The 56251-nt window shown below is 40.9% G+C and carries 65 protein-coding genes and 1 tRNA gene (2 of these 66 cut by a window edge); 21 read left to right on the forward strand and 45 right to left on the reverse strand.

Translation table 11 applies throughout. The features are described from left to right. The 10 genes from NMG48_RS11275 to NMG48_RS11320 all read right to left on the reverse strand — a co-directional run. Positions 1-714: the 5' portion of a hypothetical protein gene (locus tag NMG48_RS11275; protein WP_271251657.1), read on the reverse strand. 60 nt of this gene lie to the left of the window's left edge; 714 of the gene's 774 nt are visible here — the first part of the coding sequence; its start codon is at positions 712-714; the stop codon falls past the left edge of the window. Between the two features lie 306 nt (positions 715-1020). Then, positions 1021-1533 (reverse strand): opioid growth factor receptor-related protein, encoded by a 513-nt coding sequence (locus NMG48_RS11280; RefSeq protein WP_271251658.1) that lies wholly within the window; start codon positions 1531-1533, stop codon positions 1021-1023. A gap of 45 nt (positions 1534-1578) precedes the next feature. Continuing rightward, the gene (locus tag NMG48_RS11285; RefSeq protein WP_271251659.1) at positions 1579-1740 is read right to left on the reverse strand and encodes a hypothetical protein; all 162 of its coding nucleotides are present in this window, start codon (positions 1738-1740) and stop codon (positions 1579-1581) included. A gap of 27 nt (positions 1741-1767) precedes the next feature. Then, on the reverse strand, positions 1768-2820 hold the full coding sequence (locus NMG48_RS11290) for an isochorismatase (protein ID WP_271251660.1): 1053 nt from the start codon (positions 2818-2820) through the stop codon (positions 1768-1770). 26 nt (positions 2821-2846) lie between these two features. Continuing rightward, positions 2847-3263, reverse strand: a complete 417-nt coding sequence (locus tag NMG48_RS11295) for a type II toxin-antitoxin system VapC family toxin (protein WP_271251661.1) — start codon at positions 3261-3263, stop codon at positions 2847-2849. Then, positions 3260-3553, reverse strand: coding sequence for a hypothetical protein (locus NMG48_RS11300; RefSeq protein WP_271251662.1), 294 nt, complete (start codon positions 3551-3553; stop codon positions 3260-3262). The genes NMG48_RS11295 and NMG48_RS11300 overlap by 4 nt, the downstream gene beginning before the upstream one ends. 18 nt (positions 3554-3571) lie before the next feature. After that, positions 3572-5428 (reverse strand): hypothetical protein, encoded by a 1857-nt coding sequence (locus NMG48_RS11305; protein ID WP_271251663.1) that lies wholly within the window; start codon positions 5426-5428, stop codon positions 3572-3574. A gap of 10 nt (positions 5429-5438) precedes the next feature. After that, positions 5439-6227 carry an ADP-ribosylglycohydrolase family protein gene (locus tag NMG48_RS11310; protein WP_271251664.1) on the reverse strand — a complete coding sequence of 263 codons (789 nt, stop codon included), beginning with the start codon at positions 6225-6227 and terminating at the stop codon, positions 5439-5441. Next, positions 6221-7000 carry an ADP-ribosylglycohydrolase family protein gene (locus tag NMG48_RS11315; protein WP_271251665.1) on the reverse strand — a complete coding sequence of 260 codons (780 nt, stop codon included), beginning with the start codon at positions 6998-7000 and terminating at the stop codon, positions 6221-6223. The genes NMG48_RS11310 and NMG48_RS11315 overlap by 7 nt, the downstream gene beginning before the upstream one ends. A gap of 93 nt (positions 7001-7093) precedes the next feature. Further along, the gene (locus NMG48_RS11320) at positions 7094-7975 is read right to left on the reverse strand and encodes a protein phosphatase 2C domain-containing protein (protein ID WP_271251666.1); all 882 of its coding nucleotides are present in this window, start codon (positions 7973-7975) and stop codon (positions 7094-7096) included. Between the two features lie 124 nt (positions 7976-8099). Between NMG48_RS11320 and NMG48_RS11325 the strand changes: the two genes are divergently transcribed. Together NMG48_RS11325 and NMG48_RS11330 are read left to right on the forward strand one after the other, a co-directional pair. Further along, complete coding sequence (locus NMG48_RS11325; protein WP_271251667.1) at positions 8100-8789, forward strand: NUDIX hydrolase; 690 nt, start codon at positions 8100-8102, stop codon at positions 8787-8789. 161 nt (positions 8790-8950) lie between these two features. Beyond that, positions 8951-9661 carry a ribonuclease H-like domain-containing protein gene (locus tag NMG48_RS11330; protein WP_271251668.1) on the forward strand — a complete coding sequence of 237 codons (711 nt, stop codon included), beginning with the start codon at positions 8951-8953 and terminating at the stop codon, positions 9659-9661. Positions 9662-9682: 21 nt separating this feature from the next. On the opposite strand, the gene NMG48_RS11335 is transcribed toward NMG48_RS11330, so the two are convergent. Both NMG48_RS11335 and NMG48_RS11340 read right to left on the reverse strand, forming a co-directional pair. Continuing rightward, positions 9683-10399, reverse strand: coding sequence for a hypothetical protein (locus NMG48_RS11335; RefSeq protein WP_271251669.1), 717 nt, complete (start codon positions 10397-10399; stop codon positions 9683-9685). 352 nt (positions 10400-10751) lie between these two features. Beyond that, a tRNA-Lys gene (locus NMG48_RS11340) sits at positions 10752-10823 on the reverse strand. Positions 10824-11033: 210 nt separating this feature from the next. Between NMG48_RS11340 and NMG48_RS11345 the strand changes: the two genes are divergently transcribed. Together NMG48_RS11345 and rph are read left to right on the forward strand one after the other, a co-directional pair. Then, on the forward strand, positions 11034-12497 hold the full coding sequence (locus NMG48_RS11345) for a serine/threonine-protein kinase (protein ID WP_271251670.1): 1464 nt from the start codon (positions 11034-11036) through the stop codon (positions 12495-12497). Positions 12498-12507: 10 nt separating this feature from the next. Then, on the forward strand, positions 12508-13224 hold the full coding sequence (gene rph, locus NMG48_RS11350) for a ribonuclease PH (RefSeq protein WP_271251671.1): 717 nt from the start codon (positions 12508-12510) through the stop codon (positions 13222-13224). 49 nt (positions 13225-13273) lie between these two features. Here rph and NMG48_RS11355 read toward each other — a convergent pair whose 3' ends face one another. Continuing rightward, positions 13274-13594, reverse strand: a complete 321-nt coding sequence (locus NMG48_RS11355; protein WP_404822271.1) for a c-type cytochrome — start codon at positions 13592-13594, stop codon at positions 13274-13276. A 467-nt stretch (positions 13595-14061) separates the two neighbouring features. On the opposite strand from NMG48_RS11355, the gene hemE reads away from it, so the two are divergent. Next, on the forward strand, positions 14062-15099 hold the full coding sequence (gene hemE / locus NMG48_RS11360; protein WP_271251673.1) for a uroporphyrinogen decarboxylase: 1038 nt from the start codon (positions 14062-14064) through the stop codon (positions 15097-15099). A gap of 196 nt (positions 15100-15295) precedes the next feature. On the opposite strand, the gene NMG48_RS11365 is transcribed toward hemE, so the two are convergent. The 4 genes from NMG48_RS11365 to NMG48_RS11380 all read right to left on the reverse strand — a co-directional run bounded on the left by NMG48_RS11365 (position 15296) and on the right by NMG48_RS11380 (position 19040). Then, positions 15296-16171, reverse strand: a complete 876-nt coding sequence (locus tag NMG48_RS11365) for an S-methyl-5'-thioadenosine phosphorylase (RefSeq protein WP_271251674.1) — start codon at positions 16169-16171, stop codon at positions 15296-15298. A 117-nt stretch (positions 16172-16288) separates the two neighbouring features. Then, positions 16289-17266, reverse strand: a complete 978-nt coding sequence (gene hslO / locus NMG48_RS11370; protein WP_271251675.1) for an Hsp33 family molecular chaperone HslO — start codon at positions 17264-17266, stop codon at positions 16289-16291. Between the two features lie 144 nt (positions 17267-17410). Continuing rightward, positions 17411-18418, reverse strand: coding sequence for a late competence development ComFB family protein (locus NMG48_RS11375; RefSeq protein WP_271251676.1), 1008 nt, complete (start codon positions 18416-18418; stop codon positions 17411-17413). A gap of 106 nt (positions 18419-18524) precedes the next feature. After that, entirely contained in the window at positions 18525-19040 is a 516-nt protein-coding gene (locus tag NMG48_RS11380; protein ID WP_271251677.1) for a chemotaxis protein CheW, read from the reverse strand. 377 nt (positions 19041-19417) lie between these two features. On the opposite strand from NMG48_RS11380, the gene NMG48_RS11385 reads away from it, so the two are divergent. The 4 genes from NMG48_RS11385 (at position 19418) to NMG48_RS11400 (ending at position 22700) form a co-directional block, all read left to right on the forward strand. Beyond that, the gene (locus NMG48_RS11385) at positions 19418-19885 is read left to right on the forward strand and encodes a ubiquinol-cytochrome c reductase iron-sulfur subunit (protein WP_271251678.1); all 468 of its coding nucleotides are present in this window, start codon (positions 19418-19420) and stop codon (positions 19883-19885) included. A gap of 125 nt (positions 19886-20010) precedes the next feature. Beyond that, positions 20011-21828, forward strand: coding sequence for a S8 family peptidase (locus NMG48_RS11390; protein WP_271251679.1), 1818 nt, complete (start codon positions 20011-20013; stop codon positions 21826-21828). 56 nt (positions 21829-21884) lie between these two features. Then, the gene (locus NMG48_RS11395) at positions 21885-22109 is read left to right on the forward strand and encodes a hypothetical protein (RefSeq protein ID WP_271251680.1); all 225 of its coding nucleotides are present in this window, start codon (positions 21885-21887) and stop codon (positions 22107-22109) included. A gap of 81 nt (positions 22110-22190) precedes the next feature. Then, positions 22191-22700, forward strand: coding sequence for a hypothetical protein (locus NMG48_RS11400; protein ID WP_271251681.1), 510 nt, complete (start codon positions 22191-22193; stop codon positions 22698-22700). Positions 22701-22746: 46 nt separating this feature from the next. Here NMG48_RS11400 and mtnA read toward each other — a convergent pair whose 3' ends face one another. From mtnA to NMG48_RS11435, 7 genes are all read right to left on the reverse strand, one after another. Then, positions 22747-23838, reverse strand: a complete 1092-nt coding sequence (gene mtnA, locus NMG48_RS11405; RefSeq protein WP_271251682.1) for an S-methyl-5-thioribose-1-phosphate isomerase — start codon at positions 23836-23838, stop codon at positions 22747-22749. Between the two features lie 168 nt (positions 23839-24006). Then, a complete protein-coding gene (locus NMG48_RS11410; RefSeq protein WP_271251683.1) occupies positions 24007-24339 on the reverse strand; it encodes a type II toxin-antitoxin system PemK/MazF family toxin in 333 nt (110 codons plus the stop codon). Then, a complete protein-coding gene (locus NMG48_RS11415) occupies positions 24324-24518 on the reverse strand; it encodes a DUF2281 domain-containing protein (RefSeq protein ID WP_142655405.1) in 195 nt (64 codons plus the stop codon). Before NMG48_RS11415 ends, NMG48_RS11410 begins: the two co-directional genes overlap by 16 nt. Positions 24519-24706: 188 nt before the next feature. Beyond that, positions 24707-26305, reverse strand: coding sequence for a hypothetical protein (locus tag NMG48_RS11420; RefSeq protein ID WP_271251684.1), 1599 nt, complete (start codon positions 26303-26305; stop codon positions 24707-24709). Positions 26306-26320: 15 nt separating this feature from the next. Continuing rightward, complete coding sequence (locus NMG48_RS11425) at positions 26321-27184, reverse strand: hypothetical protein (RefSeq protein WP_271251685.1); 864 nt, start codon at positions 27182-27184, stop codon at positions 26321-26323. Between the two features lie 171 nt (positions 27185-27355). Continuing rightward, positions 27356-27526: a hypothetical protein gene (locus tag NMG48_RS11430; RefSeq protein ID WP_271251686.1), complete on the reverse strand. Its 171-nt coding sequence runs from the start codon at positions 27524-27526 to the stop codon at positions 27356-27358. 3 nt (positions 27527-27529) lie between these two features. Next, complete coding sequence (locus NMG48_RS11435) at positions 27530-27739, reverse strand: hypothetical protein (protein WP_271251687.1); 210 nt, start codon at positions 27737-27739, stop codon at positions 27530-27532. A gap of 344 nt (positions 27740-28083) precedes the next feature. Between NMG48_RS11435 and NMG48_RS11440 the strand changes: the two genes are divergently transcribed. The 3 genes from NMG48_RS11440 to NMG48_RS11450 are packed head-to-tail and all read left to right on the forward strand — an operon-like array spanning position 28084 to position 30985. Then, a complete protein-coding gene (locus NMG48_RS11440) occupies positions 28084-29229 on the forward strand; it encodes a Re/Si-specific NAD(P)(+) transhydrogenase subunit alpha (RefSeq protein WP_271251688.1) in 1146 nt (381 codons plus the stop codon). A gap of 46 nt (positions 29230-29275) precedes the next feature. After that, positions 29276-29566: an NAD(P) transhydrogenase subunit alpha gene (locus NMG48_RS11445; protein ID WP_126385158.1), complete on the forward strand. Its 291-nt coding sequence runs from the start codon at positions 29276-29278 to the stop codon at positions 29564-29566. Between the two features lie 18 nt (positions 29567-29584). Further along, entirely contained in the window at positions 29585-30985 is a 1401-nt protein-coding gene (locus NMG48_RS11450; protein WP_345961258.1) for an NAD(P)(+) transhydrogenase (Re/Si-specific) subunit beta, read from the forward strand. 64 nt (positions 30986-31049) lie between these two features. On the opposite strand, the gene NMG48_RS11455 is transcribed toward NMG48_RS11450, so the two are convergent. Beyond that, positions 31050-31490 carry an RrF2 family transcriptional regulator gene (locus NMG48_RS11455; protein ID WP_126389975.1) on the reverse strand — a complete coding sequence of 147 codons (441 nt, stop codon included), beginning with the start codon at positions 31488-31490 and terminating at the stop codon, positions 31050-31052. Positions 31491-31686: 196 nt separating this feature from the next. Continuing rightward, positions 31687-32103: a hypothetical protein gene (locus NMG48_RS11460; protein ID WP_271251690.1), complete on the reverse strand. Its 417-nt coding sequence runs from the start codon at positions 32101-32103 to the stop codon at positions 31687-31689. A 32-nt stretch (positions 32104-32135) separates the two neighbouring features. Between NMG48_RS11460 and xseA the strand changes: the two genes are divergently transcribed. After that, the gene (xseA, locus tag NMG48_RS11465; RefSeq protein WP_271251691.1) at positions 32136-33362 is read left to right on the forward strand and encodes an exodeoxyribonuclease VII large subunit; all 1227 of its coding nucleotides are present in this window, start codon (positions 32136-32138) and stop codon (positions 33360-33362) included. Next, on the forward strand, positions 33346-33561 hold the full coding sequence (gene xseB / locus NMG48_RS11470) for an exodeoxyribonuclease VII small subunit (protein WP_271251692.1): 216 nt from the start codon (positions 33346-33348) through the stop codon (positions 33559-33561). Before xseA ends, xseB begins: the two co-directional genes overlap by 17 nt. Here xseB and NMG48_RS11475 read toward each other — a convergent pair. The 11 genes from NMG48_RS11475 to NMG48_RS11525 form a co-directional block, all read right to left on the reverse strand. Next, positions 33539-34087 (reverse strand): GGDEF domain-containing protein, encoded by a 549-nt coding sequence (locus NMG48_RS11475; protein ID WP_271251693.1) that lies wholly within the window; start codon positions 34085-34087, stop codon positions 33539-33541. The two genes, xseB and NMG48_RS11475, sit on opposite strands and share 23 nt — an antisense overlap. Before the next feature lie 634 nt (positions 34088-34721). Further along, entirely contained in the window at positions 34722-35093 is a 372-nt protein-coding gene (locus NMG48_RS11480) for a DUF5615 family PIN-like protein (protein ID WP_271251694.1), read from the reverse strand. Further along, complete coding sequence (locus NMG48_RS11485; RefSeq protein WP_271251695.1) at positions 35077-35319, reverse strand: DUF433 domain-containing protein; 243 nt, start codon at positions 35317-35319, stop codon at positions 35077-35079. The genes NMG48_RS11480 and NMG48_RS11485 overlap by 17 nt, the downstream gene beginning before the upstream one ends. 61 nt (positions 35320-35380) lie before the next feature. Continuing rightward, entirely contained in the window at positions 35381-35578 is a 198-nt protein-coding gene (locus NMG48_RS11490) for a hypothetical protein (RefSeq protein ID WP_271251696.1), read from the reverse strand. A 46-nt stretch (positions 35579-35624) separates the two neighbouring features. After that, complete coding sequence (locus NMG48_RS11495) at positions 35625-36695, reverse strand: hypothetical protein (protein WP_271251697.1); 1071 nt, start codon at positions 36693-36695, stop codon at positions 35625-35627. A 19-nt stretch (positions 36696-36714) separates the two neighbouring features. Further along, on the reverse strand, positions 36715-37239 hold the full coding sequence (locus tag NMG48_RS11500) for a hypothetical protein (RefSeq protein ID WP_271251698.1): 525 nt from the start codon (positions 37237-37239) through the stop codon (positions 36715-36717). Between the two features lie 62 nt (positions 37240-37301). After that, positions 37302-37772, reverse strand: a complete 471-nt coding sequence (locus NMG48_RS11505; protein ID WP_271251699.1) for a DUF29 domain-containing protein — start codon at positions 37770-37772, stop codon at positions 37302-37304. A gap of 6 nt (positions 37773-37778) precedes the next feature. Next, positions 37779-38237 carry a DUF29 domain-containing protein gene (locus tag NMG48_RS11510; protein WP_271251700.1) on the reverse strand — a complete coding sequence of 153 codons (459 nt, stop codon included), beginning with the start codon at positions 38235-38237 and terminating at the stop codon, positions 37779-37781. 128 nt (positions 38238-38365) lie between these two features. Beyond that, positions 38366-39676 carry a HEPN domain-containing protein gene (locus tag NMG48_RS11515; protein ID WP_271251701.1) on the reverse strand — a complete coding sequence of 437 codons (1311 nt, stop codon included), beginning with the start codon at positions 39674-39676 and terminating at the stop codon, positions 38366-38368. Between the two features lie 74 nt (positions 39677-39750). Continuing rightward, complete coding sequence (pruA, locus tag NMG48_RS11520; protein WP_271251702.1) at positions 39751-42783, reverse strand: L-glutamate gamma-semialdehyde dehydrogenase; 3033 nt, start codon at positions 42781-42783, stop codon at positions 39751-39753. A 328-nt stretch (positions 42784-43111) separates the two neighbouring features. Further along, positions 43112-44218 (reverse strand): glycosyltransferase family 4 protein, encoded by a 1107-nt coding sequence (locus NMG48_RS11525; protein WP_271251703.1) that lies wholly within the window; start codon positions 44216-44218, stop codon positions 43112-43114. A 221-nt stretch (positions 44219-44439) separates the two neighbouring features. On the opposite strand from NMG48_RS11525, the gene ykgO reads away from it, so the two are divergent. Both ykgO and NMG48_RS11535 read left to right on the forward strand, forming a co-directional pair. Then, positions 44440-44565 (forward strand): type B 50S ribosomal protein L36, encoded by a 126-nt coding sequence (gene ykgO / locus NMG48_RS11530; protein ID WP_126385240.1) that lies wholly within the window; start codon positions 44440-44442, stop codon positions 44563-44565. A 55-nt stretch (positions 44566-44620) separates the two neighbouring features. Further along, complete coding sequence (locus NMG48_RS11535) at positions 44621-45214, forward strand: PAP/fibrillin family protein (RefSeq protein WP_271251704.1); 594 nt, start codon at positions 44621-44623, stop codon at positions 45212-45214. 176 nt (positions 45215-45390) lie between these two features. On the opposite strand, the gene NMG48_RS11540 is transcribed toward NMG48_RS11535, so the two are convergent. After that, positions 45391-45936: an ankyrin repeat domain-containing protein gene (locus NMG48_RS11540; RefSeq protein WP_271251705.1), complete on the reverse strand. Its 546-nt coding sequence runs from the start codon at positions 45934-45936 to the stop codon at positions 45391-45393. Between the two features lie 261 nt (positions 45937-46197). Here NMG48_RS11540 and NMG48_RS11545 point away from each other — a divergent pair, with 261 nt between their 5' ends. The 3 genes from NMG48_RS11545 (at position 46198) to NMG48_RS11555 (ending at position 48677) form a co-directional block, all read left to right on the forward strand. After that, on the forward strand, positions 46198-47676 hold the full coding sequence (locus tag NMG48_RS11545; RefSeq protein WP_271251706.1) for a BCD family MFS transporter: 1479 nt from the start codon (positions 46198-46200) through the stop codon (positions 47674-47676). A gap of 191 nt (positions 47677-47867) precedes the next feature. Continuing rightward, on the forward strand, positions 47868-48164 hold the full coding sequence (locus NMG48_RS11550; protein WP_271251707.1) for a Uma2 family endonuclease: 297 nt from the start codon (positions 47868-47870) through the stop codon (positions 48162-48164). An 18-nt stretch (positions 48165-48182) separates the two neighbouring features. Continuing rightward, entirely contained in the window at positions 48183-48677 is a 495-nt protein-coding gene (locus NMG48_RS11555; protein ID WP_271251708.1) for a DUF29 domain-containing protein, read from the forward strand. Between the two features lie 324 nt (positions 48678-49001). Here the strand turns inward: NMG48_RS11555 and NMG48_RS11560 are convergent, their stop codons facing one another. From NMG48_RS11560 to NMG48_RS11585, 6 genes are all read right to left on the reverse strand, one after another. Beyond that, positions 49002-49307, reverse strand: coding sequence for a hypothetical protein (locus NMG48_RS11560; protein ID WP_271251709.1), 306 nt, complete (start codon positions 49305-49307; stop codon positions 49002-49004). 80 nt (positions 49308-49387) lie between these two features. Next, positions 49388-49819: a type II toxin-antitoxin system VapC family toxin gene (locus NMG48_RS11565; protein ID WP_271251710.1), complete on the reverse strand. Its 432-nt coding sequence runs from the start codon at positions 49817-49819 to the stop codon at positions 49388-49390. Continuing rightward, on the reverse strand, positions 49791-50027 hold the full coding sequence (locus NMG48_RS11570) for a hypothetical protein (RefSeq protein ID WP_271251711.1): 237 nt from the start codon (positions 50025-50027) through the stop codon (positions 49791-49793). The genes NMG48_RS11565 and NMG48_RS11570 overlap by 29 nt, the downstream gene beginning before the upstream one ends. Before the next feature lie 112 nt (positions 50028-50139). Then, positions 50140-51987 carry a hypothetical protein gene (locus NMG48_RS11575; RefSeq protein ID WP_271251712.1) on the reverse strand — a complete coding sequence of 616 codons (1848 nt, stop codon included), beginning with the start codon at positions 51985-51987 and terminating at the stop codon, positions 50140-50142. A gap of 5 nt (positions 51988-51992) precedes the next feature. Beyond that, on the reverse strand, positions 51993-53099 hold the full coding sequence (locus tag NMG48_RS11580) for an AAA family ATPase (protein WP_271251713.1): 1107 nt from the start codon (positions 53097-53099) through the stop codon (positions 51993-51995). Between the two features lie 146 nt (positions 53100-53245). Then, complete coding sequence (locus NMG48_RS11585; protein WP_271251714.1) at positions 53246-53509, reverse strand: hypothetical protein; 264 nt, start codon at positions 53507-53509, stop codon at positions 53246-53248. 117 nt (positions 53510-53626) lie between these two features. Between NMG48_RS11585 and NMG48_RS11590 the strand changes: the two genes are divergently transcribed. Then, positions 53627-55210 carry an ATP-binding protein gene (locus NMG48_RS11590; protein ID WP_271251715.1) on the forward strand — a complete coding sequence of 528 codons (1584 nt, stop codon included), beginning with the start codon at positions 53627-53629 and terminating at the stop codon, positions 55208-55210. A 30-nt stretch (positions 55211-55240) separates the two neighbouring features. On the opposite strand, the gene NMG48_RS11595 is transcribed toward NMG48_RS11590, so the two are convergent. Next, the gene (locus tag NMG48_RS11595; RefSeq protein WP_271251716.1) at positions 55241-56092 is read right to left on the reverse strand and encodes a hypothetical protein; all 852 of its coding nucleotides are present in this window, start codon (positions 56090-56092) and stop codon (positions 55241-55243) included. 156 nt (positions 56093-56248) lie between these two features. Between NMG48_RS11595 and NMG48_RS11600 the strand changes: the two genes are divergently transcribed. Then, on the forward strand, positions 56249-56251 hold the 5' portion of the coding sequence (locus NMG48_RS11600; protein WP_271251717.1) for a hypothetical protein. It continues 249 nt past the right edge of the window; the window shows 3 of its 252 coding nt (coding positions 1-3); its start codon is at positions 56249-56251; its stop codon lies beyond the right edge, outside the window.

Below are 56251 nucleotides of genomic sequence, written 5' to 3' on the forward strand. Positions count from 1 at the left end.
TGACTGTGAGAAGACCTGAAAGGCTTTTCTGATTTCAGCATCACTATTAGCAGGAGTAAGAATCCATTCATCACGGATTCCCATTTCTTGAAATACTTTCCGAAAATCCGTAGAGCCATCATCAATACCCATCGCCGCAATAATGTGATTTTCCATCCGCAACATATCTTTAGCGATCGCGGCAACATCTTTAGCACTATGACGGCTCGAATGACAATCATCGCCATCGGTAATAATGAGGGTGACAGTACGCACTGGCACACCATTATCAGAGAATTCCTGCGCTTTGGCTAAAACCGTTCCCAATAACACCACCGTCTGATCGTAAAGGGGAGTACCTTGATTGGGAGTGTAATTTTTAGTATCCATCCTGATTGCCTGTGCGATCGGGCAGTAGGGATAAAGAACAGTTCCATTCAAATAACGATTGTGGATAAGAATATTATCCTGTTGCTGCGAAGAAGTTAGCGCATCTATGACAGAGTTATGTCCGCCACGCACAGCTTGAGCATTACCTGCATATTGAATCGAACCAGAGTCATCGGGCATAATCGTTACTAGCACAACTTCGCTAGACATGACATCATCAACATGAATGCCAAGCCCCGCTTGAATTTGTGCGCCGAGGTCATAAACAGTCAATGCTTGCAAAGATTCATTAGAAATGGTTCCGTCATCTAATGCTGATTGGAAGAGGTCGTTAATGTTAGTCATGATAATTGGTGATAGGTAATTGATAACTGAATAATTACGAATTATCAATTACGAATTACGAATGAGATTTTAATTCGTAATTGACTTGTTTTTCCCTTGTTTTTCCGTAACTGCTCAACCTAGAAGAATCAACAAAAAACAGTGTTCATATAACTGGCAAATTACTGATTATCTTTATAAATTAATAAATAAAATAGTAATTTATCGTTTACTTAATGAGAATGGAATCATTTAGATGTTTTTTGATGCATCAAAATGGCTGAAACCTTTATTTCTTCTAGGTTGAGCAATTACGTTTTTCCTTTCTTAAACTGCTTTCTCCCAAAATTCCATCGTGTTAGGAGCGATCGCTTTAGGATCTTCTCGATAGAGTTCTTGCAAACAAGCTAGGAAAGCTTTAGCATAGGCTTTTAAACCTAAGAGAGAAAGGCTACGGAGAATACGAGTAATTCTTAGATGGTTGTGATTCATTGGGCGGAGCCAATATTGTTGGCGTGAATCAAAGTTGGCGGCTTTGGAAATCTGTACTCCCAACTCTTGAGAAGTGACGCATTGTAATCCGTAAAAATCGAGTAATAACTTGAAGGAACGATATAATCTTCTACGAAGTTCTTTGTCTGCAAGAAATGCCTCAATTACAGTTTCGTCAAGGATGGGAGCATTAGCGCTAAATTTACTCGGTTCGGGAAGAGGGAATAGCCATTGAATGTAGTTATGTACGTTTTCAAAGTGCCTATAGTCCCAAGTCCAAATCTCTGCAATACTGCGCCCTTCAGGATTAGCCGACTCACCACGATAAAAAGATAGTAAAGTGCTCATAGACTTACCTCATGATTTTTGATTTGTGTCCATTTTAGCTAGATTTTAGCTAGATAATAAACGCTCAAAAAAGCCTTTCTTGAGTTGAATTGTTTCTAAATATTCTCTGAGCAAGCGTTCAGTTAATTCTGAACTGGTGGTATTCTCTTGAGCAAGAATTGCCACCAGATATCTTTCTATCTCATTATCAAGATTAATGCTCATCATTAGATTAATCTCCTAAAGAATTGGAGTTTATACAAGATTAAGATCTGCCCAAGATTCCATTTGGTCAGTAGATTTGACAAGGTGCATACCTGAATCCGCAAAGCGTTGAAATGCGGCATCCGCTTGATCGGTGTAATCGACCACATTAGGAACGACCACAGGCGAAGTACAATCTTCGAGCAGATAGACTTTCTTGGCAAGTTTTGGATCATGAGCAAGAATTTCGCTTAGTAAATCTTGAATAGTCCATGCCACGCAATGGCTCTTGGCTTGCCCCGCAATGATTACCGCATCAAATTCCAGTAACCTTTGCAAAAAGCGTGTATTTTTCTGAGCGATTGGTCTGCCATCGGCTCCATCCATTACTTCAGGGCGCAATACCGAATAATTCTCAGTGAGAGGATTGCCTCCTTTAATCTCGAAGTTAGTCTGACTGTGCCTTGCAATATTGTGGAAAAACATTGCTTCTTCAACAGAAGATACGAGCGCGTGACCGATGCCGCCGAGCATGGAGTGATATGCCCAAACCGTAAGCGGAAACTTGCCTTCATCGCTAAGCTTCTGCACATAATGCAAGGCGTGGCGCTGAATTGCCATGTAATTACCCTTGGCGAGACTATAGGCGATCGCAGGATTTACTTTCCACTTGCCTTGCTGCACATCTTCTAAAGTAATCGATGTAGCATTGGGGATCGGATGTTCACCCGCATCGTTTACCCAAAAGATGGGATGGAAGATTTGCATGGCAGTATGAGTGTCCATTGTGGGCGCGATTTCGCTGATGTGGTGGAGATTGCGATAGATAAATTCGCAAAGGCGCACATTATCCTCGATCGCACCAGTACCAGAGCGTCCACCGACATATAGCTCATGATCAGGAATACAAAAGGTATTCTGCACATCGATCGCCATCAAACAAATTTTCTTGCGATCCTTTGCGGCGGGTGCGATGCCATGTTGTTTCGCCCATGCTTCGGCTTGGTTAGCCCGATCTTGGTAAGGAACGCGCCATACCGATCCGACTTTGTGGTGATCGAAAAAGGCGGGAATGGGAAGTTGAGTAAAAATTTGAGTAGTCATTTTAATGTTTCTCCGTTGTTTAAACGTTAGACAAGTACATTTACAAAAGGTTGATTGCGATAACGGCGATATACTTGGAAATCTTTATCGAAAGTAGCGATCTTAGGTATATCAAGTCTTTCAGAAATAGCAACTAGGGATAAATCGGCAAAGTCAGCCTTGCGATCGGCATACTTTTCATTCAGTTCGGCAATTCTACTGAAATCCCAAAGAGTTAGGGATTGATGGATATAGACTTCGGTTATCAAATCTTCCAGAAACTCATTTTGGGCGCGATAATCAAAATTGAGTAACCAAATAGCTTCAGTAATACAGGCAGTTGTGGTAATTAGTTGGCTTGTGCATTTTAGAAAGAATTCATACACTAAGCTATGATGACTATCCCTTTTGTTGTAGAAAGAGACAAAAGCGCAACTATCAACAAGAATAGAGGGATAATTCATGACTGCTCCGATATTCTTTTATGCTTGTTCTCAATCTGTTCAGCAATAATTGCTTTGCGAACATCCCGATCTGAAAGATCAGCCCGACCTTCCGCAAAATATCGAGGTCTCCCACGCCTTTGTTCTGCTTCCTTCAATTTTTCCATAACTGTTTTAGGTTTACTGGGTTGTTGCAAGCGATCGCTAATGAATTGCTTGATTAGCTCTTCAGGTGTTGTCTGTTGCTGCGAAGAAAGTCGATTCAGCTCACTGAGCATTTCTTCATCTAAACTTAATTGAATTGTTTGCATTTTCTTTTCTCCTAACTTCTAAGCTAATTGTAACTGCAAAATCTTTTGTGAGTGAATCACATAGATACCTTGTGAACCTACAATTAAGGAACATCCGCTATCGACGTAGGTTTCTGTCTCAGGAAAGGTTTTGGTAATCATAATCTGTCGATTATTTACCTCAATTCTAACGATGCCCTCATCAGTGGGAACGAATAGCCAATTAGCGATCGCACTGCCTCCGTGAATATTCATCAACCATGTAATATCTCCTTTAGGTGCGGCAATTGTGGCAACTAACTCACCTGTGGGACGCAATGCGGAAACTCGATGGATGATATTGCTTTGCTCTTGGGTGATGGTGAAGAACCAGCAGATGTCATTGCTAAAGGCACAATTTGCATCAATTAGTTCTCCTTGAATGGGTGGAATCTTTACGCGATCGCCTATTCCTGAACGCTTAGCATCAAAAGTGAAAGCAACACTGATATTACCTGCGCGATAAAAGCCAAAACCGAAGGTTTCGCCAATCCAGAATTGAGTTTGTCCTTCGAGAATATCTCCGATATATTCATTCCCTAGCTTGCCATCACGGAGTAATTGACCTTGATCAAGCCAATAGCGATAGAAGGAGTTAGCACGGATTAACTCGGCGGCGATCGTTTGTGGTTGTCCTTGATTGAGCATAATGGCTTTTCCTTGCTTGGCAAGGATTGTAGACTGACCAAAGATGGTGAATTTAATATTAGCATCGAGTTCTCCTGACAATAAAACTGCGTTGTCTTCGCGTTTAAATTCGTGGTTAACGTGATAGAGATAATTGAGAGAATTATTTTGTAAAGCGACTTGCAGAATTACGCCTTCAGTTTGGAATATATGGATAACTTTACATTTTTCCTCACCCCCTGCCCCTCTCCCAGAGGTAGATGGGAGAACTGCAATTAGAGGCGCACAAATTGGGCAAGTAGTCCTTAAATGTTCGATTCCACATTGATTGCACTTTGTCCAAACCATTGATTCGAGTAGTGATTTTGGGAAATCTCCGCGCCAATCTTTTTCAAAGCAGTTATGAAAATGGTGTAATAAATCATCGGATAGAACCTTGTAAGGAATTGCAGGTTTGGGATAGCGCACATCGGGATGAAAGATTGTAATGCGTTGCAAAGGTCTTGCCCCGTGAGGGATCTGTGAGGCTTGCGATTTGGGCTTGTATACGCCGCCATAGGGATCGACATAGAGGAGGCTCTGCATGAACATGACCGTGAAGGCGTACCAATCGGATTCAGGATTATGGGGACTGATGAGAATTGGTTGATTGGCGTTGCGATCGCACAGCATAGGGTCAACAAATCGTGCCGTAAACACCTGACAGGGAAATTGCCCAAACTGAAAGGAATCCGCATCAATGAGGTTAACTTGATTTTGAGAGACCAATAGATTCAAATCATTAAAATCGCCAATCGTGACATTTGCTTGATGGATTTTTAAAACTGTTTCGTGTAAGTCGCGAAATAGGCTAGTCACAAATTGCTGTGAGATGGCGTTGGTGTTGCGGTAAGTGCGATCGCTATATTTCAAAAGTGGCACTGTATTTTGCAAGAAGGGCATTGCATAGCCCAAGATCATTCCCTGTTTATCTGTGGCTAAAGCTTCAGGTTTAATCACCCTCGCAGGTAGATTTTGTGGAAAATCAGGGAGCTTTTGCTGATGGAGCGATAATCTCGCTTGAGCCGCTAATTGTTCTTGAGGTGATAACTGATAATCAGGATGATCGGCGGTTTTAAATAGTTTGAGAACCTTACCATTTTTGAGATCATAGATATCCGCTTCGCCACCTTTGCCGATCGCATTTTTAGGATTAACTTTAATTCGCTTTTGATTGAGATAGATATCCATGATTTTGCGCCTAATATTTCAAATAACAAGGCAAATTGTAAGTTCCGTTAAATTCAAGCACTGTATTCCGAATCTGCCGATCTAGTTTTTTCCATGCTTGGATTGCGATCGCATGAGGGACACCACCGTAAAAGGCTTCAGCGATGCTGCCTGTAATTGCGGCGATCGTGTCGCTATCACCACCGAGAGACACAGCATTACGAATCGCATCTTCAAAATCCGTTGATTCTAAAAAAGCAATAATTGCTTCAGGAACACTTTTTTGACAGGATACCTCAAACTTATAATTGGGGCGAATTTCATCAATGGTGCGATGCAAATCGTAATCGAAAGTTTGCTCGATATAAGCTTGAATCTCTTGCTTAGTCTTGCCCTGACGCGCCAAGAAAATCGCTGCCGCAGTCGCCTGTCCACCTTTGATGCCTTCGGGATGATTGTGAGTTGCGGCGGTGCAACGTTCTGCTTCCTTAAGGACATCTTCGAGATTATCGTAAGCCCATGCGATCGGACTCACTCGCATTGCTGCACCATTGCCCCAACTGTTGTAGCCTTCTTTCCGATTGCTCATTGCCCAGCAAGTAAACCTCTGTCCAAAACCTGCTAGGGGATAGCGCCAAAAGCATTTCTTGAAGTTACTCACATAGCTAGTTCCCGTCAGAATGGATTTTGCAACCGCATAGGTGAGAACCGTGTCATCACTAAAATGACTACCAAAGGAGAACAGTTTGAAGTCTTTTCGCTTCATTGGCACTACTTCGTAAATCGAGCCGATAATGTCACCAGCGATCGCACCTAACATAGGTCATACCTCGTTCTAAATTCTTTAACTACTTCACGCAGGTTTTCGGGTAAATAACTCAATGCCTTTTTAGCAATATCTTGAGGAACACCACCATAAAAGGCTTCAGCGATGCCACCTGTAATACAGGCAAGTGTATCGCTATCACCACCAAGGGAAATAGCATTGCGAATGGCATCTTCAAAATCTGTTGATTCTAAGAAGGCAATGATGGCTTCGGGAACCGTTTCTTGACAGGATTCATTAAATTGATAAACAGGACGAATTTCATCTAGAGTTCTATCTAAGTCATAGCTAAAGGATTTTGCGATCGCCTTTTTGATTTGCTCTTTAGATTGCCCCTTACGCGCCATATAAATCGCTACAGCCGTTGCTTGCGCTCCCTTAATTCCTTCAGGATGATTATGAGTAACTTCTGCTGATCGCTTAGCTTCCTGCATCACCATTTCTAAATCATCATAGGCAAATCCTACAGCGCTAACACGCATAGCGGAACCATTACCCCAGCTATTGTAAGGTTCCATGCTGTCAGAATGAATCCACTGAGCAAATCTACCACCATAGCTACCCTTGACCTGTGGATATGCACACGCATATTGTTTGATATATTTTCCATAGTTACCGTTTTGCATTAAGCAATCGGCAACCGCAACAGTTAGCACCGTATCATCCGTAAAATCACAGCCATCACTAAAGAGAGGAAAGTCTTTTGAGCGATGATTATTAAATTCGTAAATAGAACCGACAATATCGCCGATAATTGCGCCTAACATAGTTTTTCCCTTTTGGGTAATTGGCTTTTAGCTTTTTGGGGTGATTGGGAATTGGTAATTGGGGATTGAGATTTTTTCTGTGTAAGCTAACAGCTAATCGCTAAAAGCTAACTGCTTTCTAATCACAACTAAACTCGTATCATCTGACAAAATGCCCGTTCGCTTAGTTAACTCTTGTTTATGCCAGTCAGGTTTGACTTCTTCACGATTGAGCATTGCGAGCTTACGTCGGATGGCATCGGGATTTTTGAAATAACGGGATTCCTTCCAAAACTGCTCGACAGGTTCAACTACAGCTAAATCAATTATTCCATCGGTGGCAATTAGAAGTGATTCTAATTTTGATGTGGGAAGGCGATCGCGAATCTCAAAATTAATTGCTTCAGGATTGTATAAACCATAGGCAAGATAGGGGGGTGCATTATCAGCATAGGGTGGAATTTCTGTAAATTTGCCATTAACTGCGATCGCACCGTCACCTATGGAGAATGTGACAGTTTCTCTAGGTGTGACTATGGCAACCACAATTGTAAATAACAAATAATCATTCACAAATTCCATTGTTACTGATTTAGATAGCTCTGCACCACCACTAGCGATCGCTACGAAATCTTTTAACTTTTGTAATAGATTATGTTTCAATCGATGCCAAAACTCAGGTTCAGAGATTGATAGTCCTCCTTCAAGAAGATTGGCAATCTCCTCAGAGATCATCCGCACCCCAATTTTTGCACCAACTTCACTATGTCTGCCTGCGCTACAACCATCACAGACGATCGCAACAATAAACTGCTCGCGCATTACAACTCGATAGGCATCCTGATTATTTTTGCCAACAAGAACATGATTACGTCCAATAATCGATCCAGTGGCAAATTGAAACTGAATCACTAAATTGTCAGTTTCCAGATTAGAAATCTCTGACTCAGAAACTTGTGGCGATCGCTCATCGAGAATACCTACTTGTTCTTGCATCGCGATATAGTGTATAAACTACACAAACTAATATAGTGTTATTTTTACACTATGTCAAGAGTTAATAATTACGAATTACGAATTACGAATTATTAACTCGTAATTCGTAATTCGTAATTGATAAATGTATACCTACAACTACCCCCGACCTGCCCTCACTGTTGACTGCATCATCTTTGGACTTGATGCCCAATTGGAACTCAAAGTTATGTTAATTCAGCGTGATATCCCGCCATTTCAAGGACAATGGGCGATCCCTGGGGGATTTGTCCGCATGGATGAAACCTTAGAGCAAGCAGCTTTGCGCGAACTGCAAGAAGAAACAGGGATTCACGATGTTTATCTAGAGCAGCTATATACCTTTGGCGACCTAGAGCGCGATCCCCGTGATCGCACAGTTACGGTTGCCTATTACGCTCTTATTAATCTCATAGAACAACAAATCCAAGCCTCTACCGATGCGCGAGAAGCTAACTGGTTTTCAGTTCATGCAATACCATCCTTAGCTTTTGATCATGAGCAGATCTTACAAAAGGCGATCGCCCGACTCCGTAGCAAAATTCGTTATGAGCCAATTGGATTTGAACTATTACCCAAAAAATTCACCTTAACACAGTTACAAAAACTTTACGAAACTGTCCTAGCTCGTCCCCTAGACAAACGCAATTTTCGCAAAAAAATCTTAAGTATGGACTTACTCATTGATACAGGTGAAGTAGAGCAAGGCGTATCCCATCGAGCAGCTAAGCTATATCAATTTGATGAGGATAAATACTTGCAACTCAAACAGAATGGATTTAATTTTGAACTCTAAAAATTAAAGATTTAGAAGTGTTGCTCTATGCTATCTCTAGTCTTTCTTAATGATGCAATTGTCAAATCAGCGATCATAAACCGAGTATTACCGTTAGGATATATAAATAGTAGTTATCTACTTGCTAGCCATTCTCCTAGCCCACCTCTGAGCCAAACTCTATGTACAAAAGGGAATTCAAGCTTCCAAGTCAATATATAAATAATTTCTACGATGGCTCAATCTATGATCTTGTTTTTCTAGACTTAGAATGGTGTCGCGATTTTCATAAGGATGGCTTAGTACAAAAGATTTTTGGTTATACGCTAACTCGCATTTTAGAAGATAGCAACGAACAGTATATTAAGATTCAATTTATTGAATCTAGCACCCAAGAGAAGAAGATAATTCAAGACATCCTCAATGATCTACAAAACTTACAGGGAAAGTATTTTATTGGGTATGGATTATCAACTAGTGATATGTTTTGCTTACAGAAAAGAATTGAGGCTCTAGATTTTATTCCTAAGGTCGAAAGTATTAGAATTCTCGATTTGCAAAGAACTAGCCAACGCACAGATCTCAATCAAGGCTTAAATAATTTATTCGCCTATTTAGGAATTCCAATTTATAAAAGAATTAAGGGATATTACGTTTTTCGGAATGGCAGCAAAGTCCTACGCAAAGAGAAAGGATATGAAACAATTCTTAATGAAATTTATGAATATTGTCTAGAGGATGCCGAAAATTATTTTCACATTATCAGCAATTGGCAAACGCAATTCCCTTTAGTTGATCGCAATAAACATCAAACGATCAATCTCAAAATTGATTCGCGATCGGAGCACCGCATCCGATCACAGAGAAGTGCAGCTTTACAAAGACCTTCCTAAAGATACGCGCACTACTTTTTTTTAATAGTCATCTCTGACAGCAAAAGTAATCGTTTGTTTAGTCAAAATATTAATGACGGTATTAGGTTCGATGACTGTCACCTGTGGTGCAGTTACATTCCCAATTACAGCACCAGCTGCCGCCCCACCTAACACATCAAGAATCTGCACATTACCGCGTAAAACTCCACTCAAAACTGCACCTGCGGCTCCACCAATACCTGCATCAGTCAAGATTGAACCAGCATTAGTTTCACGGGGATCTTTCATGTCATTAATTAGCGCTGATTCTGCCTGTAGACTGATCGTTGCACCACGACTAGTAAACTTTTGGGCAACAAACTTAGAACCGCCTTCTACGGGTACAAATTGTCCTTCGATGACTGCTCCCGCAGGGATTAAAACTGTACCGTTACTGGGAGCTTTAATATCTTGGGCAACGAGGAGGGTTGCATTTACAGTTTCGCCCTTAGCGATGTAAAGAGTATCTTGGCGATTAATTTTTGTAGCGATCGCTTGTCCCGCAGGCAAACTCAATGTCGAGCGAAATAGCTGTGCAACTTGATTGGGGTAAGTTGGTTGGCTTGGTGTTTGCGTTTGAGATATTTGTGATTGAGATTGTAAACGCGATCGTGAATAGGCTTCGCTAGGACTTGCTATTAAGGAAGTTGCTGCGATGCTTAGAGCTATACTGACAGATGAAATAACTGCCAATTTTGAACTTTGTTGAACACTCATAAACGCCTCTGGGGATGCCGATAGGGTTCTATCTAGATATGACTAATAATAATTTGGCTTTGTTCCTATCGCGATCGCCAAAATCATCTATGCAATCAAAGCCGTGATCTTGTGTTCTATTGGTTCATGGATCGACAAGATTGGAAGAGAAAGATAACGTTAGAAATAGAACCAAAGTAGCCAAACATTATTAAGCGATACAGGAACCTACTTCAAGAGACTTATTTATAAAATTTAAAAGAAGAACCTAAAAGACTAATAACTCTTAAATTTCTGGTGTAAGGATAGTCGGCGCGAAGCAACGACTATCCTTACCTATTTAGCACTACCGAATTTCTTGAATTTTTTAAAATGGGTGACCTGGGATTCGAACCCAGGGCCAGCGGATTAAGAGTCCGATGCGCTACCACTGCGCCAGTCACCCGTTGTTTTGCTTGCTCAATTTCAGAGCGATTTATATCTTAGCAAATGTTTGCATAAATCCATAACAAAATTTCAATAAAGAACCAGATTTTTTGTGGCGTGGCTTTGCCACGCCACAAAAAATCTGGTTCTTTATTTTCTTTCGCGTCCCTAATGCTTGAGTCTTTGCGATAATGGCTATAAATTTTTATCAATAACCCATAGAGTAAATGTGTTAAATACCATACTTAGAGGGCATTACAAGATTGTTAGTCACCTTGGTGGTGGTGGCTTTGGACAAACCTATCTCGCAGAAGATATTGATCTACCTACCCATCCCACCTGTGTGGTCAAGCAGCTTAAGCCGATTTCCCGTGAGCCTTTTGTGCTGGAAACCGCTAAGCGACTCTTCGATAAAGAAGCAGAAATGCTCTACTCATTGGGTTCTCACGATCGCATTCCGCGCTTACTTGCCCACTTTCAGGAAGGCGAAGAATTTTATTTAGTCCAAGAATTTGCCGATGGCACAGATCTGACCAAGGAGATCGGCAATGGCAAGCGATCGCCTGAATTTGTGGTAATTGCTCTGCTGCAAGAGATTTTAGAAATACTGGTATTTGTGCATGAACGGGGCATAGTACATCGGGATATCAAGCCTGCCAATTTAATTCGGCGCAAGTCAGATCGTAAAATTGTACTGATTGACTTTGGCGCAGTTAAGGAAATTAATGGCTTAGCGGGGGACTCTCAGGGAAATACAAATCTGACGATCGCGATCGGTTCCCCCGGATATATGCCAATCGAGCAGGTCAATGGCAAGCCGCGTTTTAGTAGTGACATTTATGCTATCGGGATGATCGGCATTCAGGCAATCACAGGGGCGGAGCCGAGACTATTTGGTGAGCATCCTGAAACTGCGGAATTAATGTGGCGTGAGCATGTACAGGGTAACTATTCACCGCAATTTCTCGATATCCTCGATAAAATGGTGCGCTATGACTTCCGCCAACGCTACCAAACTGCCCAAGAAGTCTTAACAGCGATCGCCTCTCTATCTAGCATTGATGAGCATGACTTACCAACGTTAATTAGTAGCCATATAAATGTAGATCCTAATAATAGTTCCACAATTATTACTTCGCCCCAAGCGCTCATCCAATCAACTGATATACCCACAAATACGCAGGTAGCTCCTAGTCGTTTTAACGCTACTAATGTCAGTAAGCTCCAGCAACAAAAGGTCTATCCTTGGAAAAAGTTTATGATTATTGCGGGGATTATTGCTGCCATCTCATCATTTGCGATGATCATGAAATTAACGCATACACCTACCACGACAGAAGTTCCTCCTGCTTCTATCACGACTCCACCCACTCCCCCATCCTTACCAATTCCTACTGCCAATCCATCTACCGCTAGCCCTACTAAGTCTGCCGAAGAACTGCTTGCTCAGGCAATCTTACTCAATCGTAACGACAAACCACAGGAAGCCCTAGCCAAGGTCGAAGAAGCCTTAAAGCTAGAACCCAATAATGCCGATGCTTGGGCTGCCAAAGGTTTTTCTCTAGCGAAATTGGATCGTGAGAATGAGGCGATCGCTGCCTATGATAGAGCCCTTGAAATTAAGCCCGACTTTCCTTTTGTTAGACAAAGTCGCGCCCTTTTAGAAAAAAAGCCGAAACCCAAAAAGAAATAATTGAGTAACTATGAGTAATTCATCCAATTTTCAACGTCCCGACGGTAGAGCATGGGATCAACTGCGTCCTGTTCACTTACAACAACCATTTACCAAAGCACCTGCGGGATCAGTATTAGCAAAATTTGGTGATACCCAATTAATCTGCACTGTATCAATTGACGAGGGTGTACCCAAGTTTCTCATGGGGAGTAATCAAGGTTGGCTTACTGCGGAATATCGGATGTTGCCTGCGTCCACCATTCCCCGTCAACAGCGTGAATTTGCCAAATTATCAGGGCGGACTCAAGAAATCCAAAGGTTAATTGGGCGAAGTCTTAGAGCTGCTTTAGATATGACCGTGATCGCAAATTACACCTTTACCGTAGATATTGATGTCCTACAAGCCGATGGCGGTACGCGCACAGGTGGGATCACAGGGGGATTTATCGCGCTTAAGGCAGCTTGCGATCGCTTACTGGCAGAAGGAAAAATCGAGCGATCTCCAATTCGCAATGCTGTTGCGGCTGTCTCCGTTGGCTTAATTGATGGCAAGCCTATTTTGGACTTAAATTACCAAGAAGACTTGGCTGTTAGTGTCGATATGAATGTGGTGATGGATAGTACGGGCAAACTAGTTGAGGTACAAGGTACTGGCGAATCTGATACATTTTCGCGATCTCAACTAGATCAAATGCTGGATGTAGCAGATAAGGGAATTAAGGAGCTATTAGCACTTAGCTGTTAGCGCTTAGCTGTTAGCTTATAAAAAGGGGGAGCGCGTCGCGCTCCCCCTTTTATAGTTGCTTTAAATAACTTAGTAAATCTGCCATATCCTGTGGACTTGGCTGAAACTGTGGCATTGGTGGTGTTTCGCCACTAACCACTTGTTGTACTAGTTTGGCATCGGACTTACGTTCGGACACTCCGTGCAAACTTGGACCTACTTTGCCATTTGCCCATTGCCCATGACAAGCCACACAGTTCATCACAAATATTGATCTTCCCTGTACGGGATCTCCTGACAGGCTAAGTACTGACTGTGTATATGGGTCGAGTGGTGGACGTAATAGCCAGAGAATACTTACGATCGCTACGATTACAAAAGCGATCGCGATCGCCACAAAGTTTTTCTGAGGTGTGTTTGCCTCAGCATATGGCAATGCTATCTCTGATGCCTTGTCCTTTAACACATCAGTGTCCTTTGTCAAATTTGCCCCTTCTTTAATCACAGTTTTTAAACCTAGCGATCGGCTTAGCTGAAACCTTTACTTAGACAGTATCAATAGCTTACTAGAGGTTAGGCATGTGTTACAGCGCATAGCAATCTATAAACTCTGAAACTTTCTCAGCTTAAGTATTAATAACATATCTTAAAGAAAGTATAAGGAATCAAATCACAATTAGAAATTAAATAAAGCCTAAATTTCGGCATGAACCGATTATCTCCTCTAGGATTTAGCCAGAGTAGCGCCAATAGCGGGGCAAAGCGCTCCTATTTACTTTAGTTATGTCTGGTACGTCACGTTCTATAATTCAAAAGCACAATAATAAGAAAAATTTAAAACATAGGAAAGAGTTAATTATGGGAGGAAATGATCGCTTGCTACGGGCAGCAAGAGGTGAAGCAGTGGATCGTCCACCAGTATGGATGATGCGCCAAGCAGGAAGATACATGAAAGTGTATAGAGATCTGCGCGACAAATACCCAACATTTAGAGAGCGTTCGGAAATCCCTGAATTAGCCGCCGAAATTTCTTTGCAACCATTTCGCGCTTTCCAACCCGATGGCGTGATTATGTTCTCCGATATCCTCACCCCCCTCACAGGTATCGGCATTAACTTTGACATTATCGAAAGTAGAGGACCAATTATTGAGTCACCTATCAGGACTCAAGCCCAAGTTGACGCACTTACAGAGTTTGATCCCGATACTGCTGTCCCCTTCATTCGCAAGATTCTGACCGCGATCAAAGAAGAAGTTAAAGATCAAGCGACCATTCTTGGATTTGTGGGCGCACCTTGGACATTAGCTGCCTATTCCGTTGAAGGCAAAGGTTCTAAGGACTATTCCACAATCAAGGCGATGGCATACAAAGAGCCTGCGATTATCCATAGCTTTTTGACTAAGATCGCCGAAATGATTGGTACTTATGTGATCCACCAGATCGAGTGTGGCGCTCAAGTGGTGCAGATGTTTGATTCTTGGGCTGGACATCTCTGCCCAACTGATTACAAAACCTTTGCGTTGCCTTACCAAAAGATGGTTGTGGATAAGGTAAAAGCGAAATATCCCAACACCCCAATGATTCTCTATATTAGTGGTAGTGCGGGTGTGCTTGACCTGATGCCGAAGTCTGGCGTGGATATCGTTAGTGTTGACTGGACTGTGGATCTTGCTGATGCCCGCGATCGCATTGGTCGTGATATTCCTGTCCAAGGAAACCTTGATCCCTGTGTGCTTTATGCGGATCAGAGCTATATTCGCGATCGCATTCTCGAAGTAGTACAGAAGGCTGGCAACAAGGGTCACATCATGAACCTCGGACATGGCATTCTCTCCACCACTCCCGAAGATAACGCCAGATTTTTCTTCGAGACTGTTAAAGGACTTAGCTACTAATAAAAAAGGCGGCGCATCGCGCCGCCTTTTTTATGGTATTCATATACTTAATTAACACACCAAAGTCATCTTTGCCCTCACCCCTAGCCCCTCTCCCGCAGGAGAGGGGAACAAGAAAAATATCTTACTCCCCTTCTCCTGCGGGAGAAGGGGTTGGGGGATGAGGGGTGCGTCAAGTATATTAACGCCTTTTTTATTAGAGATATTTTTGCAAAATTACTTTGAGGCGATCGCGACTAGCGCTAGACACTTTACTCAAATCAGTTAAGATTGAAGTTTTGAGAGCATGATGGGCTTCTGACTTTGGTGGATTCGCGGCAATTTTTGCCACAGCATTTTGAATTACCTGTTGAGCATTAACCGCATTTTTTTGTAAATTTTGGATGATCATATCTACGGTGACGCTTTCATGATCGTCATGCCAGCAATCATAATCGGTCACTAAAGCGATCGTGGCATAGGCGATTTCCGCTTCACGGGCGAGCTTTGCCTCGGTGAGATTAGTCATGCCAATTACCTTAGCGCCCCAACTACGATAGAGCAAAGATTCTGCCTTGGTAGAGAAAGCTGGCCCCTCCATACAGAGATAAATACCACCCTTATGAACTTTGTTACGACCTAAATCGATGCTTTCGGCAGCAGAGGCAACAACTGATAGAAGCGACTTACAAATGGGTTCACCAAAGGCAACGTGAGCAACAATGCCTTCACCAAAGAATGTTGATGTGCGGCTGGTGGTGCGATCGATAAACTGATCGGGAAGCACAATATCAAGGGGGCGGGCATATTCCTGTAATGAGCCAACCGCCGAAGCAGAAATAATGTATTCTACGCCTAGACTTTTCAGGGCATAGATATTGGCGCGATAGGGGACTTCCGTTGGTAGCAAATGGTGCGATCGCCCATGTCTCGCTAAAAATACTACGGGTGTTCCTGCAAGCTTGCCATAGATAAAGGCATCGGAAGTTTTGCCGAAGGGAGTATCAATATTAATTTCTTGAATATCAGTTAGGGCAGACATTTTGTAGAGTCCACTGCCGCCAATAATGCCAATTTGTGCGTTGACTGTCATAGTTTTATAAATTGTGCAAATTTTTTGATTTTTCTGGAAAGCCTCTAGAAGCGAACTTAACCATACAGTGCTTTGTACTGTATAAGAAGTCTTGCGTTGCAAGACTTCTTAAAAAGATTAAGCTTTTTGAGCTGCTGCCTCAACCTGCAATTCTTTTAACAAGTCATTTAGCTGTTCGGTGGTGGCGCGATATACCTCGCTACAGAAATGACAGGTTGCCTCAGCACCTTTATCATCGGCAATCATCGCGCGTAGGTCTTCTTCTCCAAACATTTTCATTGCTGCTAACATACGTTCAGCCGTACATCGGCAATGAAAACGCACATCTTTACTCATTGGCAAAATCTCGATCCCTAGGTCTGAAAAGAGATCGGTCATAACTTCTTCGATCTCCTTACCCTGTGTCAGCAAATCATTAAAATTAGCAATATCGCTTTTTGCTTCTAATTGGGCAAGTAAATCCGCCTGTGAAAAATTAGAGGTTTTCGCCGCCCTTAACGCAGCTTTGGGCATAATTTGCAATAACAATCCTGCGGCAAATTTAACTGGGGCATCGGCAATTGCTGATTGCTGCTCAGCCTTAGCGATCGCCTCATGATCAAGGACTTCAGTGAGAATTAATTTGGAATAGGTTTGCTCTGAGGAAGCGAGAAACCAAGCCACATCATCCGCAATATTGCCCGAAATTAACTCAACGGTGCTGCTGTAGGGTTCACCATAACCAACATCTCGTAAAACTTTAAGTAAACCTGCTGCACCGATCGCTTTGCCAACGTCTTGTTGACCATCGGTAAGGGCAGGCAACTCGAAATGGGGATTGGAGACAAAACCGCGCACAGTCCCATCAAATCCCGCATCTGCGTAAACTAACCCTAATCCGCCATCGCCTGCGACCCTAATGTTTACTCTTGCTTGCGGCTGTTTCATATTTGAAGCAAGCAATAAACTGGCACTCATGGCACGACCTAGGGCGGCGGTAGCTACTGCGGATAAGCGATGGCGGCGGTATGCTTCATTAATGGATTGGGTGATATTTACCCCAACAACTCTGACTCTAGCATCGGCGGCAATAGCGCGAATTAAGCGATCGCTCATGAACTTTCCCTAACGTTTGCATATTTATATCTACTTCATCTCTATGTTATAGCTATTGCCAGATCAAAACCCAAAATGAGAGATAGCGCCAAGCATTAATACTAAAACTAAAAATGGCTATGCCATTTTTAGTTTTAAAACCCATTACCTGCTTATTGATTTAGAAGCTGCTCTCTCCCAGCAAACCTGTCCTTTTTTAGCTAAATCCAAAGATTGCGATACTATTTCCAGCAAATTTTGCCACTTGACTTCAGGATTTAGCAGTAATTTCTGCACTTTCACTAACGCTTGCTCCCTCTCATGACGAATTTTATGAAACATTAACGGAGAAATTGACTGATAGTTGTTTTTCCGGACTTCTAGCATTGCTTCATGAACCATGATCGCAACTTCAGAACCAATGTTCATTTGGGCGTAATAACGTAGATGATTTAACCCTTTTTCAGAAGTTGCATATAGTGGCGGTAATTGATTTAAGGTAATGGCAAGTACATCTTCAAGACGGATAAATCTGAGTTCAGTAGGTGAAAATTTTTGCGCTCGGTTTTGCGCCATTTTCACCACCAGTCTTTCTAAGGAATGGACAAAATGCCGCGATTCTAGCATATAGATTTCGTATGATTTCTGTTTAGATTCGGGAGCTACGCTATGTTTTTGAGCATTTCTCTGCAAATAACTTTGGCTATGTATCTGTGGTCTTCCCAAAGCTCCATACCGACTTTGCCTTGGTGCTAGATTTCCCGAATTAAATTTAGCGATCGCACTTTCTAAAGACTCTTCTATAGCTTTAGGAACATCACACCACATTAGATTTTCCCAGCCTAATAAATCTTGGATACCAAGCAAAGCATAAGGAGCATTGGCTAACTCAATATCTGCTAAGGGTTTAGGTTCTCGTAATGGATCACGACGAACGGCAATCAGCGCTTGGCGAGTGATCTTAGTGATTTTGTCTTGAATAGCGATACATTCTTGCCTCTTTTGGATTAATCCCACATCTGTTGAAGCAAACATAGGAGGCAATCGATTTAATGTATAAGCAATAACCTCATCAGCATTATATTTATGTCTAATCCCAATCCCCAAGCTCTGCACCTGAGCATGAGCCTCCCTACAGACAAATTCGATTAGAACATTTCGACAAGATTCCATGGAATTGGTTGAGATGTGTATGTACTAAAGATTCTCTAAATTACCCAAACATATATGTATAGAGATATGTACATCACATTTTAGTTATTGTAATAGACTTCAGAAATTAGGAATGTAAAATGGTTGACTTTAAAATACTTTCTGCTTGGAGTAGATAGGAGATTTCTTTTCTTTCTCTCTCGTGAATATATCCTTTCAGATAGGGCTTCAGCGTTGTTGGTATAGAAGAGAGATCATGTTCAAAATAATTGCTTGGTAGATGCACAATTCCTGTAATGCTAGGTACTATCAAAGCGATCGCCAGTTCTTGTACGGATGTAAGAATTACCTCATAAAGTTGCATGGTTTGATTGAGAGGCTGTAGTCCTAACAGCATCGCTAGATCAATTGCCCAATACACCCGACGATGACGACTTAAAATTCCTAAAATACAAGATGGTTTATTTGGTACAGGCATGACATGGGCTGCCTTAACCGTCAAAACTTCCTGTGTGAATTCACTTTCCAGTAAACCGATGGTATGAGGATCGATCGCAAACTTCAAATAGGTATTAAGTTTTACTGTGGTTGGTTCATTCGTTTTCACATCTTGATAATCAGCTTGCTCAAACACTGTGTGCATGGATATATTTCAACTTTAGTAAACACTAAGGGTTCTGCAATTGAATAAAAAATCAGTTTTTTGTGGTGCGACTTTACCGTGCCACAAAAAGTCGATTCTTTGTTTTACTTTGAGTTCTTAACCATGTATAACGATCATTGTGATGATTTGTATACAGCATGAATGCTGATATTTAGGAACTGAGTTATATTTTGGCTAGTCTTAATGACAAATTTTGTAGAGCTTTGACTCATGCATTAATTTTTGTCTTTACTTCTATAGCGCTTTTCAAACAAGAGAGGTACAGGATTGTTTCCCTGTCTTCGGCAGGGAAACAATCCTCTGTACCTCGTTAGACCAGAAAACACTATATTCCAACAGCATATAGAGAAAAAAATATGGATCGCCGTAAGTTACTTTCTTGGTTTGGTTTAGGATGGTTGGCGAGTTTACTTCCCTCATCTCTACTGGGGTGTAGTGACTCTAACCCCTCCAATACCTCATCGTCGTCTCCTGCATCAGATTCTCCAGCTAAATCAGCGCCAGAAAGTGTAGCTGCTGCACCTAGTTTTAAATCAATCGGCACGGTTGCTCAACTCGACAAGGATGGCTCTCTAGTCTCGTCTGACAAAAAAATTGCTGTAGTTCGCGATCCTAAGGACAAGACTAAGTTATTAGCCGTCAATACCGCCTGTACCCATAAAGGCTGTACGGTACTTTGGAAATCTGACAAAAAACAGTATGTTTGCCCTTGTCATGATGCTGAGTTTGCCGCCAATGGCTCGGTAATTGCAGGACCTGCTAAGACCCCCCTCCCTACCTATGCTGCTAAAATCGAGAAGGATCAGGTCGTAGTTAGTGCCTAGTTCTAAGTAAGGGTTTTGCTATAGCGCTTTTTAAGGTACGGATTTGTGTCCCCACCGCAGGTAGGGACACAAACGATATGATAAAAAAATAGCGGCTGAGGACTTGAGAATAAGGTTTTAGAGTTATGAAAAAATTTCTGCTCTCTTGTTTGTTTTTTGCAGGTTTATTTTGGGCGCTTTCGACTTACCAAGGTTTAGCTGTCGAGGGTAAATTTGATTCGATGGTCTTAAACTTTCGCGATAATTTGTCTCCTGCTCAGGTCGATCGCGAACTAAAAGCGATCGCTTCTAAATATGGGATTGAGCCAAAGTTTAATAGCGCTTTTTCTAAGGGAAATAATCTTTATATCGTCAAAGGCGATACTCAAGTTCTCGAAAAGCTGAAGCAATCAAAAGAACTACAGGAATTGACAGAATTTGTCGAAGCGAATTATGTCTATTCAATGGACTTTTTCGGTGGCACGACCCCTAATGATCCCATGTATAAGGATCAGTGGAATCTCAAGGCGATCGATGTCGAGAAAGCATGGGCAAAGACTAAAGGTAAAGGGATCACCGTCGCGGTAATTGACACAGGTGTAAGCAAGGTTGATGACTTAAAAAACACTAATTTTGTCAAGGGATATGACTTTGTTAATGATCGCGAAGATGCTAGTGATGACAATGGGCATGGAACCCATGTAGCAGGTACGATCGCCCAGTCAACCAATAATAACTTCGGTGTAGCAGGAATTGCCTATGAAGCCAGTATCATGCCGCTTAAGGTGCTGTCAGCATCGGGTGGCGGTACTATTTCCGATATTGCTGAGGCGATTATTTTCGCGGCAGACAATGGCGCAAATGTGATCAATATGAGTCTCGGTGGTGGGGGTGAAAGTAAACTCATGCAGGAGGCGATCGACTATGCCTACAAAAAAGGCGTGGTAATCGTGGCGGCGGCGGGCAACTCGAACCGCAATGCTGCCTTCTACCCTGCCCGCTATCCTAAAGTAATCGCCGTATCTGCCACTAGTTCCACTGGCGAGAAAGCTCCCTATTCTAATTACGGTGCGGGTATTGATGTAGCGGCTCCAGGTGGGTCAATTACAAGAGATAAGAATGGCGAAAAAGGCGATATGTCTGGTGGCATTTTGCAAAATACCATTGATCCCAAAACCAAGGAATCAGTATTTCGGGCGTTTCAAGGCACAAGTATGGCAGCCCCTCATGTTTCGGGAGTGGTCGCCTTGATCGAAGCATCGGGAGTAAAAAATCCTGAAAAAGTCTTCCAAGTCCTTAAGCAATCTTCGCGCAAAGTGTCTGACGATACGCTCAACTACTATGGTGCGGGGCATTTGAATGCGGCGGCAGCAGTAAATTTAGCTTCTCAGGGACAATTGGGAATTCCTGATTTCCTACGTTGGGCGCGGGACAATGGCTACTTGAGTCCTCGCTTTTGGGTAGATGGTGGTGCGATCGCCTTAATTCCCAAGCTAATTATGGTGATTGGTTCCTATTTACTGGCATGGCTGATCAATCGTTGGCTACCCTTCCGATGGAATTGGGCTTTTTCTAATGGGGTTTTCTTTGGTGGTGCAGGTTTATTTTTCTTGCGTGGCTTCTATTTATTTGACATTACGCAACTACCCTTCCGCATTGCAGGAAGTTCACTCCCTGAGTTAGGCAATGCTTTTTCTAATACCAATGCGCTCAATCCGATTACAGCGAGTGTTCTATTGCCACTGGGTTTATTAGTTATTCTATTGGGGCATCCGCAATGGAAATGGTTTGCGATGGGTTCGGCAATTGGTACTTCTGCATGTTTAGCTACAAGTGCGGTGTTAGCGCCACAAATGATGTGGATTGGCGATGGACTACCTGCGATCGCATTTCTTAGCGTCAATGCTATCCTCTGTTTTGGCTGTGCCTACCTATCGATTAAGTCAGAGACTGCAACCATTTAAACTTTCAGAAGCCTTGCGATGCAAGGCTTCTGAAAAAATACAACTTCTAGATAAAAATGAACATTCAAATTAAGGGAACTGTGGAATATATCGATATTGGTACAGGCGCTTGGGCGATCGTTACGGATACCGATGAGCAGTATGAGATTTGGCAACCTGCCCCTGAAGAGGTTTTACAGGAAGGTTTGAAAGTAAGTGTTACTGCCAAGATTCGTGATGATGTAATGACGATGGCAGCGATCGGCGATGTTATCGAAATCGAAGATTTCCATCTCCTTTAAGCCCTTTCAATCTTGTTAGTGCTGGCTTGCATTTGATTTGAGTGACTACGGCTAAACAAATAAATTGATGCGAGGTGTCCGATGACAAAAAATACGTTTTTTTCAAATAAAGCTAAAAAAATCACCTCTCTTGGCTATGTAGCGATCGCTTCAATGGCTTTCACAATAAATACTTGTAGTCTATTTCTCCCTTGTCAATCAATCCAAGCCTCTGAACAGATATCTCCCTTCAAGGAAAAGCAATCTCAACGGAGAGTTGTTAAAATCGCAGGTAATTATCAAGTTGTTTTAGAGCCTCAAGTGATGGAAGATGCGAGGAAAGAAGGAATTGTTTCATTTTCAGGAAAATGGACGATTAATCCCGATGGCTCATTCGTCGCGACCTTGGAAACTGTCAACATTAAAAGTGAGGTACAGACTATTAGAACAACGGGTAAAGTGAGAATTGTTAACGGAAAAGTGGTTTCTCAAGTAGAAACTTTGAATGGAGAAAAGCCTAATGAACCATTCCCAACTCAATCCTATACATTGTTGTCGGATGGCAAGACATTACAAGCGGATGATCAACCTGTAAAACTTGTCAGACAATAGAAAAGTTTTTGTCGATTAGTGGTGGCACAAAGTACCACCACTAAATCTAAGGAATAAGATCGAGAAACATAGCAGAGATTGCAGTTTCATTAGCATCGCAAATACCACGCTCAGTAATCAATCCTGTGACTAGTCGGGCAGGTGTGACATCAAATCCATAATTTAAAGCAGTAGTTTCTAGGGGTGCAACACGTACTTTACCTATTTCACCGTTATCCTGTAGACCTTGCAGATAGAGAACTTCATCAGCACTACGAGTTTCGATCGCAATCTCTTTTAACCCATCGGAGATTTGCATGTCAAAGGTGGAACTCGGTAATGCCACATAAAAGGGAACCTTATTATCAAAGGCGGCGAGGGCCTTGAGATATGTCCCAATTTTATTAGCAACATCACCACTACGAGTAGTGCGATCGGTTCCAACGATGCAGAGATCGACCTTGCCATATTGCATCAATAGTCCACCCGTATTATCGGTAATCAATGTATGGGGAATCTTTGATTGTCCGAGTTCCCATGCGGTCAGGTTTGCGCCCTGATTGCGTGGACGGGTTTCATCGACCCATACATGAACGTTGATCCCCCGATCGCTAGCTTCATAAATCGGTGCTAAGGCACTACCGCGATCAACGATCGCCAACCATCCCGCATTACAGTGCGTCAGAATATTGACAGGTTCGCCTTGGGGTTTAGTTTTAGAGATCGCCTCAATTATTTCACAGCCATATCTACCAATATTGCGCGTACCAACTACATCTTCATCGGAAATAGCGATCGCTTCTTTAAGGGCAACTTCTACTAAATCAAGTTTTTTTGTGGCGGCTTTTTCTAATACAGAGAGTAAGCGATCGACTGCCCACATCAGGTTTACAGCAGTGGGGCGGGCGCGACGAATCACTGCGGAAAGTTCTTTAATCTTGTCAAGATCACCTTTGCTTTCTCTTGCAGCTAGGTACACACCAAAGGCGGCGACATTGCCGATTACGCCTGCTCCGCGCACGGTCATATCTTGGATGGCGAGTGTGGCATCGGCGCTAGTTTTGAGGGTCTTTGTCACTAAACTGAAGGGAAGCTGGGTTTGGTCTATCACAACGAGATCGCCGTCTTCTAGCCAAAATGCCTTGTATGTAGAATTCATAATTTCTCCTCGGATATCCTCGGACAATAGAGCGATTATTTCTCAATCATGCTCTAAGTCCATCCTAAGCGCAAATTTATTTGGCAATATATTCTAACGTTAGGATTGCCAAACCAGACGGTGAGGGTGTTGTCGTAGTAGACTTTTACTTCTGCCATAGTTTTTCTCCTATTGACTGATTATCTCGATAACTTTAGCGATCGCTTGATTAGTCTTGGTAGATTTGAGATGTCCTGCAATGGATAAAATAATCGACTGATCGGCGGTAAATATGCGATTGGGTCTGATATTACTGGGTTTGTTTAAGCTTCCTGTCTCAAAGTCGTTGTTGTTGATAGCTACTGCATAGGAATCTGTAAGATTTTGGCTGGTAATCTGACACAAGATTAGATCGTCACCGCGTAAGGTTGCGATTACTAAGGCTGGGCGGCGTTTGCTTTGTGATAGGTCAGAGAATGGGAAAGGGACAATCACGATATCTCCTTTTACAAATCTTGCCATGCTTCGTCTTCCTCTGGGCTAAGCCAGTCTTTTGCTAGAGATGATTCGCTCATCATAGTGATTTCTAGTTTTTCTTGTTGGTATTGAGATTTGAGAGATAGTAAAAATTCGAGTACTTGTTCTAATAATGGTTCAGGTACTTGTTCAATTTCATGGGCGATCGCTTCTTTAGTGTTCATTTTATTTCTCCTGTCTTACATTTCAGATAGCCAAGCATTGATATTAGTGATGAGTTCTTGAGTGGTTTGTCCTCCTGTGAATAGGCGTGTTTGGATTGATGCTAGGTTTTGGCAGAGTTGGGTGATCGCCTCATTAGCACTTTTGCCATAAAGGGCGATCGCTATTTAAAAAGCACCTTTAAATAGAACTAAAAAGCAATATCATCGTATGGACTAAGTTGTTTTGTTGGCTGCTCTTTCAAATACAGCAAAAATTCAATCAACTCTTCTTTTTCTAATTGACGGCGAGAGGACTTACCAAACTTACATAGCAAATATTCTTTCCCTTGTCTTGTATTCCAGCCTATACGATTCATCTCAATTAAAACTTGATTGATCGCTGTCTCTCTATCTGCTAGAACCATTCTCCTGTATAAAGAAACCTCAAGTTGAGTTAGCTCATCATTAAAGATTTCCTGTTTTGCTTCTATGATTATTTGCTTTAAATCGTAAGGATCAATATAACCAAAAGATTCAGGGGAATCTTCATATAGATCTTCTTCGCTTTCATACCAATTCTCTAAATGTTCTATCCACGGCTCCACTGATAGGCTCTCTTCTGTGGAATCAGGTATTTGAATTTCTTTATTTGCTTTGACATATTTTAGATATTGTCGAAGAAAGTTTTTACATTTTTCCGCGAGAGAATAATATTCATCATCATTTATCAATTCAGAAGCCTTGCTGATATCATCTATGGCATCTTGATAGTTCGCAATCCAAGCATTAGTAAATCCTCTAAATTGATAGAATTTTGGTGAATTCTTATCTGTTATTGAATTTAATAAAATCAAACATTCTTCATACTGCTCTAGCTCATAAAGTTCTATGGCTTCTTCATAAATAAATTCATCTAAGAACAAAAATGTGCCATTGTACAAATACTTAGTGAACCGATTAAATTGGTATTTCAAATTCTTATTACTTACATTTATTATCCAGTTTTTAACAGGTTCGCTTAAATCAGATGGTAAATTTGGAATTGGTTGTTGCAAAGATAATTCACTCATTTTATTTGAATCAAAAAAAACAACCAAGTCATTGAGTAAATTTTTGCGTGTTATTAAGCACTCGCGCTCACGAATTTTTACATTGTTGGGTAAATTGAGTTTACTACGTATCCACAAAGTCAAAGACTTACCCTTGATAATGTAAGGATCAACTGATATTGAATCAACATAACTGAATGGCAATTTACCATTAGGGAAAGTACAACTAACTTCTGGATCGCCAGCCCATGGAAATTCTGGAAATTCTTGTTTCATTGCTTGTCCAAACTTTATCCAAGAATTTTTAAGAGACCCTGATTCAAAAGGACAAGCAAACAAACGTTCAACATCCTTGACTTCAGTTAAAGAATCTATTTCACGATTAAATTCTTTCGCCCCAGCCGATCTCAAACAAATTGCTACATCAATAGCTTCGAGTAATGCTTCAGGTCTAATTTTTAACAAAATTGGTCCATATGGATTAGGTACAGCCGAATCACCCTTGAGTGATTTAGCAAATGTTTTACCAAAATCAGACAGATTAACAAATACTTTTCCCCATACTTCGTTAGCTTTGTCTGTACCATCAGTTTCAAATTTTGTAAAGTTTTTAAGACTGTTTTCTAAACAAGCTCTCGAAGGTATCCCACCCAAAGACAAATAAGATTGTAAATCAGCAAGTTGGCAAGCGTGGTAAAGAACAATTCCTCTTTGATTAAAGAGATTTACTAATTGTTCTATGTCATTTCCCTTAAACATCTATTTGATTACTCCTTAAAAAAGAACAAGTTGGGCAATATCTTGAATATTGCGAGATTCAGACAAGAAACAACTAGCTAGTTTTTCAGATTCAGCTTGAAGCATTTCTGATATTGTCGGTGATACTAATTTCCATAATTTAGAGGCGGTATCAAGTGTCAAACCAACTTTGCCAAGTCTCCAGTCAACTTCTCTTGTCCACCAATAAGAAGTCAAAGATTGGTTTGTTATCGCACTTTCACAATAGAAACTAGCCCAAGTTATCTGACGGTAAGGGATCTTAAAAATTTTTGATGCTTCTCTTAAAGCCTCTTTACCCTTTGATGTATGTTTATCAATAGCAATCCAGAAAGGAAATTCTTCTATTTGTGAAGTTGACTCAGAACGATAAACTTCTGGTAAGTTTTCCACAACACTTAAATAAGCTGCTGCTTGCATAAATGCTCTATCCCAAGGCCATCCACCTCGTTTAAATCCTTTGTAAGCAGAGTTAACAATAGCTAATCTTTCCTCGTCATGACATTCTGTAATTACCCATTCCCAAAAGTCATGAGGTCTCTTAATTGCTTCTGATATGATTTTAATATCCCGATCTGAGGGTAAATTACATAAAACCGAAAAGTCTTCTTGAGAGAGTGCATATCCCAGTGAACCAAGACCTGCGGCATCTTTTATTTTGACCGATTTTGCTGTTTTTATTAGAGCTTCAGTAATATTTTCGTCTTTAGTAAATTTTAGATTACCACCTAAAACCCAACATTCTTCAAATACAATCACAGACAAACGATTTTTAAGCCATTCTTTATCTCCAGTTTTCACTAGATGCTCAGCAACAACTTTAGTAAGCTCTGCATTACCACGTCGTACAGCTTTTTGCAATAATGACCGACACGCTTGATCAGTTTCGGGTCTTGGCTTTCTCATATTTATCCTGCGTTTTGTTTCTATGAAAATCAGGGATTGAGATAATTTAGTTAATCTATATTGAGTGTCGTTTGTATTCTATAACTGTTTACAAAATACGTTTGTAATACTCTACAAGAAATTTACTTAATTCGGTTTAACCGTCACTGTGAGATTTAGTCCCAAACTATCCAACCAAGCCGCCAACTCATACACCGCTTGACTTTTATCACTTGTGCCAAAATCTTTTACCCATTGGCGATCGCTTTCACCACCCAATGAGATCGCGACATCATCAAGCGTCGCAATAAAAATCAAGCTTTATTTCGATAACTGGATATCCTGCAAAAATATCTGAGCGATCGCCTTTAAAATTTGCAACACATCGTACAGACGGTTAGTCCTTGACAACATTGAATAGGTTTCCGAAAAATCATAAATCCCAAGCTGGCGATCTACCTTCACAAATAGGAAACTATTGCCATTGGTAATCATGCTAAACAATGGAACTTGTTCTAACGGTGCAGCCATCACATAAGCAAGAGTTTGTAGAATCCCAATCTCATAAAATCCAATAGAGAGTTGCGCCGCAACTCTCTATTGGATTTTATGAGTGGCTAGGGCTATATATGAAACTTTAAGGAGTTGATCCCGTTATATATTGATACGCTTGTTTATAAAAGTTAAGTATTTTCTCGTTATTTTCGTTAAGACAGTAAAGATTTCCTAAAGAATCGCTTAGACCAACACAGATTATCCTTAAATAAATGTTTATATTATGACCACTTCCAACAGATTTGATAGTAATCCATCTATAAAGGATGTGATGTTCTGTTGAGTGCAGAAATTGAACATACGTGAATTAAGGTGCATGAATGAAGATAGGCGTTATCAAAGAAATAGAATTTGGTGAACGTAGAGTCGCGCTAATTCCTGAAGTTGTTAGTCGCTTGACCAAAAATGGTTTAGAAGTCTTAGTCGAGAGTCATGCTGGTGAATTATCCTTTTTCGCGGATTCTGCCTATACAGAAGCAGGAGCCAAGATTATTACCGATAAAAGCACTCTCATCAACGAATCAGATATTCTGCTTAAGGTGGGAGCACCTCGCGAAGAAGAAGTGAGCATGTTCAAACAAGGACAAATCACCATCGGCTTTCTCAATCCATTAGGAAGACCCGAACTCATTCGCCGTCTTGCCCATCAGGGAGTCACCGCTCTGAGTATGGAGATGATCCCCCGCAGTAGTCGCGCCCAAAGTATGGATGCGCTCTCTTCACAAGCCTCGATCGCAGGTTACAAGGCTGTACTCCTCGCCGCCGCCGCCCTACCGAAATACTTACCGATGCTAACCACCGCCGCAGGCACGATCCCGCCTGCTAAGGTCGTGGTATTGGGTGCAGGGGTGGCAGGACTTCAGGCGATCGCTACAGCCCGTCGTCTCGGCGCTCAAGTCGAAGCTTACGATATCCGTCCTGCGGTGCGGGAAGAAGTACAGAGCCTCGGTGCAAAGTTTATTGATGTAATTCTGCAAGAAGATACTACAGCCGCAGGTGGCTATGCTAAGGAGATTTCTGAGGCGGCAAAGCATCATGCTCAGGTGGTTTTAGCGAAACATATCAAGGAAGCTGATATCGTGATCACCACTGCCCAAGTCCCCGGACGCAAAGCCCCTGTGATGGTTACGGAAGCCATGATTTCGCAAATGCGGCGCGGTTCGATTATTGTCGATCTCGCAGGTGAGCAGGGTGGTAATTGCGAAGGAACGGTTGCAGGTAAGGATGTGATTTCCCACGGTGTAACCATCATCTCGCCAATTAATTTGCCCGCCACAATGCCCATCCATGCTTCTCAGAAATATGCGAAGAATTTACTCAATCTTCTCAATCATTTAATTAAGAAAGGCGAACTGCATCTTGATTTTGCCGATGACATTATCAGCAGTACTTGCATTACCCACGCTGGCGAAATTCTCAATCAGCGCGTGAAAGATGCTCTATCACCATTAGCAGTTACCGCCTAGCCATACCCTAGCCCCTTTCTCTAGGGGAGAGGGGAATCAAAAAACTATGAATGAATCATTAATTAGCGCTCTATTTGTCTTTGTACTTGCTTCCTTTGCAGGATTTGAAGTAATTAACAAAGTTCCTCCGACATTGCATACACCGCTAATGTCAGGTTCCAATGCCATTTCAGGAATCTCAGTCATTGGCGCTCTCATCGTCGCAGGTAGCGATGTAAATCCTAATCTCTCCGTAGTTCTCGGACTAATTTCAGTGGTCTGCGCCACCATCAACGTTGTCGGCGGCTTTCTAGTCACCGATCGCATGTTGCAAATGTTCAAGAAGAAAGAGGCATAAATTGCGATGTTAGAGAATATCTCGAACTACATACCAACTGGGATTCAGTTAACTTACCTAGTTGCAGCCTCACTCTTTATCGTCGGTCTCAAACAGATGGGATCACCAGCCACTGCGCGTCAGGGCAATTTGCTAGGAGCGATCGCCATGTTACTTGCCGTCGTGGCAACATTACTCGATAAGCAAGTTTTGAGCTATGGCTTGATTTTAGTGGCGATCGCGATCGGTTCCATCATTGGTGCGCTGATTGCCTACAAAGTTGCCATGACCGATATGCCGCAGATGGTCGGTTTACTGAATGGATTAGGTGGTTTAGCGTCTTCTTTAGTTGCTGTGGGGGCATATTGGCAAGTCATCAGTCATGGGCAAACCCTTGCCCTAGCCGATAACCTGTCGATTATCATCAGTATCCTCATCGGCAATATTACCTTTACAGGCAGTATGGTTGCCTTCGCTAAATTACAGGGGATCATTAAGGGCGCACCGATTCGCTTTGCCTATCAGCAGACGATCAACATTCTCCTGTTAGCTGCCTTTGTCTTTGGTTCGATTCTCTTAATTATCAATCCTGCCGATCTTGCGGGCTTTATTGGGATTAATGTCGTTTCCCTCCTCGTCGGTGTGCTGTTTGTGATCCCCATCGGTGGTGGTGATATGCCCGTGGTGATCTCACTGCTTAACTCCCTTTCAGGGGTTGCCGCCAGTGCCGCAGGCTTCGTGGTGATGAACAATGTGTTGATTATTTCGGGCGCACTAGTTGGTGCATCAGGTTTAATCCTCACCCAGATCATGTGCAAAGCCATGAACCGTACCCTCACCAATGTGCTATTTAGTGGCTTTGGTTCCCCCGTTGCTGCTAGCGGCGATGCGGATGACAATACCAATAAGAGCGTCAAAACCATCGATCCCGAAGAATGCGCGATGATGTTGGGCTATGCGCGATCGGTCGTCATTGTCCCCGGTTATGGCATGGCAGTTGCCCAAGCGCAGCACGCTGTCCGCGAATTGTCCGATATGCTCGAGCGCAAAGGCGTTGAAGTAAAGTTTGCGATTCATCCTGTGGCAGGACGGATGCCCGGACATATGAATGTGTTACTCGCTGAAGCAAATGTTCCCTATTCGCAACTCTATGACATGGATGATATTAATACTCAGTTTGAGAATACTGATGTCGTCTTGATTATTGGTGCTAACGATGTGGTTAATCCTGCGGCACGGACTAATCAAGCTAGTCCTATTTACGGAATGCCCATTCTGGAAGTGGATAAAGCTAAAAATGCGATCGTGATTAAACGCGGTATGAGTGCAGGTTTTGCTGGTGTAGAGAATGATCTGTTCTATCAGCAAAAAACAATGATGCTCTTTGGTGGAGCCAAGGACATGGTGGGCAAGCTTGCCAATGAGTTAAAGCAGATATAAATAATCAAAAAGAAAGTAGCTCCCAAAGGGAGCTACTTTCTTTTCATGATCGCAAATATCAAGCTTAGATGTAATACATAGTGGTGGCGATTTGGCGTTGGCGTTGGCGATCGCAAAGATCCTTCAGCGTACAGCTATCTAAAACATGAGCAGCCGCCTTTTGAGCAGCTTCCCAAGCTTCACGAATTACCGACAGAGATGCACTCTCTTGACCTGATTTGCTATTGTTTTCCGCGATCGGATCGTAACCTTCGATGCCCTGAATAATTTCCAATAAGCTAATTTCCCAAGGCTCACGCGCCAAAATATATCCCCCTTTTGAGCCACGCTGACTTTTAACCAGACCCTGCCGCTTGAGAGTAGCCAGCAATTGCTCTAAATAGCGATCGGGAATATTTTGCTGATGGGCAATTTGCCGAATTTGGAGAGGTTGATCGATCGCAAAGTTACTGGCTAACTCGAGCATCGCCAAGATTGCATATTCACTCTTTAAAGAAAGTTCCACAAGTGTCTGTAACTCTTATTTTTGAAGGTGTTTTTAAAGCTTATTTAAAATTCAGGTAGTGGTAATCCATAACAAAAAGTGTTAGATGATCCCCAACTACTGCATCCTATGATACTACGGCATAACACTGTAAATTCTGGATTTAATTGTGATTTTAAAGCCATGCGCGTCGCGTAATGCTTCAAAATTGTTCTAACTATCTTGGTGTAAATGGCTGGATATAGCGGCTATTAGCGCGGACAAAGCAGACATCTTCCACATTTTTGCCCCGTACTGGCATCCAAGGTCTACCATTTTGATCTAGGGCATTAACTAAAACTTCATCGGAACCACCTCGATATACCTCTACCTCTAGTAAAGCCCCTGCATCATAGATCCGCATGATCGAACTATCGATACTTGCCGATCGCCTACAGTTCAGCCCATCAACCCTCACTAGCCAGAGCGATCCCGCCGATAGCTTAGAATCTCTACTAGTTGCCTGCACCATTGTTTCATTTCTAAAGTAGTTGCCTTGCAAGTCAGCTTGGGCTTGGACTGCGGCTGGCAAGACTCCAAGGAGCAGCATAGAATAGGTCAGAGATTTAAAAAAGTATTTGGAAAGAGTTTTCATATTAGGAGATCGCAGGATGAGCAGTGGGTTGTATGGGTAGTTCTAAAAATGCGATGACGGTAGCTAACTTGACGCAGGCAATTACGCTTTTGTTGCGCGAAGAAATTGGCATTGTGCGCGTAACGGGGGAAATTTCAGGCTTCACGACGGCTGCTTCTGGACATCGCTATTTTACCCTTAAGGATGAGTCCGCTCAGATCGACTGTGTGATGTGGGCAAGCCGCAGTTTGTCCTTTCGTCCTAAAAATGGAATGCAGGTCGTGGTGCAGGGACGATTAACGGTATATGCCCCGCGTGGTCGCTATCAAATCGATTGCGATCGCATGACTGCCGCAGGTGAAGGTGATTTATATCTAGCCTTTGCCGCACTTAAGGAAGAATTAGCGGAACGTGGCTATTTCGATCCTGAACACAAACGCGATATTCCCAGCTTGCCCCTCAAAATTGGTGTCGTCACTTCACCAACGGGAGCCGTAATTCAAGATATTCTCAGCACATTAAATAGGCGATCGCCCCATTGTCAGATTTATCTATGTCCTGCCACTGTCCAAGGTGAAACTGCCCCCGATGAGATTGCAGGAGCGATCGCTGCTTTGCAAAATACCAATGCCGATGTCTTGATTGTGGGGCGTGGCGGTGGTTCCATCGAGGATCTGTGGGCATTTAACACTTTGCCTGTCGCTGAAGCCATTTATCATTCGCGCATTCCCATTATTTCCGCAGTGGGGCATGAAACGGATTTCACGATCGCTGATTTCGTCGCCGATGTACGAGCAGCAACACCGACGGCGGCGGCGGAAATTGTGTCTCAATGCGATCGCGATACGCTCTTGCAACAGCTCGACTTTTGGGAAAATCGCCTCACCCGTAGCGTGCAGCAGGAAATGCAAAATTATCGCCAAAGGTTAAATTCCCTCACTAATAGCTATGCTCTGCAAAACTTTAGCGATCGCCTCCATGATCGGGCTCAACAGTTAGACGAAGCCGAGCAATCAATGCAAAAGTCCCTCGCTCGTCATCTCCGCCAATCCGCCACTAAACTCGATAGTATCACCGCCCATTTGCGATCGCTACATCCTTTATCCCCATTACAGCGTGGTTTTGCGCTCTTAAAAGTAGGCGATCTTTTACTGACTAATGATCAATCTCTCTCAGAATTTGCGGAGACATTTGCTAAAGTGGAAATCGTGAGAAGTTCTGAAATCGCCCAAGTTAGCATCGAGAAAGTAATCGAGAAAGTATATGACCGAACTGAATGATGTTAAAAAAAATCTAGAAGATCTCTCCTTTGAGGAACAATTACAACGCCTCGAAGAAATTGTGGAAATTCTCGATGATGGTGAAGCGGCTCTAGATGAAATGCTAGCGCTCTACGAAGAAGGAATGCAGCGATCTCAGCATTGCCGTGAATATCTAGAAAAAGCCGAACAGAAAATTACTCTGATTCAGAATTCCTAACTAAAGCGACAACACCGCCCAATAGAGGTTTTCCTGCTCTAAATAATATTTCATCAATAGCCCTATACAAATCCTCATAAGTTGTCCCATCTTCAGGATAAAAAGCAACCCCACAAGATACCGTTAATGGATAATGAACTTCTAAACGACTGCGATCGCGCATCCCATAGAATCTTCTCAATGGAGGCATATGAGCAAAAGTTTGATTAACGGCTTTACAAATTTGCATGACTAATGCGACCACTTCTGCTATGTTCAAATCCTTGAGCAGAATTGTAAACTCATCTCCAGCAGATCGAAAAACATCAACACCATTTGGTACATTCTGGCAAAGTAAGTCAGCAATCTGTTTCAGCTTTTCATCGCCTTCAACATGACCATAGAAATCATTGAAATAGATTAATCCATCGACATCAATTAGGATTAATCCAAAGCGCGAGTTGGCTTCAGAATATTCATCAAAGCATTTTTGCAGAGATTTGCGATTCTTCAATCCAGTTAACCCATCATACTCTGAGACATTCATTTACATATCCCATCCCAATATTCATCAGGTTGAGCAATTCCGCCAAATGTAATGACTTTCTCTAATGCCATAAAGTCAGTCTATGCTAAACCTAGAGAATTGTTCTCCAAATCAAAAACTTCTATCTCATATTACTGCTAATCATGGCAGGATATCCCATTGACAGAGCAAATAATTCTCCATAGGTGAGCGCGATTTCTTTACCCGCACAATATGCTGTATAGTTGACTCATAGGGCTTGAGAGTTCCGTAGACAAAAATATGACAGAGACTTGAGAGTTCCGTAGACAAAAATATGATAGAGATCTGTATCTGAATTATTAGTCATAAATGTTTCACTAAACTTGCGAATATCCAAGCACTGAATAGTTATTAAAGAACTGACGACCTCAATCAACTTTCATTTGGTGCAGTGCTTAATTTCTTGCATTGTTGCATCATCGTGATCGCTATTCGGCATTTGTTTGATTGCTTCTAAAATTTGAGTTTTAATCATAGTTTTTTGAATGAGCTAGAGTAAAAAATCGCCTCTTGTAACCACAAACTGCGATCGCGATCGCACAGCGTGGATTTTTGCTCAATAGTCTGGGTCATAGGTTTAGGCGATGAAATACATCATTTAGGTGAGAAGTATTCAACTATGGATTAATGGCAGTTTGCGGATGCGAACGCGATTAGAGTCAATGGTGATGGCAGATCCGTTTTGTAAATCTTCGGTACATTCAATTATTACTGCTAACAACAACTTTTTCAGTGCCTCAGCTTTTAAACCTTCAATCCGAATCCGAATGACTGATGGAGATGTTAATTCATTTAGAGCAATTAAGGTATGAAAATCTGCGTCTAGTGTAACAACTATACGATTGTCTTGATCTGCTCTTGTGATGATGTCTAAATCTTCAGATTCAGACATAGCGATTTCGCCAACATGGACAGCATCAATATTTGACTCTCGCAGTAATATTGCCGCCGAGCGCGGTAAACCTTGATCAAGCAGCAGTTTCATAGGTACTTGGTAATTGAATGATGCGATCATCAAGATAAGATGAGACGAAGATTAGTGCTTGTCTAATGTCTTCTTCTTCTAGTTCTGGAAATTCTTGATATAGTTCGGCACGATCGCTATAGATTGCTAGTAGTTCCATTAAGCGACGGACTGTAATGCGGAGGTTGCGAATACAGGGCTGTCCATTCATCCGTTTAGGATTGACAATAATGCGATCGAGTTTCATAGGTGTTATTCAACTACTTTTGATACTATTTTAGCTTTAGTCATCAATATTCAAAACAACGCTAAAATTTATCGACAAACTCAGTTAGGTGGCTATTTTCAGCATAGAAGGGGCGCATGATTTCAGCAGCTTCCTTTAAGCTAAGTTTTTCTGGTTTGTCTATGTCTTGCCATAGCATCTTTAAGGCAAATTCGATTACCTCTAGGCGATCGCTATTTGGCATTTGTTTGATTGCTTCTAAAATTTGAGTTTTAATCATAATTTTTTATTTATCGATTGTAATTAAATCAAAATAAGATTACTTCCTAAGAATAAAACTCAGGTAATGATGACCAATCATAAAACTTAATTGAATCCCATATTTTTAACAATATAAATTCGATAAATGAATGAAAAAAACTGTTATCTGAAAAGGATTTATTTGAAAGGAGTGGATCTTTGCATAATTCTTTAAGCATATCAACGCTGAAACAAGATATATTTTTAATTCCTGTCTCTCGTCTTAGCTTGATTTTTTGACTATCCTCTAAAATATTCAAACCAAAACATTCTCTAATAGTTGATATTTCTACAGGATTCCAAATTGAATCAATATTTAAAGGTAGCTGTGAATCTCCCCATATTATTTCTGCAAGAAAGTCCCTTTTCATTTCATATGAACTACTTTGAATATATTTAAAAATTCCTTCTAGTTCTTGACAATGAGATTTAATAAGGGTTTGCACTGAAATATTTTTATTTGTCTCATCTATCTTCTTATTTTTAAAAAAGACATTATCCATATAGCTAGGCTGAGATAACAAGTGTTTTTCAAAATCTATAATTTTACTTTTTATGTATCTATAAGCTTGACTTAATTCAAGAACTTTGGAAGCAGCTTGTATTAATAAAAATGGATCTGGATGTACTTTACTTATCCTTGAATTAACACCAATTTGTCTGTGTAAAGATTCTTCATTTAAAAACATTATAGGTTCTGCTAAATCATCATTATTCCTTAGGTTAAGAAAGTGTAGATGGTGTTCAAATGAATAGATTTCAGAAATATTTTTTGATTGATAGTGATGCAGACATTGTATAAAGGAAGTTTCTAATTTCTTCCTTTTTTGACCTTTTGATGAATTATCTAAGATTGACAGCTCTTTTTTTGAATTAATATAGAAATCAACTCGTAATGAACAATCATCTAAATTGCCGTTAGGATGAATAAATGCTGGACTAACTAAACTCCCATTTCTTGTAAATCCTGATCTCCAATGGAGTGTGGCGTTACATTCAGGGCATTGAAATATTTTGCTAAAGTCAGAATGTTTTACATCTTCAGCATCAATTAGGACTCTATGTGAATTATCAATTATCAAAAAAGCTTTTTTCATGCATTTTCTCAATCAAAAATTATAGTTTAACCTCTTTTAATAACTGCGAAATTACAGGCTTAAACTCCTCAATTTTGTCAATATCTACATCACTATTATACTTGCGGATACTAAGAAGTTTATTAATAAGTATTTCTCCTTCTTTGGGATTAAAATTATTATAAATTACTAGCATTAGTTCCCGATCAAATATTTTAACAATTGTATTTGTGGATGATTTTACAAATTTTTTTATAACTTGATTTTGCGTCTTTAGATCTTGTTCGGATTTTGAAGATACAAGATTTTGAGACATCCAATTTTTTAAATGCTCAATTGCTTCCTCTATTTCCTTATCCATTTCCTGTTTTATGCCACAATACTTAGCCTTATAGCCCACTCGGTTATTTTCTTGCATCAAATAGTTGCGTGACCATTCCTCAAAAATAGGTTTATATGTTTTGTCAGCAACTTTTTTTGTAAACTCTTTGGCTAACACTGCCATAGCCTTTCGTTGTTCTAACGATGCAGCAACTTCTACATATTGTCTAGATTCAGATGACATTATATTCCTACCTGTTCTTGGGTATGCCTTATCTAATTACTCAATTCCATCAAAAGGTGTATTTAAATTTCTTCCCAGAAGTCAAGATTGAGTATATCGTCAATATTTCGGCTAAACTGCCATATTTTAGGAAAATTCACAGATTTATAATCTGGATGAACCTTCACAACCTTTAGCGCATCATCAAAAGCTTTTTGAAATAACTCAGGACTATTGATATAGCCTTTTAAACTTGGAGACTGTTCGAGAATATCTTGAATATCGTTGCGAGTCCTGACAATTGTAATAACCCACCCCGCATAGTCATACTCACTCTTGACATAGCAGCACTTGAGAATATGCTCAATGAGTGTAGTCAATCTCCGCTTGAGTTCACGCCTATCTCTACCCGCCAAACCCTCTAACTCCTCAATTAAATTTTCGACATCAAGATTTTGAAAATCACCTGCTTTTAACTTCGCGATCGCCTCTTCTAACCACAAATTAAGATCGCGATCGTATAGCGTGGATTTTTGCTCGATAGTCTGAGTCATAGGTTTTTAAATAGTTGTCCAAAAATTTAAGTTTAAGACCTTCTTAGTATCTCGACTAAACTGCCATACATCAGGAAAATTAGTGTCAGGATATTCTAGCCTTACGAGTTTGAGGGCAGTGTCAAAAGCACGTTCAAAAACCTGTGAGAAATGACCTTTCAGACTGGGAGACTGCTCTAATAGTGTAGTTAATTCGGCCCTTTGATTAACGATTGTAATTTCCCAACCTCGATAACACTCAGGCAGATTTACATAACAACGTTTGAGGATATGTTCAATCAATCTAGTCAAACGTGACTCTACTTCGCGCCGATCTCTACCCGCCAAACCTTCTAACTCCTCAATTAAGTTTTCGACATCTAAATTTTGAAAATCACCTGCTTTTAACTTCGCGATCGCCTCTTCTAACCACAAATTAAGATCGCGATCGTATAGCGTGGATTTTTGCTCGATAGTCTGGGTCATAGGTTTAGGCGATGCGATACAGCATTTATAGAGTATATCCCAAAGAACAAGGGGTTGAAGCCCCTTGCCTGATTTTAATTGCTCAATCCAATCAATCGGCACAACGCCTTGATACTGAGTGTTTCAGACTATTTTCTAAGTAATAACTCCCAGCCAAAACTTTTATGATAGGGACGTTCTTGTCGCTCAATTCCCGACAGCCAAAAAATTACATTTCGATATAATTTTGCAAGCTCATTATTAAGATTGACAAGATTATCAAAACCTAATTTTTTTAGAGTTTTACTAATAGAACTAGAATCCCCACCATGTACTATTGCTGACCTAATGTTATAAACTTCCTTCATTAATGTCTGTGCTTCGGTAAATTTACGATTATTATCTACTTCACACAATATGGCTGCGCCATTAAGAGAGAACCTATATGCTAGTTCAGCTTTGTTGCTTTTTCCATCTACGGTTTGCAATAATGATTCCCAAGCAATTACAAAATCAACAATTTGTTCTTCAGATATAAGTTCATCGAGTCCAATCAGAAATCTTGAAAAGGAACGCTCTAAAACATTATCACCAGATATGTTTTTAACTATAGAAAATGCTCTTTTTAAATCATCGATATCAGCAACGCTTAAAACAACTTTGTCAGTAGTATATTTAGGAGCTGGTCTAATAGTAGACATTTCACCTGTTAAAGTGCTATAAAATCTTATAGGATAAATATAAAATCTACCATGCCGACATAACTTGATAGATTTAACCACATTATCTAATTTATAAATCAAGTCATTTTGCCAATTCATATTCATAATATTATATCCAAGACTAATTGGATAATGTTCTTTGATTTTTATTTCTACATTAGAATCTGAGTAATCTAGAATAGCAGGATAAATCCCAAATTCATTAATTAGAGGTTGTCGTTCGTTAATAGCCTGTTGATCAAGACGTATCAAAGAAATATCTGATTCAACTTCAATTAACTCAGATTCAAGTCTTACCCCGTGAAGACGACCAATAAGAGTAATTTCATCAACTCCACTATTAATATTAGCTATTAGTCGATTGGATTCATTTATAAGTTTTGTTGAATCAAAATATTTTTCTGGCTTTAAGAATGCAGCTTTCATTAATCTATATATGATATTTTCTGGTTGTATTCCATAGTAATCACCATAATATGAAATCATATTTTGTATGCTTTCACTGTTCTCGATATACCCCCTAAATCTTTTATAAATAGATTCATCTTTCAAAGAATGAATTGTGTAAAGAATAATGTCATTAATTAATTCTACGGATGAAAGTGTCATGTTTTTTCTGCCGTCCTCTTCATCAGTTAGAATCCATTTATGAGTAATATTTATTTGGGTTCTAGCAAGTTTATAATTTGCAATTGCACAAATATTATGTGCAATTTCTGGCAGGTCAAAGTTATTCATAAAAGCCTCATTTTAAAACAGTAAATGCTGGGAGTTGGTGTTAGCAATTCTAACATCAACTCCTATTAACTTAATTACTCAATCCCATCAAGAGGTGCAAAGCCTTGACGCTGAGTATTTTCTGTGATTGACCTTGGCTCTAGGAACTGCAATAGATAATCGCGTCCGCCAGCTTTGGAACCGATACCGCTTAGCTTGAAACCGCCGAAGGGATGGCGATCTACCAATGCGCCTGTGATGCCGCGATTAATGTAGAGATTGCCCACTTCAAACTCGCGATAGGCGCGTTCGATATGGGAAGGAGTACGCGAATATAAGCCGCCTGTGAGCGCGAAGTTTGTACCGTTTGCGATCGCTAATGCCTCATCAAAACTCTGTGCCTTGATTACCGCCAATACGGGACCAAAGATTTCCTCTTGGGCGATCGCACTGTCAGGATCGACATCGCTAAAGATCGTTGGTGGTACATAGAAACCGTGATGGGGAACTTCTCCTTCAAAGGCAAGTTTGGCGGTTTCTTTGCCCTTGGCGATGTAGTTGAGAATGTTCTTCTGGGCGGCTCCATCGATCACAGCGCTGAATTTGGTGTCAGGGAGATGGGCTTCACCAACCTTTAGCGATCGCGTGGCTTCTACCAGACGCTCTAGGAAGTTGTCGTAAACGGGTGCGAGGACGATCGCTCTGGAACAAGCGGAACATTTTTGACCAGCAAAACCGAAGGCGGAATTCATTACGCCCACTACCGCTTGATCGAGGTCGGCGCTTTCATCGATGATGATGCCATTTTTGCCGCCCATTTCCGCAATCACTCGCTTCATGTGCTTCTGCTTAGGTCGCAAAATGGAAGCTTCGGTGACGATTTGACAGCCGACTTGTTGCGAACCTGTGAAGGCGATCAGATGCACATCGGGATGTTTGACCAAATGGGAACCAACGGTGGAACCTTTGGCGGGAAGATAGGTAAATACGCTTGTGGGTAAACCTGCGGCTTGCAAGACTTCGGCGATCTTTGCGCCAATTACCGAGGACTGTTCGGCGGGTTTGAGAATTACCGTATTTCCTGCGGCGATCGCACCTACGCTCATCCCCAAGGCGATCGCAAAGGGAAAGTTCCAAGGCGAAATTACTACTACCACGCCGCGAGGTTGATAGATGTAGGTATTATCTTCCCCAGGGAGATTGCGCTGTACGCCCGATTCGAGACGTTCCATTTCCTTGGCATAGTAGCGGCAGAAATCGATCGCTTCAGAAACTTCGCCATCACCTTCGCGGATCGGTTTGGCAACTTCCCAACAGATCCACGCAACTAATTCTTCGCGCTTCTCTTCCATGATATCAGCAGCTTTGCGGAGAATATCACCCCGTTCCTTAGCACTGAGTTTTTTCCATGACGAGAAAGCATTTTTCGCAACTTGAACTGCTGCTTCGGCTTGGTCGATGCTGGCTAAACCGATTTTGCCGACTACCTGCGAAGAGTTAGCAGGATTAACGGATTCGATATAGGTTTCTGTTTCTACTGCTTGACCATTGATGATTGGCAAATAGGTTTTCCCAAGTTGATTGCGAACTTTTTCTAATGCAGTTTGGGCGGCTTCACGCTCTTGATCAATCGCATAATCCCGATCGCTGGCATTGACAAAACCATCAAAAATATTTAAAGCAGGTGCGCCATTGTAATTTTGATCCCGTTCCGTCTTTACAGGAGCCGCAATCAACTTACTGATATCGCTACCTTCTCCACTAATTCTTAAAAAGGAACTATTGGCGGTATTTTCCAACAGGCGGCGAATCAAGTAAGACATTCCGGGAATCAAATCACCAAAGGGGCAGTAGACGCGCACACGATAGCCCATATCCGCGATCGCCTTAGCAAATTTATCACCCATGCCATAGAGACATTGAGTTTCAAAGGCACGACTGGGAATATTTAGGGTTTGGACAATGGCGATCGCTTTGGCTAAAGACCTCGCATTATGGCTACCAATCGCCGCATAGAGATATTGATGATTTTCTAAGAGAATCTGAATTAAGCGCTCGTAATTGGCATCGGTGGAAACTTTATCGGAGAAGACTGGTAAAGCCCAACCCTGTTGATAGGATCGAATCGTTTCGCGATCCCAATAGGCTCCTTTGACTAGGCGTACTGTTACGGGTTTACCGCGCAATTTTGCCCATTCCACTAAATCACGCAAATCCTGTTCACTGTCGCGCAAATAGCCTTGTAGCGTAATCCCTACATCCGTGCGATCGCGGAATTCTGGTTCCATTAGGACTTGCTTGAGAATCTGCAAAGTGAGCGATTTGAACTCATACTGCTCCATATCAAAATGGATGCCACAACCTAAAGCTTGAGCTTTACGCAATAAAATTCTGGCAGGTTCGCTGACTTTCTCTGTGGTTTTGACGGGATCAAGAGGATCGAATTGAGAATAGAAAGCGCTCAATTTTACAGAAACTTGAACCCGTTTGAGTTCTTCACCATCCGCCTTATCAATCTGATCAATTAAGCCCCAAGCCTTTGCCTTGCCCGACAAATCCTCCATCATCGCAATGTAGCGATTGAGATATTCACCTGCTTCTAGTTCGCTAATCACTGCCTCACCGAGCAAGTCCATCGTAAAGGCAAAGCGATCGCGCCGCAGTTTCTCAATGGATTTGGTCGCCTCTGATAGGTTCTCACCGCAGATATAGCGCTTAGCGAGGGTTGCCACTGCGGTTGAGAGTGTGGTCGCTGCTGCCGTTGCAGGAATCGAATTAGGATTGTCGGTACTGAAATTTAATAAAGCCCGCAGAGCAGGAACTTCCACCGCATCACTAGCGAGATATTCCTGCATATGTCTTGCAATCTCGGCTTTGCTCTGTAATGCTGGCAAGCAATCGATCAAGCGGAATAATTGCACTCGCAATCCTTCATTTTCCATTGTCCAAGCCATCAGCTTGTCATCAAGGCGCAATTCATCCTTAATTTGCGATAACTTCGACCAAAAAGAACTTTTCTCATTGCCACTTAAAATCTTCTTGGCGATTTCCTGTGTCTTCGCTTCATATTTAGAGACATCTAGGGAAGTGTCAAAACTTCTACCTGCTTGCTGCGTTTGACTAACCACGACTTTATATCCATAATCCTTGCAATCAATTAGTATAGCCAGCAACCATCCTGAACTTATTTTAAGCTTTTTTAGTTAAAGTTAGAAACTGAGAGTCATTGATTCGCTCTATATAAGGTTTAGCAGCGATCGCTATAGTTTAAAAGTTAAGTTGAATTGTAGAGAAGTCCTGACAAAAAGAGGAGGTAATGTTATGCAGATTACGGATACTTGCAACCCAGTTATACCGATGATGACAACTATATAAAACGAAACTAGATCTTGTGTCATCTGCTAAAAAGAATTAAAAAAAGAGAAAGAGATTCGGTACAAAGTACCGAATCTCTTTTTAACGATCGCTAACTTGAGAAGCTTGTTCTTTTTGCGATCGCTCTTCTTTAGCTTTGATACGTTGCCACACCTTCCAACAGGCATAAACCATTAATAAAGTACTAATCGCTGCGTAGGTTCCCCCTGCTGGCATTCCTGAGATTGCCATCGCAATACTACCAACCCATAGGGTGAGAGCATAGATAAATAAAACTGTGAGGCGTTTGGATACACCTGCTTGGACAAGGCGATGGTGTAAATGCTGTTTACCCGCCGCCATTGGGGACTCACCTCTGCCAATACGCTGCAAAATTACTGCTGTCGCATCCACAATTGGTACAGCCAGAATCATGTAGGGCATAATTAGGGCAACCGTTGCCACAGCCTTAACTAAACCAATAACACTGACCCCTGCGAGAGTAAAGCCCAAAAAGTATGCGCCACCATCCCCCATAAAGATTTCCGCCGAACTTTTCGGTTTGAAGTTGTAGCGCAAAAATCCTAAACAACCACCTGCTAGTGCTGCTGCAATCAAAGCTGCCGCAGGTTGCTGCATAAATAGACTGGTGATTAAAATTACTGCGGCGGCGATGGTCGTTACACCTGCGGCAAGTCCATCGAGTCCATCAAGCCAATTGATCGCATTTGCCATGCCAGAGAGCCAGACCATCGTGATTGGTAAACTGAGCCATCCAAACTTGATAATGCCCAGAAATGGAACGGAGATAAAGTCAATGCGCACGCCCACGCGCCAAGCGGCAGCAGATACCGCTAACTGGGCAATTAATCGCGGTAATGGCGGTAAGTTAAATAGATCATCCGCAAATCCGATTAAGAAAAAGGCTGCTCCACCAATTGTTACGCCCCAGACTTCATATTCTCTAGTTTGGGGCAAGATGCCAAAATATCCGCCTACCCAAACTAGTAATAGGGCAGTGACACTTCCTAAAAAAATTGCTACTCCCCCTACCCGCACTACAGGAGTGGTGTGCATCTTGCGATGATTGGGCTTATCTACTAATCCTGCTTTAAGTCCGAAATGTCGAATAATCGGCGTACTCAGCCACACCACGATCGCAGATACTGCAAAGGCGACCAAGTAAGGAATGGCAGTTGGATGCAGCATTACAAAAATAAAATTTAATGTTGAGGTTGGTCAAATTTATGCTTGCAAGCATAGCATTGGATTGGCTAAACGCACACTTTAAAACCCATAATTGTAAGGAGGGTGGGATAAAGAGCGTAAAGCCTGTCTAAATTTAGGTTTTAAGATTTACGCCCCAAATCATGTTAGAATTAAAAGCCGTGTGAAAATTTTCATCATAAGTAAACGTTAGGGATTAATCCATGAAAGTTGTTAGCTCCCTCAGATCGGCAAAAACTCGCCATAAGGACTGCAAAGTTGTACGTCGTCGCGGCAGAATCTATGTCATTTGTAAGACAAACCCAAAGTTCAAAGCTCGTCAAGGGTAAACCAAAAAATAAAGGCAACGCATCGCGTTGCCTTTATTTTTTATAGAATAAGATCATGACTAGTAATACTCGCAAAGCAAATCTATTTAATGCGATCGCCCCTGTGAATCGCGGATTGAATATGTCGGAAGATCAGCGCAAAGCAATTTTTTCGGCAGTTGCCTATCTTGAAGAGTTAAACCCTACGCCTGCACCGACCCAAGCTCCTGAATTATTAGATGGTAATTGGTTGTTGCTATTTACAACGAGCCAAGAGTTGTTAGGGATTGATCGCTTTCCACTTTATAAACTAGGCAATATCTATCAGTGCTTGCGCGTAGATGAAGGTAAGATTTTTAATGTTGCCGAAATTAAGGGTTTGCCGTTATTAAGTGGATTAGTAAGTGTCTGTGCCAATTTCTCTGTGGTTAATGAGAAACGGGTTAAAGTGAATTTTGAGAGATTAGTAGCTGGTTCCCAAACCTTGGTGGGCTATCAGGATGTCAATAGTTTTATTGATACTTTGCGATCGCCTAAGAAATTATTAGCGATCGACTTCCAAATTAAGCGCGAAGATCAGAAGGGTTGGCTGGAAACCACTTATCTCGATCAAGACTTACGAATTGGTCGCGGTAATGAAGGAAATTTATTCGTTTTGCGAAAAGTATAAAACAACGCGAGTTCAGGATAATTTGAAACGGGATTTGAGAGAGGGTTGGCGTAGCACACCCTCTCTCAAATCCCAAAAGTAAAAGCCTTGCGTAGCAAGGCTTTTACTTTTGGGTTTTAAAATTTGCCAGCTTAACCTGAACTGCCGTTAAAACAAGAGGGCAAGACGCTCTTGTTTTATTGACGGGTAGCGCTTCGTAAAATTGCTACCGTCTCCTCTTGTTTGCCATCCCATGCCCACATGATCGCTGTCCAGCCATTACGATCTTGAGCATTAAGTCTTGCGCCTGAGGCGATTAGCGATCGCACAATTTCGCCATAGCCTTGCCCTGCTGCCCACATGAGGGGAGTCCAGCCATATTTATTACGGGTGTTGGGATTTGCTCCTGCGGCTAGCAAAACTCTCACCACATCGGTATGTCCATTCATCGCTGCCCATAATATTGGTGTCCAGCCATATTCATCACGGACATTCACATCGGTGGCTTGGGAAATTAGCGATCGAACCTCAGCAGGTTTTCCATTTTTAGCTGCAATTAGCAATTTTTCATTGAGATTCTGCTTAATTTCTGCTTGTTTAACCTGTTGACTGGATGCAATACGCTGAGGTTGGATATTTTGAGGTACTTCATCTGCATAAACACCTGCATTGATATGGTTGCTAAAGCATAGAACTACACTAACAAACAATAAAAAACTGGAGTTTCTTAAAACAGAATTCATAGGTTTATCCCTAATGCAAATTTAGGATGATCAGTGCTTGGTGCGGATGATCCCAATATCTAGATCGATTAGAGTCTATGAATTTGTCTCGCGATCGCCTAGAGCAATTCTGCGGAAGTTTGAGAGCAAAAATTAAAACCTAGAAGCATTGCGTTGTGTTATTGCTTCTAGGTTTTGTGAACCTGAGTGCCGTTAGCTCTCAAAGTGCAGGATAATAATTTTTTTATTGATTTTTATTTCAATCGCAAAAGATATCAGATCATGGATAACCAAGTGGATATAGCAGAGCTAGATTTAGAACCCAAACCGCCGAAACTGCCACTGATTCAGATGTTTCGGATCGGTCTATTTCAGATGGGTTTAGGGATTATGTCTCTACTGATTGCAGGACTACTCAATCGTTTGATGATTAATGAACTGACGATTCCTGCGACCCTCGCCGCAGGCTTTATTGCCATGCCTCTGTTTGTCTCACCCACTCGTATCTGGTTTGGACAGACCTCCGATGCCAAAACTATATTTGGAACCCATCGCTCAGGTTACGTTTGGATTGGGGCGGTGGTATTTGCGATAATTGCCTTTTTAACTACACAGGTGATGTGGCAGTTAGGGCGCAGTGTCCATGAGATTGGCTGGAATGGCATTACCTATGGATGGGCGATCGCCTTAGGTGCAATGTTTGCTATCTATGGCATGGCAATTAGTTTTAGTTCCACTCCCTTTGCGGCTTTGTTAGTGGATATCTCTGACGAAGAGGAACGCTCAAAATTAGTGGGCATCGTCTGGTCAATGCTGATGGTGGGGATCGTGATTGGGGCGATCGCGGTTTCGAGATTGTTACCTTGTACTGAAGCACCGCCAAGCAATGTTTCTATTTTTGCCAATAGCGATCGCCTTGCCCAGCTCCAAAAAGCGATTAATTCAGTATTTTTGATTATTCCGACCGCAGTAGTCGCGCTCTCCTTTGCAGCTACCTATGGCATTGAACAAAAATATTCCCGTTACAAATTACGGGTTGCTCAAAATCACATTCTCAATGGAACTACTGCTACAGAGGACAAGCTCAGTCTTGGTAAGGCTTTGAAAGTTTTGACTGCAAGCAAACAAACGGGATTATTCTTCTCCTTCTTGCTGATGATGACCATTGGTATTTTTATGCAAGATGCGATTATGGAACCCTTTGGCGGTGCAGTATTCGGTATGAGTATTTGCGCTACAACCCAACTTAATGCTGCTTTTGGAACTGGTACTTTAATTGGTCTCAGTTCTTCAGGATTTTTAATCGTTCCCAAACTCGGTAAAGAGAAATCCACAAGATTAGGATGCTATCTAGTAGCGGCAAGTTGCGCTCTATTATTAGTATCTGGCTTTATCCAAAAGACTTGGGCTTTGCAAGCTTCCCTAGCTCTATTTGGCTTTGCTTCAGGAATTACGACTTCGGGCGCATTGAGTCTCATGCTTGATCTGACGGCTGCCGAAACTGCGGGTACTTTTGTCGGTGCTTGGGGATTGTCTCAGGCGATCGCTAGAGGACTAGCGACAGTCATAGGTGGCGTGATACTAGATGTTGGCAAAAAAATCTTTAGTGATTCCAATACATTTGCCTATAGTTTTGTGTTTGTTTGCGAAGCCTTAGTGATGATTCTCGCTGTATGGTTCCTCAGTCGGGTGAATGTCCAAGAGTTCCGTACAGATGCTAAACAGGCGATCGCGACAGTATTCGCCAACGAGATCGATTAATATAGCGCTTTTCAAGCAAGTGAGATACAGAGGATTGTGTCCCCGACACAATCCTCTGTATCTCACTACATCTTAGCTTGCATAGCAAAAGTGCGATCGCTCAAACAATGTCTTCTGTCCAAGCTTCAGGTATGCCAAAATCTAAGGTTGTATAATGGTATGGAAATTTAGCAGCAAAAGCAGCAAAAATTATGCGATCATCGATTCATATTTTCTCCGTTGAGGAATATTTAGAATCAGAGAGTAAGAGTGAAGTTCGCTATGAGTATCTGGGCGGTCAGGTATTTGCGATGGCTGTGGGGAGCAAGGCTCACAATATCATTACTTTAAATATTGCTATTCGTTTACGTTCTCTGTTACGGGGTAACTCTTGCGATGTTTTTATGTCGGATATGAAGGTCAAGTTATCTGAATTACCTTTTTCTATCTTGATTTTCAATGTAAATGTCTTTTTTGATTATGTTACTCTCAAAATTAATTGCGAATAAAACTTTGAGGAAAAGCTGATGACACAGGCTTACTTAGAGACACAGGATATTAACGAAACCGAAAATAATTCCCTTGATTCACTTACCAATCTCTATGAAAGTGATTTTAATCTCTGGGTTGAGGCAACAGCTCAGATATTGCGTGAGGGCAGATTAGCGGATCTAGATGTGGTGAATTTACTCGAAGAAGTGCAATCGATGGGAAATAGTGACAAACATGCTTTAAGTAGCGATTTAGTCGTGGTTTTACTACATTTGCTGAAATGGCAATATCAACCGAATAAACGCACAAGAAGTTGGGAAAAAAGTATCGCTGAGCATCGTCGTCGCATCGATGAACGCTTTGAAGCTAGTCCTAGTCTGAAAAGATATTATTTGCAAATATTTGATAAATGCTATCGAAATGCAAGGAAACAAGCCAAAATTGAAACAAGATTGCCTTTAGTGCATTTTCCTGAGGTTTGTCCCTTTACTTCTGAGCAGGTACTTGATGAAGACTTTTTGCCTGAATAGGCGATCGCCCGACATCACTTGCAAAGTCATTAATGAATGATGTATCAATGAATATTATCAAGGTTCTTTTCTCCACTCATGTACAGGTCAATGTTAGCAGCAAAGTCAACTGGAGCTTGAATTTTGATGTGTTTAAGGTGGTTTAATATGCCTGTTTTAGGGTTTGCTGCGGATTTGGCGTTTACAAATTGATTATTGAACATATTTTTGTAAAAATTCTTTTGGGGTAAGACATTGAAATTCTTCTGTTTGTTCGACAAGAGCGCGAATTAGCTTTTGTGTCGAGAAATATTGATTTGGGCAAACTAGGCATTGATTTTTCCGTCATTTAAGACATTGTTCTCTTTCAGTTGCTAATTCCTGTTTTACTTCCTGAATTAGTTGCATTATTTTGTCGGGTGAGTCATAGCCAGATTTTGTAAAGAGTTGATGGGACATTGCTGCGAATCGTTCGGCTGACAAGTTCTCTCTCCGATCGCTAATTCCTATTAAAGCTTGAAACATTTCCAAACTTAACAAGACTGCTTTTTGCTGATCTTCTTGGACTAGGGTTATGGCTTCGCGTTTAGAGGTTGCCTGTTGGATTAGCTGAGAAAGCTCTTGATTATCGCGAACAGTTGCTTCTAGCATAGTTTTTGTTTTTGGGAGACATTCATAGTTTTATTTTACCTGCGATCGCCTATCAGCACATCTACAATGCGATCGCCATATTATTTCAATAATGCTCTAAATCCTGCTTGGTTAAAATGTTCATCCGCAGTTAACGCATTGGCAATTCCTCGATTTTGCATGACTACGAATGAAATGCAGTCAACCAGTCCCCATTCTTTATCTTGACGACTTCTGAATAACTGAAAGGCGGCACTATACAGTTCATTTGTCACAGGAATTATCTCAACATTTGGATCTAATTCAAGGGATTCGAGAAGTTGAATTGCGCCAGCTCTATATTTTTGTTTAGAAAGCGCATTGCCAATTTCTAACAAAATCGCTTGAGTGGTTATCAGTCTTATGTTTTGGGTTTCAATCTGTTCGGCAAGTTCAACTGCTTTTGCATGATTTTGATCTGTAATTGCAGATAGGGCGATCGCAAAGGATGTATCTAAAAAGACTTCACGCATTTTCTGAAATATTTTCTCCATACAAGTACTGGTCTAGATTTTCCGACCAGTCTGGTTGACCTTGCAATTTTAAAGATTTAGCAGTTTGTAAGAATGATTTTTGGGTAGGCTTGTTATCAGGTAATAAGCTTTCAACAATAATTCTTACTCTCGTACCTGATTTGATGTTTAAGGGGACTTCAGGGACAAGGGCTTCACCATCGAACAGAGCATCTAAGGTTTGAATCATGGCTTTTTGCTTATGCTGCTTTGTTATCATTATATCGCTTGCTCGCCTATCAGCACATCTACAATGCGATCGCTCAAAAAAGTCTTCTATCCAGACTATATCAACAAAAAGTTTACGCTATGTAATTCTCTGCTAATACTGCAAAGTTAATATTTTTTAGTTGAATATAGCCGTCCATAAAGGTTTCTCCATCTTCTATTAAGTTAGTATCGTCAGGTCGATAGCTTGGCAACCAAAAACTGCTTTGAATACTTAAATTACTTAATTTATCTTGTCTTTTTTCTAGCTCTTTTTGAATCAAGTACTCATAAACAAATTGCTTGCGAACACTTCTTTGCTTTATTTCTTCAAGATTTTTAGAATCGCAAAAGTAATTTGAAGTCAAATATTTAACATCAATTACTTCTAATAAATCTCGATATAGATTTGTTGTTTGTTGAATAAAGTTGTTAAATGAATCTTTTAAAGATTTAGCTGATTCATCTCGAAAAATTGAAAGATTAAAAACATTAGTTCTGGGGTCTTTGTAGGATATGTTAAATACTAATTCGATAGGTGGAGGCGAAAGAATTTCTTTAAAAAAAGAATCCCAATCTAAAATGTTTTTTTCTAATGCGATACAAAACAAATGATTAAAGTAATACATTTTATGAAGACAGATAGAATCAATTACTTCAGGTATTGCCCAAAAAGAATAAAATTCCTTTTTAGGTAATGGGGAAGTGATTTTAACTTCTAAGGAACTAAAGCGAGAGTTTATTGGGAAAGATGGATAAACTTCTTTCAATTTTTCTAGAGTATGTTTACCTTCTTTTTGTCCAATAAAAGCAATCTTAGAATTTTTAAATCCAATCCCTTTAAAAGTCGTTTTATAGCCATAATCATTATGAATATCGTCACATATTTTGTAGTGAGTTGTCTTAACCTTAACTTGACTTAAAAGTGGTGAAAATATAACTGCATCAGGATTTAATTTTGTATTAAGAAGGTCAAATGTGTTTGATAGATTAATAAGAGGTGATATCTTGGTGGATTCCATTAATCTATGAGCCACATATTTAGGATCTAAGTGTAAAAGTAGTGATGGGTTAGTAGTTTGAGCAATATAGTTTAAACACATTGATTCCCAAACACTATGAAAATTTGAAACTCCCCATATCTCACCATCTTTTTGCTTGTTTAGATCGCCATATAGAAATAATTCAATGGCTTCGTAATATTGGCAATAGTCAGCATCTTTAATCGGAGTATTATGATCTATTGTTTCTAGAGCATCTTTCAGAATATCTAAAACTTGTTCATAGCTCTGTTCATCAAAAAGACTATCGTCACTTCTTAAATATTTTTCACGAAATCTCTCAGATAATGATGTAATCTCTGTACTTATATTTTCTTTAAGTTGAAGCTTGACTTCACAAAACAGATAGCAATACATTGAAACAATATCCGTTGATTCAAATTGCAATACCTTTTTAGGCAAAAGCATTTGATCAACATAAGCAGCATTATTTGGTAGATATACGGCTTGATGTAAATACTTGTGAATCTGACTAACATCAAATTTATCACTTCTACCTAGCCGATAAGCAAGAGACAGAATTTTAGGTTCGTCATATACATCTAACAAACTGCCGATAATATCTAGCTTAGAATAAAAAATATTTTCTAAATTATCACCATCATCTTGAATTCCAGAACCTTTAGCAAATTTAATTATTCCATCACGATCTTTGACAAACTTATCAATGTTGTCTTTATCAATACAAATTTTTTTAAATGTATCGAAAATTTTATAAAACAAAAAAAATAGATCGCGTTTCTTGCCAAATCCATTAAATTCATCAATATTTTCGCTAAAACCTTTAGGCAAATAAAAACGAAATATTCCACCTTGTTTCTCAACGCCAACAAAAGAATATTTGCTAGAGTGAAAAAATTGTAAAGACTTAAAATTTATCATAACTATTAAAAAGTAACGTCATCGACAAATTCAAGGACTTTATCCATAAACTCATCTGTCAAACATAGAAAATCAGAATATTGTGTTAACTTTACTGGTCTATTTTCAGTAGACAATAAATTTTCTAAAGGCTTTTTGTCTCTTGCAAATACGCTATCCCATAAATAGAACATCAATTTATCTTTTACTTGTTGAAGATTTACAGTATTATTTACTGGTTTAATGAACCACAAACCAATTTGCTTATCTTCTATCCGTCGAATTGATTGATAATTAGACTTGATAAATATATTAATTCCCAATATATAGTTTTCCCACAATGGTTTCGTAGAGTCTGAATCTTTTTCTGGATTATTGCTAATAAACGCTATTTTTCCGAAATCTTTGGTGCTAGAATACAGGGAAACGTATTGCCAATCCCAGCGCCTTTTAAATGCACTATCAAGATAATAAATTGATTCATCTGATGTGTTAATCGTAGCAATAATTGATAGATTGCTGGGAATATTAATACGCCCCTGCCTCAAAAGATTACAAGCTCTACTTCCATCAAAGTTATGCTCATGTAATTGACTAGCTTTGTTCTCAAAATATTTATCATATGTTCTTAAAGCATCATCATTAATATAAATACTTCCATTTTGCTGAATAATTGGCTTTAGCCCCATTACTTCAAGCAATCCAAATAATTCCATATCTGAAATATCCACCTCATAGCTCGACCATCCATCACTTTCCCGATCAAGCAACTGAAACACAGTCCCAAAAATAGCAGCAGCATTCCCCCGATTCAATTCATCAATTACCAACAAAAAATTTTCATCACTACCATCGATTAACGCCTTGTAAGCCATACCCAAAATACGAAGAAAATGCCCTGGGTAAAACTTGTAGATAATTGAACCATTTTGAGTTAACGGCAACAACTTCCCCATAAAATCAGCATAAGTATACTCTGGGTGAAATACAGTCTTAATAGTATTTTTCAGAGTTTTCGTATCTTCATCGAAAGGGATCAGCAATTCATGGGCTATTTCACGCACTTGATAGCTTTTACCAGTTCCAGGGCTACCAAAAAGAATTTTTTGAATTGGCTTAACTTGTTCAGACATTGAAAAAGACGAAATACTAAACTATTTGCTATTATCTCACGAAATTATTAGGTTGCGTCATGATTTGCGTAAATTAAGACATAAATCTTCTTTGATTTGATGCTAACTATAGCGATCGCCAAAATCCTCAAACAAAAGGCTAAGTATTACTCACTCTCCCATGATTCCCCATGAATCTCCCTCATACAGATCTGCACACCACCTTCCAAATCCAAAAGCGCATCATCCATCGAAGCATATTCATCCTCACCTTCCCAAAATATTCCACCCGACTCAAAAGCACGCACAAACCCACTGGAATAACCATCATCTCTCCAGCCAATTTCAATAATTCCATTCTCTCTATTTACCCAACGCGAGATATTGGGATATCTATCCTCAAAAGATTTAGGCAAAGATTTCTTAGGCATAGATGGATAGTAGTGTTAAAGCTTAAATTATAGGCAAATTATAGGCTTAAAAAGCGATCGCTTGATGTCTGAGAGAAGTAAAGCGATATAATAACATTGGCTTAGCTTTACACGAAAATGATCGACATTTTTACTGTCATTTTAATTGCCCTTGGCGGATTCGTCATGTTTCTTTCGATCAAAGAGACACAACGGATTTTAGATCTACTCAAAGACAGTAAATATCAGAAGCTTTGGTATATTCTCAGAGCATTGATGGTTTTCTTTCTCTTAGGATATTTAGGAGTAATCGTCCTATTTCCCCTCAGAGTGCAGTGGTTAATCTTAGTTCTAACAGGGGTCATCTTCTTCTTTGGTGCTTTATTTGTTTTTATGGTCGTCAAAATAGGCTTTCTGACGATTCGGGACTTATTGAAAACTAATATTTTAAGATTGCAATTGCAACAAGAAAAGGAAACAGCCGAAGAGATTGCGCGAATTAAGTCTGAATTTTTAGCCACTATGAGCCATGAGATTCGTACCCCGATGAATGGTGTGATTGGCATGACAAATCTCTTGCTTGGGACTTATCTTGACTCAGAGCAGAGGGAATATGTAGAGACCATCAATGCTAGTGGTGAATCACTATTGATGATTATTAACGATATTTTGGACTTCTCAAAAATTGAAGCAGGCAAGGTTAACTTAGAAGTACAGCCTTTTGAACTGAGAGAATGTCTGGACAGAGTTTTTAGTTTGTTTATCCCTAAATCCAATGAGAAAGGATTAAAACTATATTACTTAATTGATGCTAATGTTTCCCAATTTATCGAAGGCGATATTAATCGTTTACAGCAAATTCTGATTAACTTAGTAGGTAATTCGATTAAGTTTACATCAGTGGGTGAAGTCGTTGTCAGCGTAACCAAGTATAACGAAGATCAACTCCTCTTCACGATTAAAGATACAGGTATTGGCATTCCTTCTAACAAATTAGATAAATTATTTAAGCCATTCTCTCAAGTGGATTCCTCAACCACACGTAAATTTGGTGGTACTGGCTTAGGGTTAGCGATTTCTCAAAATCTTACCAGATTAATGGGAGGTGATATCTGGATTGAGAGTACTTTAGGGAAAGGGACAACATTCCTATTTACGATCGCCTATCAACCCGCAGATCAGAAGTTGTTGCCTACAGATAGCCATATACCAGTCATTGAGAAACTTCATCTATTAGAGTTAGGCGTAAAGCCTTCTCACGACGATCACTCCTCCAAAACTATTGCTAGTAATGTTCCCAAATTAGCAGACAGTCTCCCTTTCAAGATTTTACTAGCTGAAGATAATCCCGTAAATCAGAAATTAGCGAATCGTCTTTTTGAAAAGATGGGCTATGACATTGATGTTGCAACTAATGGTATAGAAGTTCTCGAAGCGCTCAATAAAAAGACCTATGATCTCATTTTTATGGATGTACAAATGCCTGAAATGGATGGTTTAGAGGCGACTAGACAGATTCGCGCTAAGGAGAAATTTGCTCAAACCGATTTAGCAAATCTCGATGTAGTTCCTAAATCCATTCAAATTATTGCGATGACTGCCAATGCCATGCAAGGCGATCGCGAAAAATGTCTAGAAGCTGGCATGAATGATTACGTAACCAAGCCTTTTAAAATCGAGCAAATTCAAACCGCGATCGAGAAATGTGGTCAAAATCTGTGACGAGACAGTAACGTGCAAAGCGCGTTCTCTCTACTGGGAAACAAGAGCGAAACTATTGGCAAACTGATCAAAAGCTTTAGCCGTTGGACTATTGGGATCACTTTTCGCAGCAGGTTGATAGTAGCGAACGGTATAGAGGAATTTGTCAGCTTCGAGGGTTAAGACTTGCACTTTCCAATTGTTTGAGGCGATCGCAGTGGTAAATTCCTTTTTCGAGCCAGACTTTGCCCCCTTAACTTTTGCATCAAAGGGAATCGTGACTACATCCTTTGCATTTTCGGAACCGTCAGAAGCGATCGCTTTAGCATCACTCGGTTGCCTTGCCACAATCGTATAAACCTGCTGGCTTTGTTGCAGCTTTTGGGTGATTTTCTCTAGGTTATTGTCCTTAGTCAGATCAATTTCTTTGCTAGGCGTAAATATGACTGTACTCGCGCCCGATGGTTCTAAACCCAGATCGATCGCTTTCCAGTCGGCGGGATAGCGCAAGGTATAACCCGCACCATTGTATTTACCCGTAGTTTCAGGTTTGGCATCCTCAGAGCGACAAATCTCGATTTTGCTAGCATCTTGATTAGTTTGCAGGATATAGCGAGTATCCTCAGCAACCAAAGCAATTTCAAATCCCTCTTGAGTTGGCGCAACCGTTTGACACAAATCAGTAAGATTCGCAGGTTGTGGTTTTGCTGACTCCGCCGCGATCGCCACATTTGCCGACAGCTTAAGCTGCGATCGCAAATAACTAATCGCCTTCTCCGTCGCAGGATTAGCCGTTGGTGCAGTGGTGGGGCTAGGCGATGCATTAGGCGCTGAATTCTGCTGACAACTAGCAACAATCAATGCGATCGCAGCAATTCCGATATAAATTTGAAACTTTGGCATAACATAAAACGAGATCTAGCACCCATCATAATGCTTAGAGGCAGAAGGGGTGCTTTGCCCCCTTGCTCCTAGCAATAAATTAACCCAAGTTGCTACCTATGGTAACAAGAAAAAAATGCTGCTACAAAGGACAAAAGCCGAGTAACAGCAAGAAAAATG

Source organism: Pseudanabaena sp. Chao 1811 (assembly GCF_027942295.1).
Lineage (GTDB): Bacteria > Cyanobacteriota > Cyanobacteriia > Pseudanabaenales > Pseudanabaenaceae > Pseudanabaena.

Bases quoted from the DNA above. Each gene is read 5' to 3' on its own strand.
- NMG48_RS11475 (WP_271251693.1), bottom strand. From the start codon at position 34,087: ATGAATGTCTCAGAGTATGATGGGTTAACTGGATTGAAGAATCGCAAA.
- NMG48_RS11490 (WP_271251696.1), bottom strand. From the start codon at position 35,578: ATGATTAAAACTCAAATTTTAGAAGCAATCAAACAAATGCCAAATAGC.
- NMG48_RS11485 (WP_271251695.1), bottom strand. From the start codon at position 35,319: ATGAAACTCGATCGCATTATTGTCAATCCTAAACGGATGAATGGACAG.
- NMG48_RS11500 (WP_271251698.1), bottom strand. From the start codon at position 37,239: ATGTCATCTGAATCTAGACAATATGTAGAAGTTGCTGCATCGTTAGAA.
- NMG48_RS11320 (WP_271251666.1), bottom strand. From the start codon at position 7,975: ATGCAAGAACAAGTAGGTATTCTCGATGAGCGATCGCCACAAGTTTCT.
- NMG48_RS11325 (WP_271251667.1), top strand. From the start codon at position 8,100: ATGTATACCTACAACTACCCCCGACCTGCCCTCACTGTTGACTGCATC.
- NMG48_RS11395 (WP_271251680.1), top strand. From the start codon at position 21,885: ATGAACATTCAAATTAAGGGAACTGTGGAATATATCGATATTGGTACA.
- NMG48_RS11315 (WP_271251665.1), bottom strand. From the start codon at position 7,000: ATGTTAGGCGCAATTATCGGCGATATTGTCGGTTCTATTTACGAATTT.
- rph (WP_271251671.1), top strand. From the start codon at position 12,508: ATGAGTAATTCATCCAATTTTCAACGTCCCGACGGTAGAGCATGGGAT.
- NMG48_RS11385 (WP_271251678.1), top strand. From the start codon at position 19,418: ATGGATCGCCGTAAGTTACTTTCTTGGTTTGGTTTAGGATGGTTGGCG.
- NMG48_RS11595 (WP_271251716.1), bottom strand. From the start codon at position 56,092: ATGCCAAAGTTTCAAATTTATATCGGAATTGCTGCGATCGCATTGATT.
- NMG48_RS11435 (WP_271251687.1), bottom strand. From the start codon at position 27,739: ATGGCTGCACCGTTAGAACAAGTTCCATTGTTTAGCATGATTACCAAT.
- NMG48_RS11445 (WP_126385158.1), top strand. From the start codon at position 29,276: ATGAATGAATCATTAATTAGCGCTCTATTTGTCTTTGTACTTGCTTCC.
- NMG48_RS11515 (WP_271251701.1), bottom strand. From the start codon at position 39,676: ATGAATAACTTTGACCTGCCAGAAATTGCACATAATATTTGTGCAATT.
- NMG48_RS11300 (WP_271251662.1), bottom strand. From the start codon at position 3,553: ATGCAAACAATTCAATTAAGTTTAGATGAAGAAATGCTCAGTGAGCTG.
- NMG48_RS11565 (WP_271251710.1), bottom strand. From the start codon at position 49,819: ATGGAGAAAATATTTCAGAAAATGCGTGAAGTCTTTTTAGATACATCC.
- xseB (WP_271251692.1), top strand. From the start codon at position 33,346: ATGACCGAACTGAATGATGTTAAAAAAAATCTAGAAGATCTCTCCTTT.
- NMG48_RS11460 (WP_271251690.1), bottom strand. From the start codon at position 32,103: ATGAAAACTCTTTCCAAATACTTTTTTAAATCTCTGACCTATTCTATG.
- NMG48_RS11545 (WP_271251706.1), top strand. From the start codon at position 46,198: ATGGATAACCAAGTGGATATAGCAGAGCTAGATTTAGAACCCAAACCG.
- NMG48_RS11310 (WP_271251664.1), bottom strand. From the start codon at position 6,227: ATGTTAGGTGCGATCGCTGGTGACATTATCGGCTCGATTTACGAAGTA.
- NMG48_RS11400 (WP_271251681.1), top strand. From the start codon at position 22,191: ATGACAAAAAATACGTTTTTTTCAAATAAAGCTAAAAAAATCACCTCT.
- NMG48_RS11550 (WP_271251707.1), top strand. From the start codon at position 47,868: ATGCGATCATCGATTCATATTTTCTCCGTTGAGGAATATTTAGAATCA.
- NMG48_RS11285 (WP_271251659.1), bottom strand. From the start codon at position 1,740: ATGATGAGCATTAATCTTGATAATGAGATAGAAAGATATCTGGTGGCA.
- NMG48_RS11535 (WP_271251704.1), top strand. From the start codon at position 44,621: ATGACTAGTAATACTCGCAAAGCAAATCTATTTAATGCGATCGCCCCT.
- NMG48_RS11480 (WP_271251694.1), bottom strand. From the start codon at position 35,093: ATGAAACTGCTGCTTGATCAAGGTTTACCGCGCTCGGCGGCAATATTA.
- NMG48_RS11335 (WP_271251669.1), bottom strand. From the start codon at position 10,399: ATGAGTGTTCAACAAAGTTCAAAATTGGCAGTTATTTCATCTGTCAGT.
- NMG48_RS11380 (WP_271251677.1), bottom strand. From the start codon at position 19,040: ATGCACACAGTGTTTGAGCAAGCTGATTATCAAGATGTGAAAACGAAT.
- NMG48_RS11330 (WP_271251668.1), top strand. From the start codon at position 8,951: ATGTACAAAAGGGAATTCAAGCTTCCAAGTCAATATATAAATAATTTC.
- hslO (WP_271251675.1), bottom strand. From the start codon at position 17,266: ATGAGCGATCGCTTAATTCGCGCTATTGCCGCCGATGCTAGAGTCAGA.
- NMG48_RS11415 (WP_142655405.1), bottom strand. From the start codon at position 24,518: ATGAACACTAAAGAAGCGATCGCCCATGAAATTGAACAAGTACCTGAA.
- NMG48_RS11305 (WP_271251663.1), bottom strand. From the start codon at position 5,428: ATGGATATCTATCTCAATCAAAAGCGAATTAAAGTTAATCCTAAAAAT.
- NMG48_RS11560 (WP_271251709.1), bottom strand. From the start codon at position 49,307: ATGCTAGAAGCAACTGTTCGCGATAATCAAGAGCTTTCTCAGCTAATC.
- NMG48_RS11495 (WP_271251697.1), bottom strand. From the start codon at position 36,695: ATGAAAAAAGCTTTTTTGATAATTGATAATTCACATAGAGTCCTAATT.
- NMG48_RS11280 (WP_271251658.1), bottom strand. From the start codon at position 1,533: ATGAGCACTTTACTATCTTTTTATCGTGGTGAGTCGGCTAATCCTGAA.
- NMG48_RS11585 (WP_271251714.1), bottom strand. From the start codon at position 53,509: ATGCCTAAGAAATCTTTGCCTAAATCTTTTGAGGATAGATATCCCAAT.
- NMG48_RS11570 (WP_271251711.1), bottom strand. From the start codon at position 50,027: ATGATTCAAACCTTAGATGCTCTGTTCGATGGTGAAGCCCTTGTCCCT.
- NMG48_RS11525 (WP_271251703.1), bottom strand. From the start codon at position 44,218: ATGCTGCATCCAACTGCCATTCCTTACTTGGTCGCCTTTGCAGTATCT.
- NMG48_RS11375 (WP_271251676.1), bottom strand. From the start codon at position 18,418: ATGGAATCTTGTCGAAATGTTCTAATCGAATTTGTCTGTAGGGAGGCT.
- NMG48_RS11420 (WP_271251684.1), bottom strand. From the start codon at position 26,305: ATGTTTAAGGGAAATGACATAGAACAATTAGTAAATCTCTTTAATCAA.
- NMG48_RS11365 (WP_271251674.1), bottom strand. From the start codon at position 16,171: ATGACAGTCAACGCACAAATTGGCATTATTGGCGGCAGTGGACTCTAC.
- NMG48_RS11410 (WP_271251683.1), bottom strand. From the start codon at position 24,339: ATGGCAAGATTTGTAAAAGGAGATATCGTGATTGTCCCTTTCCCATTC.
- ykgO (WP_126385240.1), top strand. From the start codon at position 44,440: ATGAAAGTTGTTAGCTCCCTCAGATCGGCAAAAACTCGCCATAAGGAC.
- NMG48_RS11580 (WP_271251713.1), bottom strand. From the start codon at position 53,099: ATGTCTGAACAAGTTAAGCCAATTCAAAAAATTCTTTTTGGTAGCCCT.
- NMG48_RS11505 (WP_271251699.1), bottom strand. From the start codon at position 37,772: ATGACTCAGACTATCGAGCAAAAATCCACGCTATACGATCGCGATCTT.
- NMG48_RS11390 (WP_271251679.1), top strand. From the start codon at position 20,011: ATGAAAAAATTTCTGCTCTCTTGTTTGTTTTTTGCAGGTTTATTTTGG.
- NMG48_RS11540 (WP_271251705.1), bottom strand. From the start codon at position 45,936: ATGAATTCTGTTTTAAGAAACTCCAGTTTTTTATTGTTTGTTAGTGTA.
- xseA (WP_271251691.1), top strand. From the start codon at position 32,136: ATGGGTAGTTCTAAAAATGCGATGACGGTAGCTAACTTGACGCAGGCA.
- NMG48_RS11555 (WP_271251708.1), top strand. From the start codon at position 48,183: ATGACACAGGCTTACTTAGAGACACAGGATATTAACGAAACCGAAAAT.
- NMG48_RS11295 (WP_271251661.1), bottom strand. From the start codon at position 3,263: ATGAATTATCCCTCTATTCTTGTTGATAGTTGCGCTTTTGTCTCTTTC.
- mtnA (WP_271251682.1), bottom strand. From the start codon at position 23,838: ATGAATTCTACATACAAGGCATTTTGGCTAGAAGACGGCGATCTCGTT.
- NMG48_RS11510 (WP_271251700.1), bottom strand. From the start codon at position 38,237: ATGACCCAGACTATCGAGCAAAAATCCACGCTATACGATCGCGATCTT.
- NMG48_RS11575 (WP_271251712.1), bottom strand. From the start codon at position 51,987: ATGATAAATTTTAAGTCTTTACAATTTTTTCACTCTAGCAAATATTCT.
- hemE (WP_271251673.1), top strand. From the start codon at position 14,062: ATGGGAGGAAATGATCGCTTGCTACGGGCAGCAAGAGGTGAAGCAGTG.
- NMG48_RS11290 (WP_271251660.1), bottom strand. From the start codon at position 2,820: ATGACTACTCAAATTTTTACTCAACTTCCCATTCCCGCCTTTTTCGAT.
- NMG48_RS11440 (WP_271251688.1), top strand. From the start codon at position 28,084: ATGAAGATAGGCGTTATCAAAGAAATAGAATTTGGTGAACGTAGAGTC.
- NMG48_RS11590 (WP_271251715.1), top strand. From the start codon at position 53,627: ATGATCGACATTTTTACTGTCATTTTAATTGCCCTTGGCGGATTCGTC.